Raw genomic sequence first — 57,671 nt, forward strand, 5'->3', positions numbered from 1 at the left:
GCCAGTTCCTCGCCATCGGCCGCCTCACAGGCCGCCGACGACATCCGGCAGGCCATCGAAGCGGCGACCTGGCCCACCGGTGCGTTGACCATCAGCGTCGGGCTGGTCGATGTGGCAGCGGGCGAGGCGCCGGACAGCAGCATCCTGCTGGCGCGCGCCCGGCATGCCTTGCAGCGTGCGGTCCGCGACGGGCGCAACCGTGTGCACCGATTCAACGGATGGCAGTTGCACGACTGAGCGTTGCGCCCGCTCGTGCATCGGTGACCTGCGCCGCTCAGGCCGCCAGCACGTCGGCAGTGCCGGCGATCTCGTCCACCTGCAGCACCTGCTCCATGTCCAGCAGCACCACGAAGCGCTCGCCCACCTTGCCCATGCCGCGCAGCAGATCGCGACGGATGTGCGTGCCGAAGGCCGGCGCCGCTTCGATGTCCTGGTCGGCCAGCTCGATCACGGCATTGACCGCATCCACCAGCACACCGATCGCCTGCGTGCCCTGCGCCTGCCCGGTGGACAGGATCACGATGCAACTGCGTTTATTGATGGCGCCGCCGGCACGCCCCAGCCGCGCCTGCAGATCGACCACCGGCACCACCGCGCCACGCAGATTGATCACCCCGCGCACGCAGGACGGCATCGATGGCACCGGCGTGGGCGCGCGGTACTGGATGATTTCGCGGATGCCGAGAATGCTGGTGGCGAAGGTTTCGCCATCCAGCTGAAAGGTGAGGTACTGGGCGGCCGCGTCGGCGTCGCCCGGCATGCCATCGGAAGTCTGTGCGGTCATCGATCGGTCTCTCAGAAGCGGGCGAACTGGCCTTCGTCCGGGCCCTCGGACATCGCATAGGCTGGCGCGGCGCTGCTGCGCCAGCCACGGGTACCGGCCGCGCGGACCGGGCGTGCAGCCACCTGCTTGCCGCGCTTGGGCGGCGTGCTTGCGGTGCCCTGCCCGCCCAACCGGAAGAACGCCATGCTCTGTTGCAGCTGCTCGGCCTGCGCACTCATCTCTTCGGCCGTGGCGGCCAGTTCTTCGGACGCGCTGGCGTTTTGCTGGGTGGTCTGGCTCAACTGCACCACGGCCGAGTTGATCTGGCTGACGCCGGAGGATTGTTCTTCGGAAGCGGCGGAGATCTCCTGCACCAGGTCGGAGGTGCGCTTGATGCTGGGCACGATGGTATCGAGCAGGCGCCCGGCACGGTCGGCCAGTTCCACGCTGGAGCCGGCCACTTCGCCGATCTCCTGCGCAGCCACTTGGCTGCGTTCGGCCAGCTTGCGCACTTCGGCGGCGACCACCGCAAAGCCCTTGCCATGCTCGCCGGCACGTGCGGCTTCGATCGCGGCATTGAGCGCGAGCAGATTGGTCTGGTAGGCGATGTCGTCGATGATGCCGATCTTCTGCGCGATCTGCTTCATCGCCTGGGTGGTGGCAACCACCGCCTCGCCACCTTCGATGGTTTCCTTGGCGGCCTGGGTGGCCATGCCGTCGGTGATGCGGGCGTTCTCGGTGTTCTGGCTGATCGAGGCGGTCATCTGCTCCAGCGACGCGCTGGTTTCTTCGACGCCAGCGGCCTGTTCGCTGGCAGCCTGCGACAACGACTGCGCGGTGGCGCTGACTTCTTCGGAGGCGCTGGCCAGGGTTTCGGCGCTGGTATTCACCTCGCCCACCACCTGCGACAACTTCTGCACCATGGTGCGCATCGCTTCGAGCAATTGCGCGGTTTCGTCGCGGCCGTGCACATCGATCTGCATGGTCAGGTCGCCTTCGGACAGGCCGTTGGCCACGGTGACCGCGCGCCGGATCGGGCCGGTGACGCTGCGGCTGATCACCACGCCCAGCACGGCGCCCAGCAATACGCCGCTGCAGATGATGGCGATCAACAGCTTGGAACTGCGTGCATGGATGGCGCCGGTCTCCGCATTGGCCGAGGCCGCGCTACGTTCGCGCAGGCCGCTCAGGTCGGTCATCAAGGTATCCACTTCGTCCGAGCTGGCGCGTACCGCACGCGACAGTGCGGCAAGTTCCGGGTTGGCCTCGCGCAATGCTTCGCGATTGGCGGCTTCGATAAAGCGGCCGCGCTCATCCAGATAGGTCTGCCACGCGCGGTCGAACTGCGCCAGCTTGGCCTTGCCCTCTTCGGTCTGGAAGCTACCGCGTGCACGGGTCATGTAATCGACCACCTTGGCGGTGTACTTGTCGATGTTCTGCACGTGCGACTGCCGCTCTTCTGCGCTACTGGCCAGCAGCAGGTTGGCGCGTGCGCGGCCGGCGTAGATCAGGTTGATGTTGGCTTCCTTGACGTTGGACAAGCCAAGCAACTCGCGTTCGTACAGCGAGGTCGACAGGTCGCTGATGCGCCCGGAATTGGAATAGCCCACCCACCCGATGCATGCGCCGATCGCCGAGACGATCAGAAACGCCACGATCAGCCGGGTTCCGATTTTGAAGTTGCCTAACATTGGGGAGTTCTCGTGAGTGATGCGTGGGCGACATGCAGTGCATGGCAATCGACAGTGCTGGGCGTGCCGATCACAGGGATGCGGACTCGTCTAACCAATCGTTGATAGCTATCGGCGATGGCAAAACCCGCTTGAGATGCGAGCGCCGCCGCCGCGCCTATTCAGCCGATTGGATATGCGCTTTTGTGACAGGTCAGACGCTCCTGCGCGTCTCCATTCGGAAAACCCCTACCCCCGCTCGCCCAACTGTCCGGGACAGTCCGCAGGGACATCACGGCGCGGCCGCTAGGCTTGCCGCATGTCGTCCACACCATTACCCCGCACGTTCTACGCCCACGATTCGCGCCAGGTCGCCCCTCGCCTGCTCAACAAGGTGCTGGTCAGTGCAGACGGCCGGCGCGGCCGCATCACCGAGGTCGAGGCCTATTGCGGCAGCGAAGACCCGGCCGCGCACTCGTTCCGCGGCATGACCCCGCGCACGCAGGTGATGTTCGGCGCCCCCGGGCACCTGTATGTGTATTTCATCTACGGCATGCATTGGGCGATCAACGCCGTGTGCGGCGGTGCCCCCGGGCATGCGGTGCTGATCCGCGCACTGCAGCCGCTGGCCGGGCTGGAGGCCATGCAGGCCGCGCGTGGTGGCACCGCGGCGGCCAGGCTGTTGACCACCGGCCCCGGCCGCCTGGCGCAGGCCTTCGGCGTAACCGCGGCGGACAACGGGCTGGACCTGACTGCTGCCACGGCACGCTTGTGGGTGGAGGATGACGGCATGCCGCCCCCGTCGGTGCCGTTGGCGACGCCGCGCATCGGCATCCGCAAGGCGGTCGACCTGCCCTGGCGCTGGGTGGTCCCGGACAGTGCCTATCTGTCGCGCCCGCTGCCACGCGTCACCGGCACCCGTGCGCCGGTGGCGGGCGACTGAGCCAGCCACTGCTCCATCGGCGTCGGCTCGGCGGCACCAGGCCCGCGTTGCAGCAGGCGCAAGGCCTGCCCGGACTGTTCCGGCGTGAGTTCCTGCAGTGGCTGGAAACGGTCTGCCGCCCACACCGCCATCGGCAGGCCATCGAGCGAGGCCACGCGGTTGCCGGGTACCCGCGCGACGCGTTCGCCGGGCAGCAGGCTGCCCAGCAGATTGGCCGGGTCGCTGGCGCTCACGCAGACCCACTGCTGCTGCGGCGCCTGCGCCCGCACGCGGCGCAGTGCGGCAATCGCCTCCGGCAACGCGAACTGTTCGCCGGACAGGCCGGCAATGAAGCGGCCACCACGGATCTCGCCACGCGCTTCCAGGCGCTGGTACATGCGTAGCAATTCGCGCCACGGCGGCAACCACGCCGCCTCGCGCTCGAGCAGCCGCCAGCAGACCACGCCGTAGCGGCGCAGCAGCGTGCGCGCCACGTGTTCGAGCATCTCCTGATGCCGCTCGCCGGCCTCGGCCAGCGGCAACTCCGCAGGCGCGCGGACCGGCGCCCAACGGCCGGCATCGCGGATGCCCAGCGCACTGGCGCGACGCCGCTGGCGCGACAGTGCCGACGGCCGCTTGGAGGCCGGCACCAGGAGCGCGCGCAGCCCGGCATAACTGTCGCAATGCACGCGGCCGCGCATCACCAGTTCGCTCAAGGCATCTTCCAGCTCGGTGCCCATCAGATGCGCGGCATCGGCAATTTCGTCGAAGAACAGCGCGCCCTGCTGCTGCAGGACCTCCACCACCCGCTGCGCGCGCGAACCCAGCGGTTCCTCGTCGGCCGCACGTGCCAACCCGCTCCAGCGTTGCGCCTCACGCCGCGGCAGCAGCACGATGGGCGTGGCCCGTAGCGCGGCGCCGCTGCGCCCGCCGCCGGGCCGCAGGCGCGCCCACACGGTGCGCCCGGCGGTGCACAGTTCGTCCAGCCAGGCCGGCTGGTAGTCGCGCACGCGCGCCGGCAGCAACTCGCCTTCCCACAGCACGGCCGGCGCTTCGAACCCTTCCAGCTGCCCCACCACGCCCGCCAGCGCATCCGGGCCCGCGACCCGGCTGGCGCTGTCCAGATGCTGCCATTCGAACAGGAAGCGTGCGTAGTCGCGCTGCGAGACCGGCTCGATCTCGCGCCGCAACCGCCCCAGCGTGTAGCGGTGGATGCGCGCCAGCAGGTGGCGCTCGCACCACTCCTGCGATGCCGCCTGCGCACTGAACTGCCCGGCCATGACATAGCCTTCGCGCTGCAAGGCCAGCAGCGCCAGGGCGATTTCCTCCTCGGGCAGGCGCAGGGCGCCGGCGAGCCCGCCTACCTGCGCAGGGCCCACAGCCGACAGCCGCCCGCGCAACAGCTCGCGTACTGCACGGTCGCGTTCCCAGTCGGGCACCCGGCAATCGGCGGGCACCTGCAATGGCGGTTGCGCCACGGCGCCTGCATACAGCGGCATGAACCACTCGATGCGCTCGGCGCTGATCCACAGCGCGGGCGCAGCGTCGATGATCAGGCAGCTGGCGCGGCCAGCGGCGGCCAGCGCGGTCAACCAGGCCTGCCACTGCGCATCGGTCGCCTCGTCCACCGGCAGCACGCCCAGCCCGACCAGCGCCTCGTGCATCTCTTCGGCATCGCGCGGTTGCGGCCACGCTTCTTCGCGGACCGATGCGATGGCCTGCGGGTCCAGGCGCCCCAGATCGTCGCTGCTCTGCGGCGTGTAGCGCCGGCCCTGTACCGCCTGGGTGCGCCGCTCTTCCAGCGGCGCATCGTCCAGAAACGCGTACGGACGCGCGTTCAACGCTTCCGCCGCCAATGGCGACGGTGCGGCCAGATCGCGCGCCACCAGGCGGATGGCTCCCGATTCCAGCCCGCGCAGTACCTGCAACCACCCCTCGCTATCCATCGCCTGATGCAGGCAGTCCTCCAGCGTCTGGGTCACCAGCGGGTGGTCCGGCACCTCGCGCTCGCCTGCCAGGTTTTCCGCGCAGGCGACCTGATCCGGAAATACGGTAGCCAGCAGGTCTTCGGACTTCATGCGTTGCAACTGCGGGGCCACCTTGTTGCCGCCGGTGAACCGCGGCAGCGCCATCGCATTGGTGGCGTTCCAGCGCCAGCGCACGCCGAACAACGGCGCGTCCAGCAGTGCCTGGATCAAGACATGCTCGGCCGACGACGAATGCAGGTAACGCGCCACCTCTTCCAGGGCAAAACTATGACTGGTGGACAGCGACAGCACGATGGCGTCTTCGGTCGCTGCGGCCTGCAGCTCGAAGTTGAAGGTGCGGCAAAAGCGCTTGCGCAGTGCCAGGCCCCAGGCGCGGTTGATGCGGCTGCCATACGGCGAATGGATCACCAACTGCGTGCCGCCGCTGGCATCGAAGAAACGCTCCATCACCAGGCACTGCTGGGTGGGCATGGCGCCCAGCGCGGTGCACGCCTGGGCAAGGTAGTCCACCAGTTGCTGCGCCGCCTCGGCAGACAGCGCTAAGGTCTCGCACAGCCAGTCACGCGCGCGCTGATGCGGGGCAGTGTCCAGCCGCGCCGCGATCTCGCCACGCAGGCGCGACACCGCCGCCGACAACTCATCGCTGCGGCCGGGCGCCTCGCCCAACCAGAACGGAATATTGGGTGGCGCCCCCCGGGCATCCTCCACCCGCACGCGGCCTGCATCCACACGCAGGATGCGGTAGCTGGCATTGCCGAGCTGGAACACGTCGCCGGTGAGGCTTTCCACTGCGAAATCTTCGTTCACCGTGCCGATCTTCTCGGCCTGCGGCTCCAGCACCACGCTGTAATCGCCGGTTTCCGGAATGGTGCCGCCGGAGGTCAGCGCCGTCATGCGCGCGCCGCGACGTGCGTGCAGCCGACGATGCACCGCGTCGCGATGCAGATAGCCGGCGCGCGGGCCCAGCCGGGTGCTGAAACCCTCGCACAGCATCCGCACCACGCTGTCGAAGGTGGCGCGGCTCAGCCGAGCGAATGGCCAGGCGCGGCGCATCAGCGCAAACAGCGCATCCTCGTCCCAGTCCTCGCATGCCGCTTCGGCCACGATCTGCTGCGCAAGCACATCGACCGGTGCCAGCGGAATGCGCAAGGCATCCAGTTCGCCGCAGCGCACGCTGTCCAGCAAGGCAGCGCATTCGACCAGCTCGTCGCGGGTCTGCGGAAACAGCCGTGCCTTCGGGGTGCCGCCGACCTTGTGCCCGGAGCGGCCGGCACGCTGCAGGAATGTGGCGATCGAGCGTGGCGAGCCGAGCTGACACACCAGATCGACATCGCCGATATCCAGCCCCAGCTCCAGCGAGGCGGTCGCCACCAGCACGGTGAGATCGCCGGCCTTGAGGCGCTGCTCGGCCAGCAGGCGCGTCTCGCGCGACAGACTGCCGTGATGCGCGGCGACCCGCTGCTTGCCCAGCAGATCGCCCAGATGCCGCGCCGCACGCTCGGCCATGCGCCGCGTGTTGACGAACACCAGCGTGGTGCGATGCTGCTGCGCCAGCGCAGCTACTTCGGCATAGACCTGCAGCCATTGGTCGTTGGACATCACCACGCTCAGCGGGGTCGGCGGCAACCCCAGCGCCAGATCGCGCGCGCGCGTGTAGCCGATGTCCACGATCTCGCAGGGCGGCGGCGCACCGTCTTCGCCAACGCCAACCAGGAACTGCGCCACCGTCTCGATCGGCTTCTGGGTGGCCGACAGCCCAACCCGCGTGATCGGCCGCTCGGCCAACCGCTGCAGCCGCTCCAGTGTCACGCTCAGGTGACTGCCGCGCTTGTCCGCGGCAACCGCATGAATTTCATCGACGATGACGGTCCGCACATGCCGCAGCGCGTTGCGGCCGGAGGCCGACCCCAACAGCACGTACAGCGACTCCGGCGTGGTCACCAGGATATGCGGCGGCACGCGCCGCGCCTGCGCCCGCTCGCGTTGCGGCGTATCACCGGTACGCACCGCCGTGCGCACCGGCACATCCGGCAGGCCACTGGCGGCCAGCGCCGCGCGGATGCCCTGCAACGGCGCCTCCAGATTGAGATGGATATCGTTGGACAACGCCTTCAGCGGCGACACATAGACCACACGGGTCTCATCGGGCAGCATCCCGCCATGCTCGAGTCCGTCGCGGATCAATGCATCGATGGCCGCGAAGAAGGCAGTGAGCGTCTTGCCCGAGCCGGTCGGCGCGGCCACCAGCGTATGCCGCCCGGCCTGGATTGCCGGCCATGCGGCGATCTGCGCAGGCGTGGGCGCAGCGAAGGTCTGCGCAAACCACGCAGCGACAACGGGATGGAATTGCTGCAGAACAGGATGCATGGGCAGTGCCCGACGCCACCACGGCAACCGGCCGCGCGGCGATCGGATTCAACTCGGCGGGACTGCACTGGATGGGGGTGCGATGCCGTGCATGCAAGCCTGACCCACGCAAGGGCGTGAACGGTTTAGTGCGGTTGTGTCCTGCACCGACAGTCGATCGCTTGCGTAAGGGCTTCAGGACCTCATGCCGAACGCGCGGACAAGCGCGCTGTCCAAGTCATCGCGTCCTCGTACCTGCAACGCGGCAGCACCGCTGGATTGTCGTCCAGCCGCCCGCCATGGCACATTGGCTGCCATGCCCAGTCTCATTCTCTTCATGATTGCCGGCGCAGCGCTGTTCGCGTTCTGGAACTCCTCGCGCGCCGCTGCCGAACGTGCCGACATCCTCGGCCGCAATGCCTGCCGCGCCGCCGATGTGCAGTGGCTGGATCAGAGCGTGCACTCCACCAACATCCGCATCTGCAGAATGCCCAACGGATGGCTCGGCTTCGAGCGCACCTTCCGCTTCGAATATTCCTACGACGGAGCCGACCGCCACAGCGGCAAGCTGGTGCTGCGCGGCGACCAGCTGATCGCCTTTACCGGTCCGCAGGTCGCCACCGTGCGGGCGCTACATCCGGAGCAGGAGCGGCTGGAATGATGCGCCGTGATCGCCGCGCGCATCCTCCCACGTAGCGACACCTGACACCGCGACGACGCGTCGGGAACCCGCTGCGCTGCAAGTGCCGGTCGGTCGCATTGCGCCAGCCAGCACGGCGTACGGAACGGTTCGACCAATTGGCCGCGGGCTCACCGGCAGTGGCTCATATCCGTCTCCGCTTCCCCCTCAATTAGGGCAGCTCTACCTCGTCTCCCCGCGCAGATGCGGTCAATGCGTCCGCGCGCATGCGCGCAGCCGATCGCACGCCCGGCACGCGTCAGCAGGCGAGATATGGCGTCGTTCTGGATGCCGAAGAGGCACGCGGCAGCGGGCGTGTCGGTGTCGCTGCGCGCAACCAGACACGCCGCGCCTTCAATGACGCGCTAGACGACGTATTGCTCGGGGCAACCGCACGTGCCGGAGGCATCCGCTGCATCGTGCGCGATGTGACGGACGCGCTCCACCGGGACTGGAACGTGACCGTCACGCATGTCGGCAAGCCTACTTGACCACGCGCAGATGCGGGCGCTTGCCACCGCTGGGTGGCTCGTCCGGCGCCGGTGCGCTCGGCGGCGGTGTACCGGGATCCGGCGGCTCGCTGCTGGTGCCGGGGATGTCGTCGGGCAACGCCATGCCCTGCCCGGTTTCGCGTGCATACACTGCCAATACCGCAGCCATCGGCACCATGACGGGATAGCTGACGCCGCCAAAGCGCGCAGTGAAACTCACGCTGTCGTTGTCGACCTGCAGGCCGACGACGGCACGCTCGGCGATGTTCAACACGACCCGGCCGTCCTTGACGGCACTTGCCGGCACCTGCACGCCAGGCAGTCCTGCGTCCACCAGAACGTGCGGCGTCATGCCGTTGTCGTTGATCCATTCGACCAAGGCCCGCAACAGGTACGGGCGGTGGCTGGTCATGCGGGGGAAATCTTCGCTCATGGCGTCATTTTACCCGGACACGACCCTCAACGGCGGCGAGCGGATCGCAAGTCGGTCTGTTGGCATACAGCCGTCGCATCAGCCCGGCAGGTCGCGCAGCTTCTTTTCCTGCTCGGTGAGGCTGCGAATGAAACCGGGATTGCGGAAGATCCGGTTACCATAGTCCTCGATGGCCTTGCCATCCTTGGGCAGGCCGATCTCCAACGCATCCAGTCGCCAGATGATCGGCGCCATCGCGCAATCGGCCAGACTCATTTCCGGATTGAGGAAGAACTTGCTGGCCTTGAACAGCGGCACCGACGCTGTCAGCAACTCCTTCAGACGCTTGCGGCCGGCTTCGGCCTGGGTCTTGTTGCCGAGCTGGATCGCCTGCACCTGTGGCACCCAATCGTGTTCGATGCGCAGCATCGCCAGGCGCAGGCGCGCGCGCGACAACGGATCGACCGGCATCAGTGGCGGATGCGGATAACGCTCATCCAGGTACTCGCTGACCACCGAGGCCGCGTACAGCACCAGATCGCGCTCGACCAGGGTTGGCACCGAATGATAGGGATTGAGATCGATCAGATCTTCGGGAGGATTTTGCGGGTCGACCGGAACCAGGTCGTAGGTCACCCCTTTCGCCGCCAGGACCAGACGGACCCGGTGGCACAACACGTCGTCGTTGGACGAAAACAAAGTCAAGGTATTCCGCATACGCACACTCGTCGCCATTCAAGGCTCTCCGACGACCGGAATCCGCCGGCCGCATCGGCGCGGCCGGCCCAACGCCGACCGTCACCACGGTCTATCGAGTGTGCAATCACGTCACGCAAAAGCCAAGAGTGCTAGGGCGCATTGACACCTGGGCAGCAGGTGATGTTGCGGGTCAGTCAGGGATGGAAGGCGTGGCCTGACGGATCGACCCAGCGTCGATGACGTGCGCCTCGCCCAGTGTCCACGGAGGCTGGCAGCTGGATGGGCATCGATGTCGGTGTGCCGTGTATCGATGCTGTTTGACCGTTGCATGACGCGATCAGGACGTTCGATGTGCCAGCTAGCGTGTTGATGCGGGGCCGGGTCGGCTGCTGCGATGGCCGGTCGACGGATCGGGCTGCAACGACTGCAACAACTGCACGCACGATGAGCGCGGACCTAGATCTGGTGGAGGAGCTGTGTGCGCTGTCAAGCGCGACTTGGCGCGTTGGGCCTGCGCAATCGTGTGCCTGTGTTCAATGGCGTGTGCCGCGCAGCATCTCGAAGGATGCTGGTGACCGATAGGCTGAGTGCGCTTGTTCGCGAGCGCCATGCTCCACTTGCGCGCCGTACCCTCACCCCAACCCCTCTCCCGCCGGGACCTGATTAGCGCTGTGTCTCAGCTGGTGATGCAGCCTGGGTTTAGAACTGCAGGATCTTCAGTGAGATACGACGATGACGTTCAATCGGATCCAGTTCCAGAAGGGGCTTTCGATTCCAGCTTTTCTGAGCCGCTATGGCTCGCAGGCGCAATGTGTCGAGGCGTTGATGCAAGCCAGATGGCCCAATGGCTTCGTGTGTCCGCAGTGCGGGTACACGCATGCCAGTCGGTTTGAACGAGGCCGCCAGCAGCTGTGGCAATGTACGCGCTGCCGGGTACAGACCAGCTTGACCGCCGGCACGCCGATGGCAGACACCAAGCTTCCCTTGCAGGTGTGGTGGCTGGCCATCTATCTGGTGAGCCAAGCCAAGAACGGAATTGCTGCGCTGGAACTGGCTCGGCAGCTGGGCGTCTGTTATCGCACTGCATGGCGGATCAAGCACAAAGTGATGGCGGCGATGGCCGATCGCGAGCAGTCACGCCGGCTTGAGGGGGAGGTCCAGATCGATGATGCCTATCTGGGCGGGGAACGCGCCGGTGGTCCCGGAGAACCGCAGTGGCGCAACAAAGTGCCGTTTATCGCAGCGGTTTCCTTGCAGCACGGGCGCCCGCATTACCTGCGTCTGGATGTGGTCTCCAGCTTCCGAAGAAGCGTCGTGCACACCTGGGCCCAGCAGGCACTGGCACCGGGCACCCATGTGGTCAGTGACGGGCTGACCGCCTTCACCGGCGTGGTCTGGGCAGGCCTGACCCACGATGCCATCGTGACCGGAGGCGGCCGCAAGGGCGCCCAGCAGCCTCGTCTGCGTTGGATCAACACGATCCTGGGCAATCTCAAAACCGCCCTTAGCGGCACCCACCATGCGGTGAACTTCGCGAAATACGGCGCGCGCTACCTGCATGCGCATGCCTACCGGTTCAATCGCCGCTTCGACCTGGCCGCCATGGTGCCGCGTCTCGCCAGCGCCTTCGCCAGCGCGGGAAGGCGCACAGAGCGGCAACTACGTACGCCCAGCTGAGACACAGCGCTAATCAGGCCGCCGGGAGAGGGGCCGCCTGGCTTTGCCGCCTGGCTTTGCCGCCTGGCTTTGCTGCCTGGTCTTGCTGCCTGGTCTTGCTGCCTGCTTACTGCCGGATCAATACGCGTGCGGTCCGTTCAATGCACGTCCTTCCAGTATTCCTTCTTCAGCAGGTAGGCGATGAAGGTCAGCAGGGCCAGGAAGAGGATCACCCACACGCCCATGCTCTGCCGCTTCAACGCGGCAGGTTCGCCCGCGTATTCGAGGAAGTTGGCGATATCGCGCACGGTCTGGTCGAACTCCACCGGCGTCTGCCGCCCTGGCTGCCCGAGCTTGAGCGCTTCGACCGGTTTGTCGCCGGTGGCCTTGTCGGCCGGGCCGAACTGCGCCTGCTGCAGACCTTGCAGCTCCCACAACGGATTGGGCATCGAGGCATTGGGGAACAACTGGTTGTTCCAACCCAGCGGGCGGGTCTGATCCAGATAGAACGACTTGAGATAGGTGTAGACCCAGTCGGTACCGCGCACGCGTGCAATCAAGGTCAGGTCCGGCGGCGCCTTGCCGAACCACTTGGCGGCCGCATCGTGCGGCATGGTGCCCTCGATGTGCTCGCCGATCTTGGCACCGGTGAAGTTGAGGTTGCTCATGACCTCCGCTTCGCTCAAACCAAGATCGCTGGCCATGCGCGAATAACGCAGGTACTTCAACGAGTGGCAGCCGGAGCAGTAATTCATGAACAGCTGCGCACCGCGCTGCAGAGACGCGCGGTCGCCCAGGTCGTTGCCGGCCTGCTGCACCTTGCCACCCTCGGCGGCGACCGCACCCGCCGCCAGCGTCAGACCGCACAGCACCGCGATCACGCGCGACGTCCATGACCTCACGTTGGAATTAGTCATGGCTGGTCACCCGCTCCGGAACCGGCTTGGTCTTGTCCAGCCGCGTCCACACCGGCATGGTGATGAAGAAGGCGAAATACAGGAAGGTCAGCACCCGCCCGACATAGGTCTCGTGGGCGTCGGTGCCGGGGCCGGAGCCGATCACGCCCAGCCACACGAAGCACACCACCAGCACGCCCAACGCCACCTTGGAAATCCAGCCGCGATAGCGCACCGAGCGCACCTTGGCGCGGTCCAGCCACGGCACCAGGAACAGGATGGCGATCGCCGAGAACATCACCAGCACACCGCCCAATTTGTTGGGCACCACGCGCAACATGGCGTAGTACGGCGTGTAGTACCACACCGGCTTGATGTGCTCCGGCGTCACCAGCCGGTTGGCCTCGGTGAAGTTGTCGTGTTCCAGGAACAGGCCGCCGAAGGCCGGCGCGAAGAAGATGATGAAGGCGGCGATGAGCAGCAGGAACCCGACCCCAACCAGATCCTTGACCGTGTAGTAAGGATGGAACGGAATGCCGTCGGCGGGCTTGTGCGCATCCCAGCGATTGCCCTTCGGTCCTTTCTTGATATCCACGCCATCGGGGTTGTTGGAACCCACTTCATGCAGCGCGCCGATATGCAGCACGATCAGCAGCAACAGCACCAGCGGCAGCGCGATCACGTGCAGTGCAAAGAAGCGGTTGAGCGTGGCATCGCCGGGCAGGTAGTCGCCCATGATCCATTCGGTCAGGCCGTTGCCGATGACCGGAATGGCACCGAACAGCGAGATGATGACCTTCGCGCCCCAGAACGACATCTGCCCCCATGGCAACACGTAGCCCATGAAGGCTTCGGCCATCAGCACCAGGTAGATCAGCATGCCCAGGATCCACACCAGCTCGCGCGGCTTCTGGTAGCTGCCGTACATCAGGCCGCGGAACATGTGCAGATACACCACGATGAAGAACAGCGAGGCGCCGGTGCTGTGCATGTAGCGGATCAGCCAGCCCCACTCTACGTCGCGCATGATGTATTCGATCGAGGCGAATGCATCGGCGGCGCTGGTCTTGTAGTGCATCGTCAGGAAGATGCCGGTGACGATCTGATTGACCAGCACCACGATGGCCAGCGAGCCGAAGTAGTACCAGAGGTTGAAGTTCTTCGGCGCGTAGTACTCGCTGATGTGCTTGCGGTACATGGGCATGAGCCCGGGCGCGCGTTCGTTGACCCAATCGAACACGCCGTTGGCAGTACGGACCAGGATATTGCTCATCAGGCAGCCCCCGTGCTTTTCGCCGACGAACCGGCACCATCCGGATCGACGCCGATCACCAGGGTGTTGTCGTCCACGTAATGGTGTGGAGGCACCAGCAGATTGATCGGTGCGGGCACGCCGTCGAAGACGCGGCCGGACATATCGAAGCGCGACTTGTGGCAGGGGCAGAAGTAACCGCCCTTCCACTGCGGGTCGTAGGGCTCGGGGCGGATCTCGGCGACCATTTCCGGCGAACAGCCCAGATGCGTGCACAGCCCCACCAGCACCGAGATGTCGGATTTGATCGAGCGGTATTCCGGGTTTTTCAGCACGTATTCCGGCTGCTGGTCCTTGTTCTCGGACTTGGGGTCCTTGAGCCGGCCGTCCAGCGACGGCAATGCGTCGAGCATCGCCTTGGAGCGTTTGACGATCCAGATGGGCTGACCGCGCCACTCCAGGACCAGCCGTTGCCCTTCCTGCAAGGCGCTGATGTCGGCGGTCACCGGTGCGCCGGCCAACTTGGCGCGTGCACTGGGGTTCCACGACTTCACGAACGGAACTGCGACAAATCCTGCTCCGACCGCACCGACCACGGCTGTTGTCGCGGTCAAAAACCGACGACGCCCGGTATCGGCAGGTGCGTTAACCCCATCGTTGGCCATCCGGCTCTCCGATCTTGATTAGGTAGCGTGAGGCTGCCAACGGCTGGCGGGGGGTCCAGCCGTGATGAATCGACCGCAGTGTAGCGGAACGCTTAATGCACAGACAATGCAATGTACGCAGTCGGACCTGCGCGATGCAATGGCCGCTGCGGACGGCCGCGCTGCGCCCTGCGCACTCCTTGCAAGACCAAGGTGCATCGCAGCGTTGTCACATATGCAAGCGGCCCAGCGCGAAGCCAGTGCGCCGCACTGCCACTGCATCACGACACGGGTGCGGCGCCGACCCACACTGCGGACTGCGTCGCAGCATCGGCAGGCACGCGACAGCGTGCCATGCTGCATCGCAGGGTGAGCGTGCGACGTGCGCTCAGTTGGCGCTTGCGTTCTGCCCGCGATAACGGCCGGCCAGCAGGCCGACGCGTTGGACATAACGCTGGGTCTCGCTATAGGGCGGCACACCGCCGTAGCGATCCACCGCGCCTTCGCCAGCGTTGTAGCCGGCTGCGGCCAGGGTCAGATCGCCGTTGAAGCGCTTGAGCAACCACGACAGATATTGCACGCCGCCGCGAATATTTTGCGATGCATCATAGGCATCGCTGACACCGAAGCGACGCGCGGTGCCGGGCATCAGCTGCATCAGCCCCTGCGCTCCGGCGCGACTGAGTGCCAGCGGGTTGTAGGCCGACTCGGCATGGATGATGGCGCGCACGATCGCTTCTTCGACCCCGAATTCGCGCGCAGCCGAGGCAATCTCCTGCTGGTAGGCCGCCGTGTTGAGCCGGATCGCGCCGAAGTTGACGCCCGGCTTGGCGCCACAGGCGTAGCAGGTCTCGATGAAGCTGTAGTGGATGGTGCGCAGCCCTTCGATGCTGGCCACCTGGCGTGGGCGTGCGCTGGTGTAGTGGCGCACGCCGTCTTTCATATAGGAATAGACCTGCCCGCTGACCACCCGGCGCGGATTCACCGCTGCGGCCGGCGCGGCGGGCGGCATGAGCGATGTCGCACGCTCTGCCGGCGGACGCGGCACCGCCACCGCAGCGGTCTCGGCAGTGCGCCGTGGCGGCGGACTGATGATCGTGGCAGGCGCGCCGCTGTCGATGCTGTTGATGCTGGCAATTGGCCGCGCGGACCCGGCCGACACTCCCGGTGCCGCCAGCGATGACACTGGCGGCACGCGCCGCGCTGAACGGTCCGGCGTGTAGCTGCTGATGACGCTGCACGTCGCCCCGCTCTGGCGCTTGCTCAGGTAGCTGGTGATGCCGTCGCCGCTGACGCACTTGTACAGCGTGCCGGCGCTGACCGGCGCGGCCGACAACGTGACAAGCAACAGCCCCAGCGTTCTTGACATCCCCTTCATGCGGCGGAGTTTCCCAGCTTGCCCCGGGCTTGCCAAGGGCGTCCGCGTTCAGGCCGATAACCGGTCCAGTCGCGTCTGCAATGTCTCCAGGGCAATGCGCAACGAGGCACCCACCTCGGCCGGCGCGATCGCCTCGAACGGCAAGTCGAGCAGCAGCAGGTTGGCTGCCAACGCAGGCAGGCTCGGCGCTCCCAGGCCGAGCCAGCAATGGCCTGCCCCGTCGGCTTCCAGCGCGCCCAGCCATGGCGGGATCTGCGCGGCCAGCGTTTCCAGCGATCCGGCCAGGCGGACTCGGACACGGCACGGAAACGGCGCCTCGCCGATGGCCTTGCGCAGGAGCTGCAGCGGCTCCTCCGGCAGCGCACGCGTGGCGAACCGGGCGCCGGTGGCGATGGCCTGGTCGATCCGGTCGGCGCGCAGGGTGCGCCAGTCCTGGCGCTCGCAGTCCCACGCCAGCAGGTACCAGCGCCGGCCGTAGTTGACCAGCAGCGCCGGCTCGACGCAGCGCACGATGGCCGCACCGGAGTGGCGCCGATAGTGCAGCCGCAGCGTGGCACGGTCGCGGCACGCGCCGGCCAGGAGCGCCAGCATCGCCGCGTCCACCAGGGTGCCGCTCTCGGCCAGCGGCATGCTGGCCATGGCCGCGTGCGCGGCACTGGCACGCTGGCGGCTGCGCCGCGGCAGCAACGGGTCCAGTTTGGCCAATACCCGTGCGGCGGCCGTGTCCATCCCGGCGATGGCCGGCGCTGCCGCGCGCAGTGCGATCGCCACGGTCAGCGCTTCTTCTTCCTCGAACAGGAGCGGCAAGGCGGCCGCTCCCTGCCCCAACGAATAGCCGCCGCCGCTGCCGGAGGTGGCATGCACCGGGTAACCCAGCTCGCGCAACCGCTCGATGTCGCGGCGCAGGCTGCGCGGGTGGACTTCCAGCCGTTCGGCCAGGGCCGTGCCCGGCCAGTGCCGGCCACCTTGCAGCAGGGAGAGCAGTCGCAACAGACGGGCAGCGGTCGAGGCCATGACAGCACCGTATTGCGGACGGAAACTGTCCGCAACAGCCCCCTAAGATCGGCATACCAGCCATTACTACCCAGCCGCATTCCAGGAGCCCGCAATGTCCGACGCCCGCCATATCACCCTGTTCCACAACCCCCGTTCGCGCTCGCGCGGTGTGCTGGTGCTGCTGGAAGAGCTGGGCGCCAGCTACGATGTTCGCTTCGTCGATCTGGAACACGCGCAGCAGCGCTCGCCGGAGTTCCTGGCGATCAACCCGATGGGCAAGATCCCGACCATCGTCCATGGCAGCAGCGTGGTCACCGAACAGGGCGCCATCTACCAGTACCTGGCAGAGATGTATCCGGAAGCCGGGCTGTCGCCGGCGCCAGGCGATGCCGACCGTGGCGCCTACCTGCGCTGGCTGGCGTTCTACGGCTCGGCCTTCGAGCCGGCGATCATGGATCTTGCGCTCAAGCGCGAGGCGCCACCGCGCTCGCTCTCTCCCTATGCCGACGCCGATACTGTGCTGGCGGTGGTCCATGCACAGCTGGCGCAGGGCGATTACCTGCTGGGTGCGCGCTGCAGCGCAGCCGATGTGCTGTGGGGTGGCGCACTGGGCTGGATGGTGGAATTCGGCCTGATCGACCCGCCGGCACCGACCCGTGCCTACATCGCCCGGATGGCCGCACGGCCGGCGGTGGCCCGCGCCGCAGCAGTCGACGGCCGGCCTGGTGCGGACGCTGCCTGCCCAAGCGGGTAAACTGCGCGGCTCACTCAACCCGCCTGGATTAAGCGCCATGCCCGGGACATCCGTTTCCGATCTGCCCGCGGCCACCGCCGTGGACGCCCCTGCCCTGCTGCCGTTGCCGGTCGCCCGCCCGGCGGCGCCTGCCGTGGTGCGCGGCAAGCTGTACATCAAGACCCACGGTTGCCAGATGAACGAGTACGACTCGGCCAAGATGGCCGACGTGCTCGCCGCCGCCGAAGGCCTGGAGTTGACCGACAACCCCGAAGAAGCCGACGTGGTGCTGGTCAACACCTGCTCCATCCGCGAGAAGGCGCAGGAGAAGGTGTTCAGCCAGTTGGGGCGCTGGCGGCTGCTCAAGGAAAGCCGCGCCAAGGCCGGCGGTACGCCGGTGATCATCGGCGTTGGCGGGTGCGTGGCGTCGCAGGAAGGCGATGGCATCGTCAAGCGTGCGCCGTACGTGGACCTGGTGTTCGGGCCGCAGACGCTGCACCGGCTGCCGGAGCTGATCCGTGCACGGCGCGCGTCCGGCAAGTCGCAGGTGGATATCAGCTTCCCGGAGATCGAAAAGTTCGACCGCCTGCCCGAACCGCGCGCCGAGGGCCCGTCGGCGTTCGTGTCGATCATGGAAGGCTGCTCCAAGTATTGCTCGTTCTGCGTGGTGCCTTACACACGTGGCGAGGAAGTCAGCCGGCCGTTCGAGGACGTGCTGGTGGAAGTGGCGCAGCTGGCCGCGCAAGGCGTGCGCGAGATCAACCTGCTTGGCCAGAACGTCAATGCCTACCGCGGTGCCTACGGCGCCGACGCCGGCGACGCGGCGCAGTGCGCCGACCTGGGGCTGTTGATTCGCACCATTGCGCAGATCGAGGGCATTGGCCGGATCCGCTTCACCACCTCGCATCCGCTGGAATTTTCTGATTCGCTGGTGGATGCCTATCGCGACGTGCCGCAGTTGGCCAACTACCTGCATCTGCCGGTGCAGGCAGGCAGCGACCGCATCCTGTCGGCGATGAAGCGCGGTTACACCGCGCTGGAATTCAAATCCAAGATCCGCAAGCTGCGCGCGGTGCGTCCGGATATCTCGATCAGCTCGGACTTCATCGTCGGCTTCCCCGGCGAGACCGAAGCGGATTTCGAAAAGACCATGAAGTTGATCGAAGACGTGGGCTTCGATCAAAGCTTTTCGTTCGTGTATTCGCGTCGGCCGGGCACGCCGGCCTCGGACCTGCAGGACGACACGCCCGAAGCGGTCAAGCAGGCGCGCCTTGCCCGCTTGCAGGCGCACATCAACACGCATGCGGCGAGCATTTCGCAGTCCATGGTCGGCAGCGTGCAACGCGTGCTGGTGGAAGGCCCGTCGCGTCGCGACCCGAACGAGCTGACCGGCAAGAGCGAAAACATGCGCCCGGTGAATTTCCCCGGCCATCCGCGGCTGATCGGGCAGTTTGTCGATGTCCTGATCACCGAGGCGATGAGCAATTCGTTGCGCGGCCGCCTTCATCTGAAGAAGGACGACGAGGCGTGATCCGATTCCGGCAGCGCAGTCGGCGTTGCCGGCCGCAGCATCGCCTGCAGCAGTGCCTCCGTCGAGCGAGCTGACCCACTTTTCTGCGCGCGCAGAAACCTGCATCCGACATTGATCGCGAGCCTGGTGATCTGAGGCGCCTTGCTGCACAAGGTGCCGCCGCACTTACCCACAGGCTTTGCCGAATTCGATCCACATCGTTTGTGGACAACCGCCCGCGCACTGGCGATTTTTTCACCACCCACCTGCCAGGCCTTGTGCCAGTAGGGCTGCCGCACTCTATCCACAGGTTAGTGATGCGTGACTCCACAGCGGTTGTGGAGAACATCCCAGGCCCGCAGGCCGCCACGCTGCGCCGTCCGGTTTGTTGGTGGGATCACATGCCGCGCGCTACCCTCGTCTGCCGCCCTACCGACGCCGCCTGCGCGCGCTGTCCGATCCGACCATGAACTCACCTGCCTATCGCGACTTCACCCTGGAACCCGACGACACCGAGCGCCTGGCCAATCTTGCCGGCCCATTCGACGCGCACCTGCGCCAGATCGAACTCAAGCTGGGCGTTGAGATCGCCAACCGCGGCAATATCTTCCGCATCACCGGCCCGGAGCCGGCAATCGCCGCCGCGCAGTCGCTGCTGACCGCGCTGTATGACGAAGCGGCCTCGGTCACCTTCGACAACCACGCCATCCACCTGCGCTTGAACGATGCCAATGTCGAGCAGGTGGCCGAACGCGCGTACCAGCCGCAGGATGTGGCCATCAAGGTCAAGCGCGGCACCGTGCGTGGCCGGGGCGCCAACCAGGCCAAATACCTGCATGCGATCGCCACCCACGACATCAACTTCGGTATCGGCCCGGCCGGTACCGGCAAGACCTTTCTTGCCGTGGCCAGCGCGGTGGAAGCCTTGAACGAGTCGCGCGTGCAGCGCCTGATCCTGGTGCGCCCGGCGGTAGAAGCCGGCGAGAAGCTGGGCTTCCTGCCCGGCGACCTCAGCCAGAAGGTGGACCCGTACCTGCGGCCGCTGTACGACGCGCTCTACGAAATGCTTGGCGTGGAAAAAGTGGTCAAGCTGCTGGAGAAGAACGTCATCGAGATCGCACCGCTGGCCTACATGCGCGGCCGCACGCTCAACGATGCCTACGTGATCCTGGACGAGGCACAGAACACCACCATCGAGCAGATGAAGATGTTCCTGACCCGCCTGGGTTTTGGCTCTACTGCCGTGGTCACCGGCGACCTGACCCAGATCGACCTGCCCAAGCACGTCAAGTCCGGCCTGCGCGATGCCATCGAGGTGCTGCGCGACGTCGAAGGCGCCAGCTTCACCTTCTTCGAAGCGCGCGATGTGGTGCGTCACCCGTTGGTGCAACGCATCGTCACTGCCTACGACAAGCGCGATCAGCAGGAAAGCGCTGCCAAGGGCAATCCCGAGTGAGCAGGACAATTGCCGGCCTGATGCTGGCAATTGCAATGGCGACGCCGGCATCAGTCAACGCCAGCCAGACGCCGCTACCGCCAGAGGTCGTCGACCGCGATGTCATTCCGGCCGGCCAGGTGACGCCTCCTTGTATTTCCCTGGCTACCGAAGCTGTCAGCATCAGTGTTCCCACCGCAACGCTGCAGGCGATGGTGCCCGGGTATCCTTCGGCACGCTGGTTGCTCGATCTGCCGGGCACCGTCACCGATGCACGCGGTTGCGAAAGTTCACCGGTCGCGCATGCGCACCGCGCCAGCCAGTTGCTGATCGGCAAGTTGCTCGAAGACGGCATTGCGGCGGTCTGGTTGCACGATCAGCCCGGGTTCGTTTCAAGCGTGCGGGCGCGCGATTACAATCACGGTTGCGGGCGCGGCCCGCTTGGCAGCTCGAGTTACCGCGTGCCCAATGGGCCCACGGTGCTCCTGCTGATCACCTGCACTCGTTGATCTCTTTGCCCAGGAAGCGCTCGCCATGACCCGTGGACCCGTCCGCCTCGACGTCGCCGTCAGTTATGCGTTGCCACGCGCCGGACTGCCCTCGGCGGTGAGTTTTCGCAAGTGGGTGGCTGCCGCGCTGAAGGGCCGCATCCGCGAGGCCGATCTGGCGGTGCGCGTGGTCGACGAGAAGGAAGGCTGCTCGCTCAATCATCACTACCGCGGCAAGGACTACGCCACCAATGTATTGAGCTTTCCGGCCGAGCTGCCGGAGGGCCTGCCCAAGGGCATCAAGATGCCGCTGTTGGGCGATCTGGTGATCTGCGCGCCGGTGGTGGCGCGCGAGGCCGCCGAACAGGGCAAGTCGCTGGCTGCACACTATGCGCACCTGACCGTGCACGGCACCCTGCACCTGCTGGGCTGGGATCACGAAGACGAGAAGGAGGCCGATGCGATGGAACAGCTGGAGCGCGAAATCCTCGCCGATCTGGGCATCGACGACCCCTACGCGGGGGAGCGTTGATGCGCGCGGCCATTGCCATCGCGGGGCTGTTGCTGAGTCCGGCGACGGGCTGGGCGCAGGCCGCCCCGGTGCGTCCCGACCTGCCGGCATTGATCGAGTGCCGCCAGCGCATCGGCGATTTCAACGCGCTGGCGCCGGTGCTGGCCGACCCGCTCAAGGCGGTGGCGCTGGGCTGGACGCCGCTGGATCAGTCCAACCTGTTCATGACCGAATACACCCTCAATACGCCGATCCGCGTGTTCGGCCACAGCACGAACCACATCGCCTTTTCCGGCGCCAGCATCGTGGCGATCCTGGACCTGCCCGATCCGCGCCCGCTGGCCAGGCAGCTGCAGCTGGAACTGGGCGTGGATAACGCCGAAAAGGTCATGTACGGCCGCGAGCTGGTCAGCGAGGACACCACCAACCCCAAGACCGGCGAGGCGATGATCGAATCGGTGGTGCTGAGCGTGACCAACGTCAAATCGCACCCCGGCAAGACCGTGGTCGGCTGCGGATACAGCCTGGACCTGCCCTGAGACCTGGCACCTGCCCGCGCATCCACAGCGTGTTAGCGGCTTCCTGCTAGACTGATCGCTAATGCCTGGTTTGCCGGGTGCCCTTCCCCGTCACGATGTCCGAAGACGACAGTAGCCACACCTCAGAACCCTCCGAAAAACGCCGCAGCTGGCTCGAACGCCTGAGCGCGGCCTTCTCCGGTGAGCCCCACACCCGCGACGAACTGGTCGCGCTGCTGCGCACCGCCGAGCAGGACGGTCTCATCGCCGCAGACACCTTGCGCATGATGGAAGGCGCGATCTCCGTGTCCGAGCTCACCGTGGGCGATGTGATGATCTCGCGCTCGCAGATGGTTTCGCTGCCGGTGGAAGCGCGCTTCATCGACCTGATGAAGCAGGTGGTCGAATCCGGCCATTCGCGCTTCCCGGTGCACGGCGAGAACAAGGACGAAGTACTCGGCATCCTGCTGGCCAAGGACCTGCTGCGCGGCGTGGTCGCCGACAACGGGCCCGGTAACGTGCGCGAACTGCTGCGCCCGGCGGTGCTGATCCCCGAGTCCAAGAAGCTCAACGTGCTGCTCAAGGAATTCCGCCTTTCGCGCAACCACATGGCGATCGTGGTGGACGAGTACGGCGGTGTCGCCGGCCTGGTCACCATCGAAGACGTGCTGGAACAGATCGTCGGCCAGATCGACGACGAGCACGACGACGCCGAGGAAGAGAATTCGCTGATCGCGATCCAGGCCGATGGCCGCTACGTGGTCGATGCGTTGACGCCGATCGAGGACTTCAACGAGCGCTTCGGCGCCGAATTTCCGGACGACGAATACGACACCGTCGGTGGACTGGTCACCGATGCGATCGGCCATCTGCCCGAGACCGGCGAAGAGCTGACCCTGGGGCGGTTTGCGTTCCGCGTGGCCAAGGCCGATGCGCGCCGCGTGCATGCCTTCCACGTCACCATCCTGCCGCCCGACCCTCAGGACGACGCTTGAACCAGACCACCTGCAGCACCGCCACTGCGCCGCCGCGCCGTGGCGCCCGGCAATGGCTGGCTGCCTGCGCGCTGCTGCTGTTGATGTCGCTGCTGGCGCCATTTGCTTTCGCACAGAACGCACAGCCACCGGCGCCGCGGGTGGGCGTGGTCACCATGCAGCCCGGCGAAGTGTTCTTCGAACGCTTCGGACATGACGCCATCGTGGTGGTGGACCCGCTCACCCAGCAGGCGACCTCCTACAACTTCGGCTTCTTCGACCCCAGCGAGCCGGACTTCGTACCGCGCTTTGCGCGTGGCGAAATGATGTACTACCTGGTGGCGCTGCCGCTGGAAGAAGACCTGTCGCAGTACCGCAGCGTCGGCCGTGGCGTCAGCATCCAGTGGCTGGATCTGCCGCCCGAGCAGGCACGCGCGCTTGCCGATGGCCTGGCTGTCCGTAGCCGGCCGGAAAACGCGCGGTATCACTACGATTACTTCGAAGCCAATTGCGCCACCATGGTGCGCGATGCGCTGGATCGTGCCATGGGCGGCACGCTCAAGTCGCAACTGGCCGGCCGCTCGCGCGGCAATACCTACCGCAGCGAAGCGGTACGCCTGGCCTCCCCTGCGCCGTGGATGTGGCTGGGCTTCGACCTGGGCCTGGGTCCGTACGCCGATCGTCCCCTGTCACGTTGGGAAGAAGCGTTCGTGCCGATGCGTCTGGCCGACAGCCTGACCCAGGTGCACAACAGCGCCGGCCGGCCGTTGGTGCAATCCACCCAGGTGCTGCTGCCGCACCGCGTGGCCCCCGAGCCTGCCGAACAGCAGCGGCATTGGTGGCCGTGGCTGCTGGCCGGCGTGCTGGTGGCCGCCGGCGTGCTGGCGCTGCGCCGCCGGCAACGTCTGCTGGCCGGGCTGGCACTGCCGTTCTGGTTGCTGTGCGCCATCGGCGGCGGCCTGCTGGTGTATCTGTGGGGCTTCACCGCGCACCAATCCGCGTGGGCCAACCGCAACCTGCTGCTGGTCAATCCGCTGTGCGTGTTGCTGTGGTTCGGCGGCATCCGGCTGCAGCTGGGCCATCGGCCGGGCCGCTGGTTCAACGTGCTGGCATGGCTGGTGGCCGCCGGCGCATTGCTGGCGTTGGTGATCCACTGGCTCTCCTTCCAGGCCCAGGACAACCTGCAGTGGGTGATGCTCCTGTTGCCCATCCACGCTGCGCTCGCGGTCGCCCTGCGCCGGCGTGATGTGCCTGTCCACACGCGCTGATCCAGGATGCGCCCATGAACACCCACGGCCGTCATCCAGACAATCCGTCCTGCGTCATCACCTGCGCCTATTACGACGGTGACGGCACACGCCACGACATCAGCCTGGAGCAGATCAGCGATGTGCTGCAGCGCCCCGACGGCTGTGTGTGGGTCGGGCTGTACGAGCCGCAGGAATCGGTGCTGCACAAGTTGCAGGACGAGTTTGGCCTGCACGATCTGGCGATCGAGGACGCGCTCAAGGCGCATCAGCGCCCCAAGGCGGAAAGCTACGGCAACTCGTTGTTCGTGGTGGTCAACACCGCGCAGCTGGTCAACGAACGCATCCGCTATGGCGAGACGCATGCGTTTCTGGGCGCACGCTTTCTGTTGACGGTGCGCCACGGCGCGTCGCTGTCGTATGCACCGGTGCGGCACCGGGTGGAACGCGAACCGGCAATGCTGCGCATGGGCGCTTCGTTCTGCCTGTACGGTGTACTGGATTTCGTGGTCGACAACTACCTGCCGATCATGGACGAGTTCCGCGACACGCTGGAAGGCCTGGAAAAGGATATCTTCGCCGACAACTACAAGCGCGAAACCGTGGTGCGCCTGTATGAGCTCAAGCGCGAGCTCAACAAGATGCGCCTGGTGGTGGCACCGCTGCAGGATGTGCTTTCGCACCTCAAGCGCAACCCCGGCGGGCTGATTCACGACGAGGTCGGCATCTATCTACGCGACGTGCTCGATCATGCGGTGCGCATCAACGATGCCATCGACACCTTGCGCGAAATGCTGGGCACCGCGCTGAGCGTTAATCTGTCGATGGTGACGCTGGCGCAAGGCGAGACCGTCAAACGCCTGGGTGCCTGGGCCGCCCTGCTGGCCGCCCCCACCCTGATCACCAGCTGGTACGGCATGAACTTCACCCACATGCCCGAGCTCGACAAACCCTACGCCTACCCGCTACTGGTGGGCGGCGTGGTCGCCTCGTGCCTGGTGTTGTATCGCCTGTTCAAGCGCGCTCGGTGGCTTTGAGGCCGGGATTGGGGATTCGGTATTCGGGATTGGCTAGAGCAGCGGCAGCCGTCGATGTCGAAAAACCAGTGCGAAGTCATCACGGAACCGCGCTTTTGCCAATCCCAAATCCCGATTCCCGAATCCCGGGCCTTCAAGCCACATAAATCGTCTTGATGTTCATGAACTCATGGATGCCGTGATCGGCAAGTTCGCGGCCGAAGCCTGAGCGCTTGATGCCGCCGAACGGCAGGCGCACGTCGCTCTTGACCACCGAGTTGACGAATGCCGCGCCGCACTGCAGCTGCTGGGCGACGCGTTCGCCGCGCTTGGCGTCTGCCGTCCACACACTGCCGCCCAGCCCGAAGGTGGTGTCGTTGGCCACGCGCACCGCTTCTGCCTCGTCGGCCACGCGAATGATCGACGCGACCGGGCCGAAGAATTCTTCGTCGTAAGCAGGCATGCCGGGCGCGACATTGTCGAGGATGGTTGCCGGGTAGCCCGCATGCGAGCCGGCCACCGGTTCGCCGCCCAGCAAGACGGTGGCGCCCTTGGCGACGCTGGCCTGCACCTGCTTGTGCAGTTCGTCGCGCAGATCGGCACGTGCCATCGGCGCCAATGTGGTGCTTTCCTGTTGCGGGTCGCCAACCACGCGCTTGGACGCCGCAGCGACGAAGCGCTCGATGAATCGATCGGCAATCGCGTCCACCACGATGAAGCGCTTGGCGGCGATGCAGGTCTGCCCGCTGTTGTCGAAGCGCGACTGCACTGCCGATTGCACGGTGCGCTCCAACTCGGCGTCTTCCAGCACCACGAAGGCATCGCTGCCGCCCAGCTCCATCACGCATTTCTTCAGCTGGTCGCCCGCATTCGCGGCCAGGGAACGCCCGGCGCGTTCGCTACCGGTGAGCGTCACTGCGGCGATGCGGTCGTCGCGCAGCACGTCGGCGGCCTGGTCGTTGTCGATATGCAGCACATCGAACACGCCCGGCGGGATGCCCGCGGCGTCCAGCACCTCCTTCATGGCATCGGCGCAGCGCGGCACATTGCTGGCGTGCTTGAGCAGTGCCACGTTGCCGGCCATCAGGCCCGGCGCCAGAAATCGAAACGCCTGCCACAGCGGGAAATTCCACGGCATCACCGCAAAGACGCAGCCCAACGGTTCGTAGCGCACATAGCTCGATTGCGCTTCGGTAGGAATGTTGCGTGGCGCCAGATACTCGGCTGCGTGTTCGGCGTAATAGGCACAGCCCTGCGCGCACTTGTCGACCTCGGCCAGCGCCTCGACGCGCAGCTTGCCCATTTCGGCGGTCATGATGCGTTGCAGGTCCTCGCGTCGCCTGCTCAGCTCCTCGCCGACGCGGCGCAGCAAGGCACCCCGCTCCGCCAGCGGCAACGCGGCCCACGCCGGAAACGCCTTGGCGGAAGCGGCCAGGCGCGCTTCAATGCCGGCGGCATCCAGGGTCTGCTGGGTGTGCTTAACCTGGCCGGTGGCCGGGTTCACGGTGTCGTAGGACATGACGGTCTCCAGTAGCAAGACGTCCAATGCTAGTGGCCGATGGGTTCGGGCCGCGTCACAACGGCCTGAAAATAGCGCAACGCTGTGTTCGCCCCGCCTGCGACCACGGGCCGCACTGCGATGGCGAATACGTGTACGGGGCCGTCAGCTCTCGTGTTGCAACGCCAGCTTCTGATCGCGCAGGCGGCGCTTTTCGCTGCGTGCCAGCAGCCACAAACCGATCACTGCGGCGACCGATACCGCCAGCACCATCAGTGTGGCCAGCGCGTTGATCTTCGGGCTGATGCCCAACCGCACTGACGCAAACACCTTGATCGGCAGCGTGGTGGAACTGGGCCCGGCCAGAAAACTGGCGATCACCACATCGTCCAGCGACAGCGTAAAGGCCAGCAGCCAGCCCGATGCCAAGGCCGGGGCGATGAGCGGCAGGGTGATCAGGAAGAACACCTTCAGCGGCGTGGCTCCGAGATCCATCGCCGCTTCTTCCAGCGACCGATCCAGCTCCTGCAGGCGCGACGAAATCACCACCGTCACGAACGACACGGTGAAGGTGACATGCGCCACCCAGATGGCCACTGCGCCACGCGGTGCGATGCCGAGCACGCCGCCCATCGAGACCAACAGCAGCAGGATCGACAAACCGATGATCACCTCGGGCATCACCAGTGGCGCAGTAATCAATGCGCCGAACACGGTCTTGCCGGGAAAGCGGCGCATGCGCACCATCGCCATCGCCGCCATCGTGCCAAGCACCATGGCGGCACCGGCGGTCCAGAACGCCACCTCCAGGCTCACCCAGGCCGCTTCCAGCAGTTGCCGATCGCGCAGTAACTCGCCATACCAGCGTGTCGAAAATCCGCCCCACACCGTGGCAAGGCGCGAGGCGTTGAACGAGTACACCATCAGCAACAGGATCGGCAGATACAAGAAGCCAAACCCCAGCGCGAGGACGGCGCCACCGAGCAGGCGCCCGCTGCGGGAGGCGCGCATCACGTCAGCCGTCCTTCCAGCTCGCGCTGCTGGTAGCGGTGGAAGATCACGATCGGCACCAGCAGCAACACCAGCATGACGGTGGCCACGGCGGCGGCCACCGGCCAGTCGCGGTTGTTGAAGAACTCGCCCCACAGCACGCGGCCGATCATCAAGGTGTTCGGCCCGCCGAGCATTTCCGGGATCACGAACTCGCCCACCGCTGGAATCATCACCAGCATGCAACCGGCCACGATGCCGTTGCGCGAAAGTGGCAAGGTGATGCGCACAAACGCGTGCCACGGGCGCGCGCCAAGATCGTAGGCCGCTTCCAGCAGGCGGTTGTCGTGCTTGACCAGGTTGGCATACAGCGGCAACACCATGAACGGCAGATAGCAGTACACGATGCCGATGTAGGCGGCGATCGGCGTGTACAGCAGTTGCAGTGGCTGCTTGATCACGCCCAGCGCCAGCAGTGCCCGATTGAGCAGGCCGTTGCCATCGAGGATGCCGATCCAGGCGTACACGCGGATCAGGAACGAGGTCCACGATGGCAGCACCACCAGCATCATTGCCACGTTGCGCGTAGCCAACGGCAGGCGCGCGATGACATACGCCATCGGGTAACCGATCAGCAGCGCCAGCGCGGTGGAAATGGCCGCAATCCTGATCGAGCTCAGGTACGCGGCCACATACTGGCTGTCGCGCACCAATGCGAGATAGTTGCCCAGATGCAGCTTGACGCTCACCGCCCCATCGGCCGCGTAGGCAAATAGCGGCGTATACGGCGGCATGGCGGTGGCGCGCTCGGCGAAGGAAATCTTCAGCACGATCAGGAACGGGATCGCGAAGAACACCAGCAGCCACAGATACGGGGCGGCAATCACTCCCCAGCGCGCGCCTGGCAAGCCGCGACGGAACAGGCGCGACCTCATGCGGTGAGCACCACGCCGTCGTCCTCGCCCCAACCCACCCACACGGTGTCCCCCCAGGTCAGCGCTTCGCTGGCCCAGCGCTGGCGATTGGCGAAGTTGGCCATCAGCTTGACCCCGCTGGGCAGGCGCACGTGGTAGACCGAATGGCTGCCGAAATAGGCGATGTCCTCGATCACCCCCTGCGCCTTGTTGCAGGCCTGCGCCGGCTCGTCCTTGCCGATGGCGAGCTTTTCCGGGCGCAGCGCAAATGCCACCGCTTGGCCTTCGAAACCGGTGATGCCGTGGCCGATGCGGATGCAGGCGGGGAAGGCCGGCGTCTGCAAGCTGACGTACTGCGGCTGGTCTTCGACGATGACTGCGTCGAGCAGATTGACCGAACCGATGAACTCGGCGGCAAAGCGATTGGCTGGTTGTTCGTAGATTTCATCGGGCGTGCCGACCTGCTGGATCCAGCCCTGGTCCATCAACGCGATGCGCGTGGCCATGGTCATCGCTTCCTCCTGGTCGTGCGTCACCATGACGCAGGTGACGCCGGAGGTTTCAATGATGTTGACGAGTTCCAGCTGCATCTGCGAGCGCAGCTTTTTGTCCAGCGCGCCCATCGGTTCGTCCAGCAACAGCAGCTTGGGCCGTTTGGCCAGCGAGCGTGCCAGTGCCACCCGCTGCTGCTGACCACCGGAGAGCTGATGCGGCTTGCGCCTGGCCAGCGCGCCCAGTTGCACCAGCTCCAGCATCTCAGCGACGCGGGCGGCGATGGCCGCCTTCGACAGCCCTTCCTGCTTCAGCCCGAAGGCGATGTTCTGCTCCACGCTCATGTGCGGAAACAGCGCGTACGACTGGAACATCATGTTGATCGGCCGCTCGTACGGCGGCAGCGCATCGATGGGCTGGCCATCGAGCGTGATGTGCCCCTTGGTCGGCCGCTCGAAGCCGGCCAGGCAACGCAGCAAGGTGGACTTGCCGCTGCCCGACCCGCCCAGCAGCGCGAAGATTTCGCCCTTGCGGATCTGCAGGCTGACATCGTCCACCGCCACGAATCCATCGAACTCCTTGCGGACTTGGCTGATGGACAGGTAGCCGGCATCTGCGGTGCTGGTAATGGGCGGCAAGGCTTCGGTCAGTGACATGGTTCCTCTCGCTGGGGATACGCGCAGGCGCCGAGTGCGGAGCCTGCGCGCCATGATGGCAAAAGCATGTGTCCACCGCCGTGCGCGCGGTCCGGGATGCGGCGTGCAGCATCAGCAGTGGGCCGGGATTGCCGTAACTCCGGCACCGCAGTGGTTTGCGCGGCCCGCCGACCCTGCAGCCTACAACCACGAAGGCGGCCGACACGGACTCATGCATTCGCCGCCGCACGTGGGACGAGCGTGGCCAGGGGCAATGCCGGCACTGCTGCGGCCCGCGGCAGCCAATGCCGCCCTGGCTGCGGCGGCCGCGGGGCGACCGCCCTGCCCGTCAGCGCGTTTCCGGCGGTGCCTCGCTCCAGCCCAGGCCCAGGCTCTTCTGCAACGCGACGTAGTTGACCAGCAACTGCACCTGCGCCTGCGCGGCGGCGTCCTGCGCCGACAGCTGCTGGCGCTGCACGTCCAGCAGATCGATCGACGAGGTGGCCCCGGCATCGCGACGTTGCTGCATCAGCCCGGCCGAGCGCGTGGCCGAGGTCTCGGCCTGGCGCGCGACCACCAGCTGCTTGCGTGCCGAGCCGAAGCGCGCCAATGCCGAATTTGCATCCTGCAACGCAGCCAGCACCGCACCTTCATACGCCGCCTCGCGCCCGGCATTGCCCGCGCGGGCCTGCTCCACCTGTGCGCGGGTCTTGCCGAAATCGAAGATGGACCAGCGCAGCATCGGCACCGCCAGGGTGGTCAACGCGTCGGAATTGAAATCGCTCGGCGAGCCGGCCACCCAGCTCAGGCCACCCAGCAAGGTCACCTGCGGGAAGTAGCCGTTCAAGGCTTCGCCGATCTGCGCGCTGGACGCGGCCAGCTCGCGCTCGGCCTTGCGTACGTCCGGGCGGCGGCGGATCAATGCCCCCGCATCGTCCACGCGCACTTCGCTGGGCAGCATCGGCAGCGGCTGCGGCGTGCGCAGCTGCGCATCCAGTGCACCGGGTTCGCGCCCGACCATCAGCGCCAGCTGGTCCAGCGCCTCCTGCAATTGCATCTCCAGCGGCAGGCGCTGCGCCTGCTGTTGCTGCACCTGGGTGGCGATCTGCTCGACCTGCAGGTCGGAGGCGGCGCCATGGTCACGGCGCTGTTGCACCAGCTGCAGCGACTGCCGGATCTTGTCCAGATTGGCATCGGCAATGGCCAGCCGCGCCTGCAACCCGCGGTAGTTGAGATAGACCTGCCCCACTTCGGCAGCCAGCTGCACCTGCGCATCGGCCAGCTCGGCTTCGGAGGCCTGCGCCTGGGCAAGTGCGCCTTCGGCGGCGCGGCGGCGGCGGCCGAAGAGATCCAGCTCCCAGCTGGCATCGAAACCAGCGCTGTAGATCTGGGTCTTTTCCAGATCCAGCGCCTGATCGCCCTGTCCCGGCTGCCCGGGCTGGCCTTGCTGCAGCCCGCCCAGCGTATCGACGATGGTCTGCGGCGGTTCGGCATACGCGTACACGGCGCTGGCGTTGAGCTTGGGCAGACGCTCGGCGCGGCGCTGGCGCGCCAGCGCGCGGTTGGAGCGCAACCTGGCCTGCGCCGCGCGCAGGTTGGGGCTGTCGGCCAGCGCCTGGGTCACCAACCGGGTCAGCTGCGGGTCGTTCAATTGCTCCCACCAGTGGTTCAGCGGCGCGGCGGCAACCACCTGCGCGCCACTGGCGCGATGCAGCGCGGGCGCCTGCATGGCCGCATCGGCCACCGCCGGCGCCTTGGTGTAGTTGGGGCCGAGCATGCAGCCGCCGAGCAGCACGGCACTCAGCGCCGCAGCCAGTGGGAGGCGCATCGCGCGCAGGGAATCAGTGCATTGCAAGGTGCGTCCCCTTGGGTAACGGCTTGAGCAAAAAGGCCAGCGGAATCGTGCAGACCACGATCACGCCGAAGATCCAGAACAGATCGCTGTAGGTCATCACCAACGCCTGCTGTTGCACCACCCGTGCGAATTGGGCGATGGAGCGAATCGCCGCTTCGCCACCGGCGCTGCCCTGCATCTGCGCAGTCACGCCGGCCAGAAATTCCTGCGCACGCGGCGCGTTGGCGGTGATCGCGCTGCCGATGGTTTCGGTATGGAAGGTCATGCGGCGCTCCTGGAAGGTGGAGATCAGCGCCAGGCCGACCGAGCCGCCCAGGTTGCGGCCGGCATTGAACAGGCCCGACGCATCGCCGGCCAGCTCCGGCGGTACCGAGGAAATGGCCGCCTGGTTGAGCGACATCATCGCCAGCGCCAGTCCGCAGCCCTGCAGCAACTGCCCGGCCACGAAATGCATGCCCACCGTGTCGGCGGTCAGCCCCAGATTGACGAAGCAGGCGGCGGCAAAACAGATCAGCCCGGCGATCACCAGGATGCGCACGTCCACCACCTCCAGCAGTTTGGGCATCATCGGCATCAGCAGCACGGTGGGCAGGCCGGACAGCAGCAGCACGTAGCCGGCCTGCTCGGTGTTGTAGCCGGAGATCACCGCCAGAAACTGCGGAATCATGTACATCACGCCGAACAGGATCATGCCCACTGCCATGATCATGATGAACACCGCACCGAAACTGCGATGCAGCAGCAGCGACAGCCGGATCACCGGCGCGCGCCTGCGGAACTGGCCGATCACCAGCGCGATGAACCCGCTCAACGAGATCAGGCTCAGCGTGTTGATCTCGCTGGATTCGAACCAGCGCTCGCGCTGCCCCTCTTCCAGCACCACGGTGAGCCCGCCCAGGCCGGCAGTCAGGCCGTAGATGCCCAGCCAATCGGCGTTGAGCAGGCCGGCCCAGTCGGCCTTTTCGTGCTTCAGGCCAAGCAGCAATAGCGCCACCAGGCCCGCGCAGATCGGCACGTTGATGAAGAACGCGTAGTGCCAGCTGACGTTTTCGGTGAGCCAGCCTCCCAGCAGCGGGCCGATCACCGGGCCCATGATCACGGTCATGCCGAACAGGGCGGTGCCCATGGTCTGCTGGCTGGGCGGCAGGCGTGTGGCGACGATGGTCAGCGCGGTGGGAATCAACGCGCCGCCGGCCAGCCCCTGCCCCACGCGGCCGATGATCATCATCGTCAACGAGGTCGACAACCCGCAGACCACCGAGAACGCCGTGAACATCAACGCGCAGATCAGCAGGAAATTGCGCAGGCCCAGCGTGCGCACGAACCAGCCGGTCAGCGGGATCATGATGATCTCGGCGACCAGATACGCGGTGGAGATCCAGGTGCCCTCGGTGCCGCTGGCGCCGACCTCGCCCTGGATGGTGGGTAGCGCGGCATTGACGATGGAGATGTCCAGCGTGGCCATGAACGAGCCGATGGTGCCGGCCAGCACCGCCAACCAGGCGCCGGGCTCGGCCTTCTCGCGGCTGGCACCGCCGCCGGCACCCTGGCCGGTGGCGGCCGCTGTACTCACTGCGCGCGCTCCTGCTCCTGCACGCGGTCGGATTCTTTTTCAGCGCGTTCCTTGGCGTCCTTGGCCGAGCGCGTATCGACGGTGACCTCCACCGACATGCCCGGCACCAGCACCTTGCGTGCCTCCTCGCCGGCCAGCACGCGGATGCGCACCGGCACGCGCTGCACCACCTTGGTGAAGTTGCCGGTGGCGTTTTCCGGCGGCAGCAAGGCGAACTGCGAGCCGGTGCCCGGGGACAGGCTTTCGACCTTGCCGTGCAGCTTCACCCCGGACAGCGCATCGACCTCGATCTCGGCCGGCTGACCCGGGCGCATCAGGCCGACCTGGGTTTCCTTGAAGTTGGCGACCAGGTACAGCGATTCCTGCGGCACGATGGTCATGGTGCGGGTACCGGCGGCCAGGAACTGGCCCTCCTGCACGGTCTTGTCGCCGACGCGGCCGTGGATGCGGCTGGTCAGGCGGGTGTCTTCCACGGCAACGCGGGCCTGGTCGGCATCCGCGGTCGCCTGCTTCAGGCCGGCTTGGGCCTGCTCCAGCTGCGCGCGGCTGGCCTGGATCTGGCTCTGCGCACCGGTAGCCTGCGCCTGGGCCGCATCGTACTGGGCGCGTGCGCGCGCCAGCTCGTGCTGCAGGCTTTCCTGGTGCTCATGGGTATCGGCGCCGGAGGCGGCCAGCGGTGCGAAGCGCTTCACCTCGGCCTGGGCGAACTTGAGACTGGCCGCGGCCGAGGTCACCTGGGTCCGCGCCTGCAGCAGCGCCGCTTCCTGGCCGGCGACATTGGCGGTGGCGGCCACGATGTCGGCCTGGCGTGCGGCAATTGCCGCTTCGGCCTGCTGCAGGGTGGCCTGGTAGGTGCGGTCGTCGATCTGCAGCAACGGCTGGCCGGCGTCCACGATCTGGTTGTCGCCCACCAGCACCTTGGTCACATAGCCGCTGACACGCGGCGCCACGGCCACCGAATCGGCCTGCAGGTAGGCGTTGTTGGTGTCCTGCATGTAGCGGCCCTTGATCAGGTAGTAGGCCAGCCAGACCACCAGCAGGACCAGCACCAGCACGCCCACCAGGATCAGCGTCCACTTGACCTTGGGGTTCTTCAGCGGCGACGGCTTGGCCGGCTCCTGGTCCTGGTGCGTCTCGGCGCCTTGCGCATCGCCCGCCTGGGCGCGGCCGTCAGTGGGCTGGTGGTCTTGGTTGCTCAAAGGAGGCGTCCTGTGTGTCGTGGGCGAGGCGCGCGACGGCATGCCGCGGCAGCGGCGCCGGCGAAAGCGGCGAAACCATACAATTATTTGAACCCGCCGGTACAGATTGCGTGACGAGCCTGGTCAGCCTGCGCGGCAATGGACCCGCCGGGTACATGGGCCGCCCGGTTGCAGCGGCCAGGCATGCCGGCCTGCGGCGGAGGTGCGCGCCCGCGACCAGGTCTGCAGTGTTGCAGGCAACCATTGGACCTTCATGAGGGCGCGGCGGCGTACGCCGCGTCAGCGCCTGCGCGCCGGCCTCACCGGCCGGTCTTGATCTCGGTCCACAGCCGCGTGTACAGGCGGTCCACCTCCGGCGGGTTGATCGCGTAGGTGAACATCCTGGCGGTCACCTCCGGCGGCGGATAGATGGTGGGGTCGTTGCGGATCGCCGCATCCACCAGCGGCGTGGCGCTGCGCACCGGGTTGGCGTAGTGGATGAAGTTGCTGTTGGCCGCGGCCACCTCGGGCGTGAGCAGGTAATTGATGAAGGCGTACGCATTTTCAGGATGCTTGGCGTCCTTGGGGATGGCCAGCATGTCGAACCACTGCGGCGCGCCTTCCTTCGGAATGGCGTAGGCCACGTTGACGTTGTTGCCCGCTTCCCTGGCGCGATCGCGCGCCTGGATGATGTCGCCCGACCAGCCCACCGCCAGGCAGGTATTGCCGTTGGCCAGCGAGGTGACGTACTGGCTGGAGTGGAAGTTCTGCACGTACGGGCGGATGGTCTTGATCAGCGCGGCGGCCTTCTCGATCTCGGCCGGCACCGTGCTGTGCGGATCGAGCCCGAGGTAATTGAGCGCGATCGGAATCATGTCCGAGGGCGTGTCCAGGATGGTCACCCCGCAGTCCTTGAGCCTGGACAGATTCTCCGGCTTGAACACCAGATCCCAGCTGTTGGCGACATCGGTGCTGCCGAAGATCGCCTTGAGCTTGTCGACGTTGTAGCCGATGCCGGTGGTGCCGATCATGTACGGCACGCCATGGGCATTGCCCGGATCCTGCGCGGCGATGCGGCGCATGATGTCCGGGTCGAGGTTGGCCAGGTTGGGGATCTTGCTTTTGTCCAGCGGCAGGAACACACCCGCCTGGATCTGCCGGCCAAAGAAATTGAGCGTGGGCACCACCACGTCGTAATCGCTGCCGCCGGCGAGCAACTTGGTTTCCACCATCTCGTCGCTGTCGAACACGTCGTAGGTGACCTTGATGCCGGTGCTCTTTTCGAACGCGGGAATGGTGTCTTCGGCGATGTAGTCGGAGTAGTTGTAGACGTTGAGCACCTTGGCCTGCGCCTCGGCCTTGCCCGCGGCGCCATCGCCGCCGCAGCCGGACAGCAGGGTGAGGGACAGCGTCAGGGCGAGCAGTCGCAGCGTCATGGGAGGTCTCCGGCACGGTGGGGCGGTCCGGCGCGGGGCCGGTCTGGCGCCAGACTACCCACCGTGCCCGAGTTTGCCCAGCGGGCGCGGCGGGCATTCGTGCCGGGCAGACACCGCGCAGCGGGAATCATTGCTCGCCGTCCGCAGGCGAGCCCGACGCCGCGATGCCGTACGGCGGATCGACATGCCGGTCTCCACATTGCCGTGGCAACGCGCGACAGCGCGTACCGATGCGTTGGCGGCAGGTCGCCATCGCTTACCTGCCCAACGCATGCGCGGTGTCATCCAGCGCCGCCCAGGCTTTGTGGAACAGCTCGTCCACCTGGTCGCAGGTGATGATCAGCGGCGGTGACAGCAGCATGGCGTCGTAGGTGGCACGCAGGATCAGGCCGCGGCGCAACGCAAAGTCGCGGCAGAGCGCACCGACGCGCCCACGCCCTTCGAAATACACCCCACGCTGCCGCTTGTCCGGCACCAGCTCCAGCGCGCCGATCAACCCGGCGATGCGCGCCTCCCCCACCAGACGGTGCTCGCCGAGCTCGGCCCAGCGCTGCGCAAGATACGGCGCAATCTGCGCGCGCGCGGTGTCCACGATGCCGTCGTCCTGCAGCAGGCGCAGGTTCTCCAGCGCCACGGCCGCGCACAACGGATGCCCGGCATACGTGCCACCGTGCGCCAGCTCGCCGCCTTGCGTCTTGAGCACGCCGGCCACGCGATCGTTGAACATGGCTGCCGCCAGCGGGATGTAGCCGGAGGTAATGCCTTTGGCTAGCGTCATCACATCGGGCTGAAAGCCGAAGTAGTCCGCACCGAACCAGGCGCCGGTGCGCCCGAACCCGCAGATCACTTCATCGGCCACCAGCAGCACGTCGTAGCGCCGACAGATCCGCTCGATGTCCGGCCAGTAACTGCGCGGCGGGATGTACACGCCGATCGCGCCCATGATCGGCTCGCCGATAAAGGCGGCGACGTTATCCGGCCCGAGCTGCAGGATCTTGTCTTCCAGATGACGCGCCGCGACTAGGCCGTAGTCTTCCGGGTCCATCTCCCCGCCATCGCCGAAGTGATACGGCGGCGCAATGTGGTGGATATCCGGAATCGGCAAGCCGCCCTGCTTGTGCATGCCCTGCATGCCGCCCAGGCTGGCCCCGGCCATGGTGGTGCCGTGATAGCCATCATGGCGACCGATGAAGATGCGTTTTTGCGGCTGCCCCTGCACCGCCCAGAAATGCCGGACCAGGCGCAGGATGGTGTCGTTGGCCTCCGACCCGGAGTTGGCGAAGAACGCATGATTCAGATCGCCCGGTGCCAGCTCCGCCAGCTTGGCCGCCAACTGGATGGTGGGTTCGGTCGTGCACTGAAAGAAGCTGTTGTAGTACGCCAGCTGCTCCATCTGCCGCGCCGCCGCCTGTGCCAGCTCCTTGCGTCCATAGCCGACATTGACGCACCACAAGCCGCCGAATGCATCCAGCAGTTGGTTGCCATCGGCATCCCACACATACACGCCCTCACCGCGCGTCAGGATGCGCGTGCCCTTCTGCGCCAATGCCGCGTTGTCGTTGAACGGATGCAGGTGATGGGCGGCATCGAGCTGTTGCAAGGTCTTCAGTGCTTGCGGATCCATGGCCACTCCGGCTGCGGGGTCCATGCAGTCTATGGCCGATCGGCCGGACCCAAAGGTGCTTTCGTTGCACGCGCCAAACTCCAGGCGTGGAAACACGCAGATGGGGCGGTGCGCAATGTCCAACGCGCGAGGCGTTCGGCATCGTCATACGCCGTACCCTCATCCGCCCTTCGGGCACGGTCTCCCCCATAAAGGGGAACAATGTCCCGGCGAGAAGGGAACAGCGCAGGCGAAGCGCCTCACACATTCAACAACAGGAACTCTCGCTCCCACGAGCTGATCACCCGAAAGAACGTTTCGTATTCCTTGCGCTTCACCGAGATATAGGCGCGCACGAAGCGCCGCCCCAATATCTCCTGCAACGCATCGCAGCCTTCCAGCTCATCCAGCGCCTCACCCAGCGAGCGCGGCAGATCGTAGCCCTGCTCCTTGCCGTTGCTGCTGATCGGCGCGGTCGGTTCGAGCTGCTCGGCAATCCCCAACAACCCGCAGGCCAGGGTCGCGGCCATCGCCAGATACGGGTTGGCATCGGAACCGGCGAAGCGGCTTTCCACCCGCATGTTCTGCGGCGCATCGATCGGCACCCGCAGCCCGCAGGTGCGGTTGTCGAAGCCCCACAGCACATTGCTCGGCGACACCTCGCCGAACATCAGCCGACGGTACGAATTGACGTTGGGCGCCAGCAGCCCCATCGCCATCGGGATGTATTTCTGCAAGCCGCCCAGATAATGCGCAAAGGTGTCGCTGAAGCCGCCCTCGCGCTTGCCGCTGAACACGTTCTTGCCGGTGCCGGCGTGCAGCAGGCTCTGGTGGATATGCATCGCACTGCCCGGCTCGGTCTCCATGGGCTTGGCCAGGAACGTCGCATACACGCCATGCCGCAGCGCCGCTTCGCGCATGGTGCGCTTGAACAGGAACACCTGATCGGCGCGCGACAGGGCATCGGCATGGGTGAAATTGACTTCCAGCTGCGCAGCCCCGGACTCGTGGATCAGGGTGTCTACGTCCAGCTCCATCGCATCGCAGTAGTCGTACATCAGGTCCAGGATCGGGTCGAACTCGTTGACCGCGTCGATCGAATACGACTGCCGCGCGGTTTCCGGGCGGCCGGAGCGCCCGGCCGGCGGCAGCAGCGGGAAGTCCGGGTCGGTGTTCTTCTGCACCAGGAAGAATTCCAGCTCCGGCGCCACCACCGGTTGCAGCTTGCGCTGCGCATAGGCATCGAGCACGCGGCGCAGCACGTTGCGCGGGGCCAGTTCGTGCGGCTGCCCGTCCTTGGTGTAGCAATCGTGGATCACCTGCGCGGTGGGGTCGGCGGCCCACGGCACCATGCGCACGGTGGAGGCATCCGGGCGCAGGTGCATGTCCGAATCCGACGGCGAGGTCAGCGCGTAGTAATCCTCCGGAAAATCGCCGGTGACGGTGGTGGCGAAGATCCCCTCCGGCAGCCGCGTGCCGTAGTCGTGCGAGAACTTGTCGGCGGGAATGATCTTGCCGCGCGCATTGCCGGTGATGTCCGGCACCAGGCATTCCACCTCGGTGATGTGGCGTTCCTTGAGCCAGCGCCGCAGCGCGCTCTCCGGCTGCTTGGGCGTGGCGGTGCGCGAACGTGTGCGGATGGACATGCGACCTCACTGACCGCGTTGAGCGGCGTAACGGCGACAGGCCTCGCCGAAGGCCTGAAAGATGGCACGGTAGAACGGATGCTGTGTGACACGCCATTCCGGGTGCCACTGCACGGCCAGCAGGAACCCCGGCCCGGCACCGCGAAAGGCTTCGACCAGGCCATCCGGCGCGGTCGCTTCCACCACCAGTCCGTCGGCGAGCGTGGCAATGCCCTGCCCGTGCAGCGAATTGACCAGCACCTCCGACCCGGAATGCATGCCGGCCAGCCAGCCGCCCGGCTGCAACTGCACCGGATGGGCCGGGCCGTATTGCGCCTCCAGTGCGGCGCTGCGGTCTTCACGGTGATCGGTCAGCCCGGGCACGGCATGCACGCGTTGATGCAGGCGCCCGCCGAGCGCGACGTTGACTTCCTGCAGGCCGCGGCAGATCGCCAGCAGCGGCAGGCCGCGTGCCAGCGCCTGCGGAATCAGCGCCAGGCTGGTGGCATCGCGCGCCGGATCGTGCGGATTGCCCTCCCAGCTGGCCTCATCGCTGTAGTGGTGCGGCTCGACGTTGCTGACCGCCCCGGTGAGCAGCAGGCCATCCAGCCGGTCCAGCCAGGCGCTGGCGTCCAGGCTCGGCTGCAGGCTGGGCAGCAACACCGGCATGGCACCGGCCGCATCCACCACGGCGCGGATGTATTTTTCGCCAGCGGCCAGAAACGGATGCGACCCGTGCAGGACGCGGTCGGTCGGCAGCCCGACCAGGGGAACGACAGCCATGCAGACATCCCGATACGGTGTGTTGAACGGCAGATTCGCCCGAACTTACCGCGCCACCGCCGCCATTGCCAGGGCCGCGGCTTCGCCGGCCTGCGACCGCTCACGCCTGCTTTGCTAGGCTGGTCGGCGACATCGCAGGTAGTGCCCATGGCTTCCGAGAACTCCGTCGCGTCCCTGCCCGCTGCCGACGCCGCCACCCTGGCGCGCATCCCCGGCTGTACCTCGGTGGACCTGTTGTTGCCGGACACCAACGGCGTGCTGCGTGGCAAGCGCGTCACCGCCGATGCACTGGATAAGGTCTATCGCGATGGCGTGTGCCTGCCGATGTCGCTGATCGCCACCGACATCACCGGCAACACCGTGGAAGAGACCGGGCTTGGCTACGCGATCGGCGACGCGGACCGCATCTGCCGGCCGATTGCCGGCTCGCTGCGTCCGGTGCCCTGGGCGCCGCAGCCGATGGCGCAATTGCTGCTGGCCATGCATTCCCCCGATGGCGGCCTGTTCGAGGTGGCTCCGCGCGCGGTGCTGCAGCGTGTACTGGCCGGCTTTGCCGCACGTGGCCTCACGCCGGTGGTGGCGGTGGAGCTGGAGTTCTATCTGTTCGATGCGGTGCCCGATGCCCAGGGGCGCCCGCAGACCCCGCGCGACCCGGTCACCGGCGCGCGCAGCGACAGCACCCAGGTGTATTCGCTGCAGGATCTGGACGAGCAGCGCGGCTTCACCGATGCGGTGACCGCCGCCTGCCGGCAGCAAGGCATCCCGGCCGACACCGCGGTGGCCGAATATGCGCCGGGCCAGTTCGAGATCAACCTGCAGCACCGCGCCGATGCGGTGGCGGCCTGCGACGAGGCCGTGTTGCTCAAGCGCACCATCAAGGCCATCGCGCAGCAGCAGGGCAAGCTCGCCAGCTTCATGGCCAAGCCCTTCCCCGGCCAGGCCGGCAGCGGCCTGCACCTGCATGTGAGCCTGCTCGATGCGGACGGCAACAACCTGCTCGCCGGCCCCGCCGACATGCCTGCCGGGCCGCTGCGCCATGCCATCGCCGGGTTGCAACGGCATGCGCAGGCGTCGTTGCTGCTGTTCGCCCCGCATGCCAACAGTTACCGGCGCTTCGTCAGCAATGCGTTCGTGCCGCTGGATGCCAGCTGGGGCTTCAACAACCGCACCGTGGCGCTGCGCATCCCGCACAGCGACGCGCGCAACACCCGTATCGAACATCGCATCGCCGGCGCCGATGCCAACCCGTATCTGGCCGCAGCCGCGGTGCTGGCCGGCATCCTGGACGGCGTGCAGCGCCCGGCCGAACCTACCCCGCCGGTCATCGGCAACGCCTATGCGCAGGGCGTGTTCCAGCCGCGCACCTGGCAGGGCGCCGTCGATGCGTTCCTGGCCAGCGAGTTCATCCAGGCGCAGTTGGGCAGCCAGTTCCAGCACGTGTACGGCCAGCAGAAGCAACGTGAGCTGCTCGACTATCAGGCGCTGGTGCCGGACATCGATTACGCCCGGTACCTGCGCGTCGTGTGATGACCAGGCCGGACGCCGCCGTGCCGCAGACCAGGACGCCAGACGGGTATCCGGCCAGCTGGTACGCGCGCAGTGCGCCGGCGCTGCCCGCGCAACCGCGCCTGCGCGGTGCCCAACGCGCGGACGTGTGCATCCTGGGCGCCGGCTATACCGGCCTGACCGCGGCGCTGGCGCTGGCCGAGGCCGGTTACCAGGTAAGCGTGCTGGAAGCCCGGCGCATCGGCTGGGGCGCCTCCGGGCGTAACGGCGGCCAGGCCATCGTCGGCTACGGCTGCGAGCAGGAAACCCTGGAAGCGCTGGTCGGCGACGCCGATGCACGCCTGCTGTTCGATTTCTCGCGCGATGGCATGCGCCTGTTGCGCCAGCGCATCGAGCGCCACGCCATCGCCTGCGACTGGCGTGACGGCCATGCCCACGTCCCGCTCAAGCCGCGTCAGGCGCGCGCGTTGCAGCACGGCATCGTGCGCATGGCCGAGCGCTACGACTACCCGCTGCAGTGGTGGGACCGCGCGCGCACGCGCGCGGTACTGGACAGCCCGCTGTACCTGGGCGCGATGTTCGACCCCGCCAGCGGCCACCTGCACCCGCTGGCCTATGCGTTCGGGCTGGCGCGTGCAGCACTCGCCGCCGGGGTGCGGATCTACGAGGACTCGGCGGTGACCCGCCTGGACCGGGGCGCCCGGGTCACCCTGCAGAGCGCCGAAGGCAGCGTGAGCGCCGCATTCGGCGTGATTGCCGGCAATGCCCTGCTGCAGGGCCTGGCGCCGGCCCTGGAGCAGCGCATCATGCCGGTGGGTACCTACGTCGGGGCCACGCCGCCGTTGGGCCAGGCACGCGCGCGCAGCCTGATCGCCAACGACATGGCGGTGGCCGACACCAATTGGGCGCTGGACTACTACCGGCTCAGCGCCGACCACCGCCTGCTGTTCGGTGGGCGCGCCAGCTACTCCGCGCGCCCGCCGCGCGGCCTGCAGCGCCTGATGACGCAGCGCATGCACACCGTGTTCCCGCAGCTGCGCGACGTGCCGCTGGAGACGGTATGGGGCGGCTATGTGGACATCTCGCGGAACCGGGCCCCGCACTGGGGCCGGCTCGCGCCCAATCTGTACTTCGCGCAAGGCTTCTCCGGTCACGGGGTGGCCGCCACCGGCCTGGCCGGCCAAGTCATCGCCGAGGCGATCGCCGGCCACAGCCAGCGGCTGGATGTATTTGCGCGCATCCCGCATCGCCGCTTCCCCGGCGGGCAGCGGCTGCGCACACCGCTGCTGGTCGCGGCGATGAGCTGGTACCGGCTGCGCGACGCGCTGTGGTGAGCGCGCCTGCAACGCCGCCGCACGGGCAGCGACACAGTGCTCAAGTTTTGGCGAGCAGAGCCGTTAGCTGATCTGACGGTTCGATCCATACGGCCAGCCGATGTCCCCAGGTACCCTCCATCGCAACAGTGAAAGTGCAGTCCTGCCGCAGCGCGTGTTGCTGGTGGAGAACTCGCGCACGTTCACCAGCATGCTGCGCGAAGCCATCGAGCAACGCGTGGAACTGCCGGTCACGGTCGTTTCGACCCTGGCCGAAGCCGCGCGCGTGCTCGACGAAGAGGATGGCTGGTTCCTGGTCCTGACCGGCCTGGTGCTGGTCGACGGCGACCGCGACAAGGTCGTGGAATTCTTTCTCTCGCGCAACCTGCCGACCGTGGTGGTCAGCGGCGTCTACGACGAAGACCTGCGCCAGCGCGTGCTGCAGCAGCAGATCATCGATTACGTGCTCAAGAACGCGCCCGGCAGCATCGAATACCTGGCCTGGCTGGTGCAGCGCCTGGAGCGCAATCGCCGCATCGGCGCGTTGGTTGTGGACGATTCGTTGTCCGCACGCACCTACGCCGCCGCGCTGCTGTCGATGTACGGCTACCGGGTGGTGCTTGCGGCCGACGGCGCGGCCGGGCTGGAAGCGATCGAACGCGATCCCGGCATCCGCCTGACCATCGTCGACCAGGAAATGCCGGGCATGGAAGGCGTGGAATTCACCCGCCGGCTGCGTGCGATCCGCTCGCGCGACAAGGTGGCGGTGATCGGCATCTCCGGCAACAGCGACTCGTCGCTGATCCCGCGCTTTCTGAAGAACGGCGCCAACGACTTCTTGCGCAAGCCCTTTTCCCGCGAGGAATTCTTCTGCCGCGTCTCGCAGAACGTGGACCAGCTTGAACTGATCGGCACGCTGCAGGATCTGGCCACGCGCGACTTCCTCACCGGCCTGCCGAACCGGCGCTACTTCCTGGAACAGAGCCAGCGGGTGATTCCCAAGCTGCTGTCGCAGGACCAGTCGGTGACCGCGGCGATGCTCGACATCGATCACTTCAAGCACATCAACGACACCTGGGGCCACGAAGCCGGCGACCAGGCGCTGCGTGCGGTGGCGGCCTCGGTGTCCGGGCATGCGCGCCCACAGGACCTGGTGGCGCGCTTCGGCGGCGAAGAATTCTGCCTGCTGGTGCCAGGGCTGGATGCAGCCAATGCCACCAGCTACTTCGAAACCCTGCGCGAACGCATCAGCGCGCTGCGCGTGCGGATCGGCGAGGACACCCTGAGCATGACGGTGAGCATCGGCGTGTGCATTGCGACCGAAGGCGAGCAGTCACTGCATCACCTATTGAACGAAGCCGACAAGCATCTGTATCTGGCCAAGGCCGGCGGCCGCAACCAGGTGCGCCTGGCGAGCTGATCCCGCCTTGACCGCAGGCCCGAGCGGCGCCTGCAGATGACGCGCTTCACCAGCGTCTTGATCCAGATCAACGCGCTGTCGGCGCGCGCGGCCTAGCCTGTGCCCTTCGCATTGGGCAAGGTACTTCGATGGCACGGCTGGTCTGGCAGGACGACCTCAACACCGGGATCGAGGTCATCGATCACCAACACCGGCGCATCGTGGACATGATCAATCAGTTGCATGCGGCGCACACCAGCCTGCAGCGCCTGGCCGTGGCCGAGGTCATCGACGAGCTGATCGACTACACCCTGTCGCATTTCGCGTTCGAAGAAGAATTGATGCAGGAAGCCGGCTACCCCTTCAGCCTGGCGCACGCGCGCGTGCACCAGGTCTTCGGCAAGCGCGTTGGCGACTATCGGCTGCGCTTTCAGGCAGGCGAGGACGTCAGCGAAGACCTCCGCAACATGCTCTCGCGCTGGTTGTTCAACCACATCCGCGGCGACGACCAGGCGTACGCGCCGCAGGTCATCGCCCATCTGAACCAGTTCGCGCGCACCCACCAGCACGGCAGCTGGCTGGGACGCACCCTGAAGCGGATCTTCCGCTAGCGATCCTTCCGTCAGAACGCGCCCGCGTGCGACAAGACGGTCTCGCTGGAGTCCAGCGCGCGCCAGCACGCCCTATGCGAACGGCGTGCGCTGCATCGTCCGGCGATGCGATCGCCGCGCGACCATCAACGCCAGCAGGCTCAGCACCGCGGCAGCGCCCAGATAATGACCTACCGCCTGCACGCCGTAGCGTGCGGCCAGCTGCGTGGCGACATACGGTGCCGGCGCCGCGCCCAGGATGCTGGCCAGGTTGAACGACAACGATGCGCCGGTGTAGCGCACCTCGGTGGGGTACAACTCCGCCAGCAAGGTGCCGCATGGGCCGTAGGTCAAGCCCATGAAGAAGAAGCCCAGCGCTAGAAAGGCCAGCACCTGCAACGGGTGACCGGCCTGAAACAACGGCGCGAATGCCAGGCCGAAGGCGATGATGGCGACGCTGGCCAGCATCATCGCCAGCGGCGCGCCATGGCGGTCGCCGAACCTGGCCGACACTGGAATGCCGGCGGCAAAGAACACGATGCCGGCCATCTGCAGCAACAGGAACTGTTCCTTGTCGTAGCCCAGCGTCTTGGTGCCGTAGCCCAGCGCGAACACGGTCATCAGATAGAACAGCACGAAGGTGGCGAACGCACCCAGCGTGCCGATGATCAACGCCGGCCAGTGCCGCGAGAGCACCGCACCCAGCGGTAGGCGCACGCGCGTCTTGCGATCCAGCGCCCGTTGGAAGTCAGGGGTTTCGGTAATGCTCAGGCGCACCCACAAGCCGGTCAGCACCAACAACGCGCTGGCCAGGAACGGGACGCGCCAGCCCCACGCCATGAAGGCGGCATCGTCCAGCACCGCGCCCATACCCAGAAAGGTACCGGTGGACAACAAGAACCCCAGCGGCGCACCCAGCTGCGGAAACATGCCGTACCACACGCGCTTGCCCGGTGGCGCGTTTTCGGTGGCCAGCAGCACCGCCCCGCCCCACTCGCCGCCCAGGCCCAGGCCCTGACCAAAGCGACACACCGCCAGCAGCGCGGGCGCGAGCACGCCGATCTGCGCGTAGCCGGGCAGCAGCCCGATCGCCACCGTGGACAGGCCCATCGTCAGCAAGGCCGCCACCAGCGTGGCCTTGCGCCCGACCCGATCGCCGAAGTGACCGAACACTGCCGAGCCCACCGGCCGCGCGATGAAGGCCACCGCAAAGGTCGCCAGCGACTGCAGCATCGCCGCACTGCCATCGCCGGCCGGAAAGAACAACGTCGGGAACACCAGCACCGCAGCGGTGGCGTAGATATAGAAATCGAAGAACTCGATGGTGGTGCCGATCAGGCTGGCAAACAGCACGCGCGCAGGCGAATTGGTGGGCGTGGCGAGCGGCGCGGCGGCAGTCATCGTGGGTCGGCATCCATGGAACGAGACGGCCGATTCTGGCAGATCGGGGCAACGCTTTGCGCAGACGAACCGGTCGGTAAAAAGTTACAGGCGTGACCGACGGGGCTGTGGATCGCGTCCTGCTCGTCTTGAACCAGATGTGTTCGACCAAGTGTCCGGCAACGCGTCACCGGAGACTGTCACCTGCTTGACCTGCAAGGTGTGAGGTCTTTGCGTCTGCTGCAGGGCCCTTGCCCGCCCACCATCGCAGGACACGCCGCAAGTACGTTCTTGTGGCTCTGTGGCGGCATCCGTGCCGCCAAGGGTCCCGACGGTGGGCGGACAAGGACCGGTTAAGTTGCTCGGTCTGCACAGCTTTCAAAAGCAGCAGGAACTCGCTCAACCGCTCTGTGGCGACTGCCCTGCTGATCGCTGCATCTGTTCCGCCAAACCGACCGGCGTCAGTACCGCGAACTGCCGCTCGCCGCGATCTTCCACGCGCACCCAATCCGGACCCGGTTGACTGTCCAGGTTTGCCGTCCCCAACCAGGCAAGCGTGCGCAGCAGCACGCTCATGCGCACGCCCAGCTGCTTGCAGAGCTTCGGCAACGACACGCCCTCGGGCGCGTCGGCCAGGGTGTGCAACAGCTGGGCGGTGAGCTGCGGATCAGCGGACAAGCACCGCTCCGATGTCGCGTGGCGCTGCATCAGCGGTTTCGGCGCGATGCGGCAGCACGATCACCGGAATCGACTTGGAGGTGGGCGTACGCGCTTCGTCGGCAAAGCTCGACAGCGGCACCAATGCGTTGGTTTCCGGGTAGTACGCCGCCAGGCAGCCGCGCGGGATGTTGTAGTCCACCAGCAGGAAGCGACGTGCCTCGCGCCGCACCCCGTCATCGCAGAGGCTTTCCAGGTCCACCCAGTCGCCGACTTTCATGTTCAAGGCCGCGATGTCGGCGCCATTGATGAACAGCACGCGACGTTCGCCGAACACACCGCGGTAGCGGTCGTCCAGCCCGTAGATGGTGGTGTTGTACTGATCGTGCGAGCGCGTGGTGGCCAGCGTGAACACCATCTGGTCGGTCCGGGTACGCCGTGCGCGATGGATCGGGTTGTCGGTCGGCACGGCATGCGGCTTGAACACCGCGCGCTGTTCCGGGGTCACCCACTGGCGATCGCGCGCGGTATTGGACAAGCGGAACCCACCGGGTGTGCGCACGCGCTCGTTGAAGCCGGCAAAGTCCGGGAACACCTGCGCAATCAGGTCGCGCACGCGGTCGTAGTCGCCCACCAGCCAGCGCCAGCGGATCGCGCTGCGCGCGCCCAGCGTGGCTTCGGCCATGCGCGCCACGATCGCCGGCTCGGACAGCAAATCAGGCGAAGCCGGCGGATTGATGCCGGCCGACAGGTGCACCATGCTCATCGAATCTTCCACCGTCACACCCTGCGAGCCGGCGTCCTGGATATCGATTTCGGTACGGCCCAGGCACGGCAGGATTAGCGCATCGCGCCCGTGCACCAGATGGCTGCGATTGAGCTTGGTGGTGACGTGCACGGTGAGTTCGCAGTTGCGCAGCGCGCGGTGCGTGGCATCGGTATCCGGCGTGGCCGCGGCAAAGTTGCCGCCCATCGCAAAGAACACCTTGCCGCGCCCGTCCAGCATCGCCTCGATCGCGCCCACGGTGTCGAAGCCGTCTGCGCGCGGCGGCGCAAAGCCGAACACCGACTGCAGCTTGTCCAGGAATGCGGCCGGCGGCTTTTCGTAGATCATCATCGTGCGGTCGCCCTGCACGTTGCTGTGCCCGCGCACCGGGCACACGCCCGCGCCTGGACGGCCCAGGTGGCCGCGCAGCAACAGCAGGTTGGTGATCATGTGGATGGTGGCCACCGAATGCTTGTGCTGGGTGATGCCCATGCCCCAGCAGGCGATCACGCGCTCGGCATTGAGATAGATCTCGCCGGCCTTGCGCAGTGCCGCCTCGTCCAGACCGGATTCCTCGACGATGGTGTCCCAGCGCTCGGCCTGCACATCGGCCGCGAACGCGTCGAAGTTGGCGGTGTGCTCGGCGATGAAATCCAGGTCCAGCAACCGCGGCGTGCCTTCGCGCTGGGCCTGCGCGTCGCGCTCCAGCACATGCTTGATGATCCCCTTGATCGCGGCCAGGTCGCCGCCGATCTTGAGCTGGAAATAATCCGAGGCGATACGCGTGGAGCCGTTGTGCAGCATCTCCAGCTTGTCCTGCGGGTCGGCGAATTTTTCCAGCCCGCGCTCGCGCAGCGGATTGAAGGCCGCAATCGCCGCGCCACGCTTGGAGGCCTCACGCAACTCGCCCAGCATGCGCGGATGATTGGTGCCCGGATTCTGCCCGAAGATGAAGATGGCGTCGGCCAGTTCGAAATCGTGCAGCGACACCGTGCCCTTGCCCACGCCGATCTGCGAACGCAGTGCGGTGCCGGAGGGCTCGTGGCACATGTTGGAGCAGTCGGGGAAGTTGTTGGTGCCGAACTCGCGCACGAACAGCTGATACAGGAACGCTGCCTCGTTGCTGGTGCGCCCGGAGGTGTAGAAGATCGCCTCGTCCGGGCTTGCCAGCCCGTTGAGATGGCTGGCGATCTGCGCAAACGCAGCGTCCCAGCTCACCGGCACGTAATGGTCGGTGGCCGCGTCATAGCGCATTGGGTGGGTTAGCCGGCCCTGGCCTTCCAGCCAGTAATCGCTGTACTGCGACAGCAGGCTGACGCTGTGCGAGGCGAACAGCTCCGGCCCGGCGCGCCGCGCGGTGGACTCGGCTGCCACGGCCTTGGCGCCGTTTTCGCAGAATTCGAAGGTGGAGGTGTGATCGCGGTCCGGCCAGGCGCAGCCCGGGCAGTCGAAGCCGTCCGGCTGGTTGGCGTGCAGCAGCGTCTTGGCGCCCTGCACCGCGATGTCCTGTTCCATCAGGTGCTTGGCGACCGAGCGCAAGGCGCCCCAGCCACCAGCGGGATTGTCGTACTGCTTGATGGTCTTCTTGCTCATGCGGGCTCTCCCACGGCAACACCCAGGTCCAGGCGTTGTGGATGGCTGTAAACAACACAATCGTGATTGCGGGCAAACCCGATCAGGGTCAGTCCCGCGCTGTCGGCCAGGCTGATCGCCAGGGCAGTCGGTGCCGAAATCGCTGCCAACAGCGGAATCCGGGCCTGCGCGGCTTTCATGGCCATCTCGTAACTGGCGCGGCTGGTCACCACCGCAAACCCTTGCGATGCATCGATGCGCGCGCGCGCCAATGCACCGATCAACTTGTCCAGGGCGTTATGCCGGCCCACGTCTTCGCGGACCAGCTGCACCACGCCATTTGCATCGGCCCAACCGGCCGCGTGCACCGCACCGGTCTGCGCGGCAATCGGCTGCTGCGCATGCAAGGCCTCCAGCGCACGTGCCAATGCATCTGCATCGATCCGCAGCGTGGACTGCACCACCGGCGGCACACGCAGCACCGCCTCGATCGATTCATTGCCGCACACGCCGCAACCGCTGCGCCCGTCCAGATTGCGCCGCCGCTGGTCCAACGCCGCCGCGCGCTCGGGCGGTACCTCGATCTGCAGCGAGGCGCCTTCCAGAAACGTCTCCACCGCCAGCACGCGCAGGTCCTGCGCGTGGTCGACGATGCCTTCGCTCAAGGAAAACCCGAGGGCGAAATCCTCCAGGTCCTCCGGCGTGGCCATCATCACCGCGAACGGCACCTGGTTGTAGATCAGGGCAACCGGCATTTCGGCCGCCACCATGTCCTGCACCGTGGCACCGCGACCGCCGCGATGGCGGATCACGGTGCGCACCACACTGCCCGGGCGCACCGTGCGGGAAGACGGACTGGTCATCTCACCTCAATGAAACAGCACGAAAGCTTTCTGCAGCGTTACCCAGATGCCGAACGCCATGGGGATGCCGACAGCCAGCCAGGCAAACGCCACCAGTGCGGGGTTGCCGCCATGACCGATGCGCGCCATCTGCTCCGGCGGCAGCACCGCATGCCCGCTGCGGTCGACCTTTTCGTGCGCCAGCTGCTTTTCGCGTGCCAGCTCGTCGGGCGTCATGAAGTGACGCGCGGCCACCGGACGCACCAACAGATTGCAGATCAGGCCGAGCACAAGCATGCCGGCCAGGATGTACATGGTGGTGTTGTAGACCTGTGACGGCGGGCTGCCGTGCGCCAGCTGGTACTCGCGCATATACCCCACCACCACCGGGCCGAGGATGCCGGCGGTGGCCCACGCCGTCAGCAGACGGCCGTGGATGGCGCCGACCATCTGGGTGCCGAACAGATCGGCCAGATAGGCGGGAATGGTGGCAAAACCGCCGCCGTACATCGACAGGATGATGCAGAAGATGCCCACGAACAGCGCGATGCCGCCCACGCCACCGGCCGACGGCGCCGCGGCGTACAGGCAGATGCCCAGCACGAAGAACAGCGTGTAGGTGTTCTTGCGACCGAGCTTGTCGGACATGCTGGCCCAGAAGAACCGGCCACCGATGTTGAACAGGCTGAGCAGGCCGGTGAAGCCGGCCGCGATGGCCGCGATGCTGGCCAGCTGGGTCGGATCCAGGCTGCCGAAGCCGACGTCCACCCCGATCAGACGGCCGCCGAACACTTCCTGCAGCATCGGCGAAGACATGCCGATCACGCCGATACCGGCCGAGACGTTCAGGCACAGCACGCCCCACAGCAACCAGAACTGCGGGATACCCCAGACCTTCTTCACGTGCACATGGTTGGCGGTGATCATGGCGTTGTTGCTGGCCACCGGCGCGGTCCAGCCGGCCGGGGTCCAGCCGCTCGGCGGCACGCGATAACCGAACGCGCCGGCCATCATGAAGACGAAGTACAGCGCGGCCATGACCAGGAAGGTTTCCATCACGCCCACCGAGGTCGGCGTGGCGAAGTGGCGCATCAGCGCGTCGGCCAGCGGGCTGCCGATCATCGCACCGCCACCGAAGCCCATGATCGCCATGCCGGTCGCCATGCCGCGACGGTCCGGGAACCATTTGATCAGCGTGGACACCGGCGAGATATAGCCCAGGCCCAGGCCGATGCCGCCGATCACGCCCGAACCCAGCCACAGCATCCAGATCTGATGGAAGTGGATACCGGCCGCCGAGATCACCAGGCCGCCGCACCAGCACAGCGCCGACACCACACCAGCCTTGCGTGGGCCGGCACGTTCCAGCCAGCCGCCCCAGATCGCCGCCGAACAGCCCAGCAGCACGAAGAACAGCGTGTACATCCACTGCAGCTCGCTGATCTTCCAGTCGCAGGTGGTGGCCACCATGCGCGCGAACAGGCCCATGTCGGCCGGGCAGGCAATCGCTTCGGTGATGCCCAGCGCCTTGGACAGTGGCAACCAGAACACGCTGAAGCCATAGGCCATGCCGATGCACAGATGGATCGCCAGTGCAGCCGGCGGAACCAGCCAACGATTGAACCCCGGACGCGCAACGATGCGCTCCTTGGACAGCAGACCGGCGTCAGCGCCGCTGGCTGTCGCCACGGTGGACCCTTGCGTCATTCCCATTTCCCCAAAAATAAAGTGCGATGAACTGCGATAAAGACGATTGACGGCTGCGATCGATTGGCGTTTTGCGATAAGGGCAGCGACGACAACCAGGCCCAACTGGCGGTTGTCTGGCGCATCATCGGCAATCCTTGCCGCTTTGCAATGCTTGGCGACGCCCCCGTAGCGTTCCATCGCATGGCCATCCCCACGCCACGCAGGCGTTCTGTGAGATTAGCGGCCGGGGCTGCGACTAATTGACTAGTTCTTATGGACTAACTCCACAGGCGCCGGCCGGGCGCCCCGCGCCATGTGCCGCATTCCCGCCATCGCCCGGGTGACGGCCGACACGATGCCTGCGTACAGTCGGGCGACACCCCGCAACGGAGCCGGCCATGCACGACCCACTTGCGCACGACGACGCGCCTGCGCTGCCTGCACCCGGGCCGCTGGAGGCGTTCTGGATGCCGTTCACGGCCAACCGCCAATTCAAGGCCCGCCCTCGCCTGCTCGCCTCCGCCGCCGGCATGTATTACCGCGATGTCGATGGCCGGCAGATCCTGGACGGCACCGCCGGCCTGTGGTGCTGCAACGCCGGCCACGCGCGCGAACGGATCGTGGCCGCAATCCGCGACCAGGCCGGCACGTTGGACTTTGCTCCCACCTTCCAGATGGGCTCACCGCTGCCATTCGTGCTGGCGCAACGCCTGGCCGCCCTCGCCCCGCCCGGCCTGGGCCATGTGTTCTTCACCAACTCCGGCTCGGAGGCAGTGGATAGCGCGATGAAGATCGTGCTGGCCTATCACCGCCTGCGCGGCGAGGGCCAGCGCACCCGCTTCATCGGCCGCGAGAAGGCGTACCACGGGGTGGGCTTCGGTGGCATGTCGATCGGCGGGCTGCCCAACAACCGCAAATGGTTCGGCCCGTTGCTGGCCGGCACCGACCACCTGCGCCACACCCTGGATCTGCAGCGCAACGCCTATTCGCGCGGGCTGCCGGTGCACGGTGCCGAGCTGGCCGACGATCTGGAGCGGCTGATCACCCTGCACGATGCCTCCACGATCGCCGCGGTGTTCGTCGAACCGGTGTCCGGCTCGGCTGGCGTGATCCTGCCGCCGGAGGGCTACCTGCAGCGGTTGCGCGCCATCTGCGACCGCCACGGCATCGTGCTGGTGTTCGACGAGGTGATCACCGGCTTTGGCCGGGTCGGCGAAGCGTTCGCGGCGCAGCGCTTCGGTGTCACCCCGGACATCATCACCGCCGCCAAGGGGCTGACCAGCGGCACCGTGCCGATGGGTGCGGTGCTGGTGGCCGATGCCATCTTCGATGCTTTCATGCACGGTCCGCAGCAGGCGATCGAGCTGTTCCATGGCTATACCTACTCCGGCCACCCGCTGGCCTGCGCGGCGGCGATCGCCACGCTGGATACCTACGCCGAAGAAGACCTGTTCACGCGTGCGATCACGCTTGGCACGCAGTGGGAAGCAGCGTTGCACGGTTTGCGCGGCCTGCCGCACGTGATCGACATCCGTAACATCGGCTTGATCGGTGCGATCGAGCTGGCGCCGCGCGACGGTGCCCCCGGTGCGCGCGGCTACGAGGTGTTCGAGCGCTGCTTCCACGACGCCGGCCTGCTGGTGCGGGTGACCGGGGATGTCATCGCGCTGTCACCCCCACTGATCGTCAGCCCTGAACAGATCGGGCAGATGGTCCAGACGCTGGCGGGGATCCTGCGTCAGCTGGAGTGAGTGTGGCCGAGGGGGGGCAGCCCGGGTGCGTAGCGGGCGCGGCCGCAACGGCACTGCTCTGTTCAATGCGCCGCGCGATGGGGCGCTTGGCGGGAGGTGGCCTTTCAGGCACATGCTCGACAACGCCGCGGCATCCATCCGGGGCGCGGCAGTGGCCGGCGGCACCGCCGCACGGATGGTGCCGCCTGCGTGCGGCAGGCAGGCAGTCCGTTTGCGGCACCGCCGGCCCGCTGCCGCGTTCGCCATCCACACGTGCTCGCGTGTCACGCGGCAGGCAGCACGTCAAGCGCGCAAAGCCGGGGCAGGCTCACTACAATGCCGGCCCCGCACTCCCCCGCCGTTGCCGCATGAACATCGTTGTCAAAGAAGAACTCAAGGCCTATATCGATCCGCTGACCCCCGACGAGCACGAGGCGCTGGAGCGCAGCCTGCTGGCTGAAGGCTGCCGCGACGCCTTGGTGCTGTGGGGCGATGTGCTGGTGGATGGTCACAACCGCTATGGCATCTGCCAGAAGCACGGGCTGCCGTTCCAGACCGTGCAGAACCCACGCTTCCAGTCGATGCAGGACGTGCATCTGTGGATGATCGAGCAGCACCTGGGCCGGCGCAGCGTCTCCGACTTCCAGCGTGGCGTGCTGGCGTTGCGCAAGCGCGAGATCCTGGCGCTGCGCCAGCGCACCCAGCGCGATGCCGATGCCGCCGCCGAAGCGCCCCTGCAGGCCGACGCGCACGCGGCAAGCAGCGGCGATGACAGCGCCATGCGTGACGGCAGCGCCGCGCAAGCGACCGAAGACACCGACAGCCCGCCGTGGGAAGAGACCTCCACCCCGGTCAGCCGCGCCGAGCTGGCACGCGAGGCGCGCCTGAGCAGCAACCAGGTGGTGATGATCGAGCGCATCCACAAACAGGCCGCCCCGGAAGTGGTGCAGGCGGTGAAGTCCGGCGAGATTTCCATCAGCGCCGCTGCTGCCGTGGCCACCTTGTCCGAAGACGAACAGCGTGCCGCCGCACAGGCGGGCAAGGCCGAACTGAAGCAGGCCGCCAAGCGCGTGCGCGACGCCAAGCGCAAGCCCAAGTCCGACGAAGCCGAAGGCGGCGAAGCCGAACGCCGCGACCTCAAGGCCTTGCAACGCCGCGTCACCGAACTGGAAAACGAAAACGCCGCCCTGCAGTCCAAGGTCGCCGCACTGCAATCGCAGCTGGAGCGCCTGCGCGGCTAAGTGCGCACCTGCCGATCCGGCAAGCCTGCCCGTGGTAGGAGCGCACCCGGGCGCGACGAAGCATTACCGGTAACGCCTCGCGCCCAGGTGCGCTCCTACGCGGGCGACTGGTCGCATCGCGACCGGACCGCCGGCCTGCGCAATACGCCGCTAGTGGCAAGTCATTCCAGCCAGAGCACGCCATTGTAGGAGCGCACCTGGGCGCGACAGGCATTCCCGATAAAGCCCGTCGCGCCCAGGTGCGCTCCTACGACGGCAACAGCCGCTGGGGCGCCCCAACTCAAGCGCAGCTGGAGCAAAAGCACGCAAGACACGGCCACCAACCTGCGCGCGTGGTGGCGCCACCTGCCGTGGACATGCCCTGGTCAAACGACTGGGTACACTTCACTGATGGAACCCAGTCTCAGCACTCCCCGTCCGATCGATCCGCGTCGCGCGCAGCTGCAGCGCATGAAGCTACTCGCAGTAGCGTTGCTGCTGGCCATGTTCGCCGGCTTTGTCGTCAGCCACCTGATGGGCGAGCAAGGCATCTGGGCCTGGGTGTCGGCGTTTTGCGAAGCGGCCACCGTCGGCGCACTGGCCGACTGGTTTGCGGTGGTGGCGCTGTTCCGTCGCCCGATGGGCCTGCCGATCCCGCACACCGCCATCCTGCCGCGCGGCAAGGAGCGCCTGGCCGATGGGCTGGCGGTGTTCGTGCGCGATCAGTTCCTGGCGCCCGAGGCGTTGATGGACAAGCTGCGCGTGTTCGACCCGGCCAGCCGCCTCGGCGAGTGGCTGGCCAAGCCCGAGCAGGCACGCATGCTGGCGCAGATGGCGCGCGGCTGGATGTTGCAGGCGCTGGAACTGCTGGATGAAGCGGCGGTGCGCCGTGCCATCCAGCGTTTTGTCGTGGACCGCCTGCGCAAATGGAATGCCGCCGCCACGGTCGGCGATGTCATGGCCCTGCTCACCACCGACGGCCGCCATCAGAAGTTGCTGGACGAAGTGCTGCTGCGGCTGGGGCAATGGCTGGACCAGGAACAGGTCAAGACGCGCGCCTCCGCGCTGATCGTGCGCTATGCGCGCCGCGAGTGGCCCAAGCTGGTCGGCACGGTGAACTGGGTCAAGCCGATCGAGGAGATCGGCGACAGCCTGGCCGACCGCATGGCGCGGGCGGCGCTCGAAGAATTGCAGGACATCCTCACCACACCCGACCATCCAATCAGGCTCGACTACGAGGCCTGGCTGCAGGGCTACATCGCGCGCCTGCGCGACGAGCCGGAAATGGCCGCGCGCGTGGAAGACCTCAAACAGCGCGCGATCGAACATCCGGCATTGCAGGAGTATGTGCAGGGGCTATGGGGCGAAATCCGCGATGCCCTGCGCAATGACCTGGCGCGTGAAGAGTCGTCGATGGCCGCGCACATGGAGCGCTCCATGCAATCGCTAAGCCAGGCCCTGTCGCAGGATCCTTCGCTGCGCGAGGCGCTCAACCAGCATATGTTGCAGGCCGCCGACAAACTCACCACGCGGCTGCGCGCATCGGTCACCGAGCACATCGCGTCGACCATGAAAAGTTGGGACGAACGTCACCTCGTCGAACAATTGGAATTGGGTGTCGGACGCGATCTGCAATACATTCGCTTCAACGGAACGTTGGTCGGTGGACTGATCGGCCTTGCCCTTCACGCACTGTCGATCTGGCTATCGTTCTGATGCACTGACACGACGATGATCGCCCAGACGGTGCGGCCGATGCCGCGGGGGACACTGCACGCAGCCGGATGATCGTCAGGCGGTACCACGAAGCCGACAGTGTTGTCGGCCAGCACACTGGGCACGCAACAGGCAAGGCAAAGGGACGAAGATGCCGAACGGCCGCTGGGATCTGCGCAGGAAATACGGGCGCCGCGCGTTTGCCAGCGCCTTGCTGATTCTCACCGCAGGCCTGATTGCGGCCATCGCCACCGGAGTCTGGCTGCACCGGCACAACGAGCTCGAGCGCGAGCAGCGTTTTCAGTATGTGGTGCGCACCTTGGCGCGCAACATCAGCGAGCGCATGTATACCTTCGAGCACGGCCTGCGCGGTGCGCGTGGCGCGGTGATCGGCGCTGGCAGCGATGTGATCAGTCGAGAGCGCTTCACCCTCTACAGCCGCTCGCGGGATTATTCGCGCGAGTTCCCCGGCGTGCTGGGGTACGGCTATATCCACCGGGTCGCACCGTCCGAGGAGGCCGCGTTCCTGCAGACCGCACGCGCCGACGGCGCACCGGACATCCACCGGCGCCTGCTCGCGCCGTGGGAAGGCGAGCGCTACCTCGTGCTGTATTTCGAACCCGAATCCTCGGGCAACCGCCCGATCGGTCTGGACATCGCCTCCGAACCACGGCGCCGCGCCGCCGCCTTGCAGGCCGCGCGCAGCGGCTCCCCGATCATGACCTCGCCGATCTCGTTGTCGGGCTACCGCGTGCCCACCGAAAGCGGCTTTCTGGTGCTGCTGGCGGTGTACCGCGAAGGCATGCCGCTGCAGACCCCGCAGCAACGCATGGCGGCCACCAGCGGCTGGGTGTATGCGCCCTTCAGTGTCGAGCAGATGGTGCAAAGCGCGCTGGGCGAGCGCAACGATGTGGCGCTGGACCTGTCCGACCGCAACGAGCCGACCCACAATTTCTATCGCAGCGGCACGCCGATCAGCGACAGTGCGCGGCGCCCGCCGGTGGTGCAGTTGTTGCCCATCTATGGCCGCACCTGGGTCATCACCGCCCAGCCGACCGCCAGTTTCGTGGCCTCGCTCAACCAGACCTCGCCCTGGCTGGTCGGCGGCCTGGTCATGGCCACCTCGGTGTTGTTTGCCGCCTTGCTGGCGCTGTATTTCAGCAACGGGCTGCGTCGCGAAGAAGTGCTGCGCAAGCAGATGGAACTGGCCGCGCTGGTCAGCCATTCCAGCGAGGCCATCGTCGCCGAAACACCGGACGGCCGCGTCACCCACTGGAATCCGGCGGCCGAGGCCATGTTCGGATACACCGCCGACGAGGCGATCGGCCAGGACCTGACAGGACTGCTGTCACCGCAGCCCTATGCGATGCCGCAGGTCGACCACGCCGACGATGCGCATCTGGGCAACGCCTCTGCCGCGCAGCGCATGCGCCACCGCGATGGACAGCACGTGCATGTACTGGCCAGCAAGGCACCGATCATCGA

Annotated in this window: 48 protein-coding genes (2 of these 48 cut by a window edge); 22 read left to right on the forward strand and 26 right to left on the reverse strand. The window is 66.6% G+C overall.

Annotated features, from left to right (window positions below):
• Nucleotides 1-237: the 3' portion of a diguanylate cyclase domain-containing protein gene (locus RZV17_RS11830; RefSeq protein ID WP_355603610.1), read on the forward strand. 852 nt of this gene lie to the left of the window's left edge; the window shows 237 of its 1,089 coding nt (coding positions 853-1,089); its start codon lies beyond the left edge, outside the window; the stop codon is at nt 235-237.
• 37 nt (nt 238-274) lie between these two features.
• On the opposite strand, the gene RZV17_RS11835 is transcribed toward RZV17_RS11830, so the two are convergent.
• Nucleotides 275-784 carry a chemotaxis protein CheW gene (locus RZV17_RS11835; RefSeq protein ID WP_166744447.1) on the reverse strand — a complete coding sequence of 170 codons (510 nt, stop codon included), beginning with the start codon at nt 782-784 and terminating at the stop codon, nt 275-277.
• 11 nt (nt 785-795) lie between these two features.
• Nucleotides 796-2,454: a methyl-accepting chemotaxis protein gene (locus RZV17_RS11840; protein ID WP_047697767.1), complete on the reverse strand. Its 1,659-nt coding sequence runs from the start codon at nt 2,452-2,454 to the stop codon at nt 796-798.
• 298 nt (nt 2,455-2,752) lie between these two features.
• On the opposite strand from RZV17_RS11840, the gene RZV17_RS11845 reads away from it, so the two are divergent.
• Nucleotides 2,753-3,376, forward strand: a complete 624-nt coding sequence (locus tag RZV17_RS11845) for a DNA-3-methyladenine glycosylase (RefSeq protein WP_166744448.1) — start codon at nt 2,753-2,755, stop codon at nt 3,374-3,376.
• On the opposite strand, the gene RZV17_RS11850 is transcribed toward RZV17_RS11845, so the two are convergent.
• Nucleotides 3,316-7,710: a DEAD/DEAH box helicase gene (locus tag RZV17_RS11850; RefSeq protein WP_355603616.1), complete on the reverse strand. Its 4,395-nt coding sequence runs from the start codon at nt 7,708-7,710 to the stop codon at nt 3,316-3,318. The genes RZV17_RS11845 and RZV17_RS11850 overlap by 61 nt on opposite strands.
• Nucleotides 7,711-8,005: 295 nt before the next feature.
• On the opposite strand from RZV17_RS11850, the gene RZV17_RS11855 reads away from it, so the two are divergent.
• Together RZV17_RS11855 and RZV17_RS11860 are read left to right on the forward strand one after the other, a co-directional pair.
• Nucleotides 8,006-8,350, forward strand: a complete 345-nt coding sequence (locus RZV17_RS11855) for a DUF3301 domain-containing protein (RefSeq protein ID WP_010382418.1) — start codon at nt 8,006-8,008, stop codon at nt 8,348-8,350.
• A 245-nt stretch (nt 8,351-8,595) separates the two neighbouring features.
• Nucleotides 8,596-8,859, forward strand: a complete 264-nt coding sequence (locus RZV17_RS11860) for a hypothetical protein (protein ID WP_355603619.1) — start codon at nt 8,596-8,598, stop codon at nt 8,857-8,859.
• On the opposite strand, the gene RZV17_RS11865 is transcribed toward RZV17_RS11860, so the two are convergent.
• Nucleotides 8,852-9,292: a ClpXP protease specificity-enhancing factor gene (locus RZV17_RS11865; RefSeq protein ID WP_039407814.1), complete on the reverse strand. Its 441-nt coding sequence runs from the start codon at nt 9,290-9,292 to the stop codon at nt 8,852-8,854. The two genes, RZV17_RS11860 and RZV17_RS11865, sit on opposite strands and share 8 nt — an antisense overlap.
• A gap of 78 nt (nt 9,293-9,370) precedes the next feature.
• On the reverse strand, nt 9,371-10,006 hold the full coding sequence (locus RZV17_RS11870) for a glutathione S-transferase N-terminal domain-containing protein (protein WP_039407816.1): 636 nt from the start codon (nt 10,004-10,006) through the stop codon (nt 9,371-9,373).
• A gap of 696 nt (nt 10,007-10,702) precedes the next feature.
• Between RZV17_RS11870 and RZV17_RS11875 the strand changes: the two genes are divergently transcribed.
• Nucleotides 10,703-11,647 carry an IS1595 family transposase gene (locus RZV17_RS11875; RefSeq protein WP_355603622.1) on the forward strand — a complete coding sequence of 315 codons (945 nt, stop codon included), beginning with the start codon at nt 10,703-10,705 and terminating at the stop codon, nt 11,645-11,647.
• A gap of 137 nt (nt 11,648-11,784) precedes the next feature.
• On the opposite strand, the gene RZV17_RS11880 is transcribed toward RZV17_RS11875, so the two are convergent.
• The 5 genes from RZV17_RS11880 to RZV17_RS11900 all read right to left on the reverse strand — a co-directional run bounded on the left by RZV17_RS11880 (nt 11,785) and on the right by RZV17_RS11900 (nt 16,810).
• Entirely contained in the window at nt 11,785-12,543 is a 759-nt protein-coding gene (locus RZV17_RS11880; RefSeq protein ID WP_047697758.1) for a cytochrome c1, read from the reverse strand.
• A complete protein-coding gene (locus RZV17_RS11885; protein WP_047697756.1) occupies nt 12,536-13,795 on the reverse strand; it encodes a cytochrome bc complex cytochrome b subunit in 1,260 nt (419 codons plus the stop codon). The genes RZV17_RS11880 and RZV17_RS11885 overlap by 8 nt, the downstream gene beginning before the upstream one ends.
• A complete protein-coding gene (gene petA, locus RZV17_RS11890) occupies nt 13,795-14,439 on the reverse strand; it encodes a ubiquinol-cytochrome c reductase iron-sulfur subunit (RefSeq protein WP_039407822.1) in 645 nt (214 codons plus the stop codon). The genes RZV17_RS11885 and petA overlap by 1 nt, the downstream gene beginning before the upstream one ends.
• A gap of 367 nt (nt 14,440-14,806) precedes the next feature.
• On the reverse strand, nt 14,807-15,796 hold the full coding sequence (locus RZV17_RS11895; protein ID WP_184375045.1) for a lytic transglycosylase domain-containing protein: 990 nt from the start codon (nt 15,794-15,796) through the stop codon (nt 14,807-14,809).
• A 48-nt stretch (nt 15,797-15,844) separates the two neighbouring features.
• Nucleotides 15,845-16,810, reverse strand: coding sequence for a YafY family protein (locus RZV17_RS11900; protein WP_047697752.1), 966 nt, complete (start codon nt 16,808-16,810; stop codon nt 15,845-15,847).
• 94 nt (nt 16,811-16,904) lie between these two features.
• Between RZV17_RS11900 and RZV17_RS11905 the strand changes: the two genes are divergently transcribed.
• The 9 genes from RZV17_RS11905 to RZV17_RS11945 all read left to right on the forward strand — a co-directional run bounded on the left by RZV17_RS11905 (nt 16,905) and on the right by RZV17_RS11945 (nt 25,245).
• Nucleotides 16,905-17,546, forward strand: coding sequence for a glutathione S-transferase family protein (locus tag RZV17_RS11905; protein WP_104579608.1), 642 nt, complete (start codon nt 16,905-16,907; stop codon nt 17,544-17,546).
• A 37-nt stretch (nt 17,547-17,583) separates the two neighbouring features.
• Nucleotides 17,584-19,056, forward strand: coding sequence for a tRNA (N6-isopentenyl adenosine(37)-C2)-methylthiotransferase MiaB (gene miaB / locus RZV17_RS11910; RefSeq protein ID WP_355603630.1), 1,473 nt, complete (start codon nt 17,584-17,586; stop codon nt 19,054-19,056).
• Nucleotides 19,057-19,501: 445 nt separating this feature from the next.
• A complete protein-coding gene (locus tag RZV17_RS11915; RefSeq protein ID WP_123137337.1) occupies nt 19,502-20,491 on the forward strand; it encodes a PhoH family protein in 990 nt (329 codons plus the stop codon).
• Complete coding sequence (locus tag RZV17_RS11920) at nt 20,488-20,979, forward strand: hypothetical protein (RefSeq protein WP_166751139.1); 492 nt, start codon at nt 20,488-20,490, stop codon at nt 20,977-20,979. Before RZV17_RS11915 ends, RZV17_RS11920 begins: the two co-directional genes overlap by 4 nt.
• Nucleotides 20,980-21,004: 25 nt before the next feature.
• Nucleotides 21,005-21,490, forward strand: a complete 486-nt coding sequence (ybeY, locus tag RZV17_RS11925) for an rRNA maturation RNase YbeY (RefSeq protein WP_047697745.1) — start codon at nt 21,005-21,007, stop codon at nt 21,488-21,490.
• Entirely contained in the window at nt 21,490-22,008 is a 519-nt protein-coding gene (locus RZV17_RS11930; protein ID WP_123137241.1) for a hypothetical protein, read from the forward strand. The genes ybeY and RZV17_RS11930 overlap by 1 nt, the downstream gene beginning before the upstream one ends.
• A gap of 95 nt (nt 22,009-22,103) precedes the next feature.
• Complete coding sequence (locus RZV17_RS11935) at nt 22,104-22,982, forward strand: HlyC/CorC family transporter (RefSeq protein WP_005989773.1); 879 nt, start codon at nt 22,104-22,106, stop codon at nt 22,980-22,982.
• A complete protein-coding gene (locus RZV17_RS11940) occupies nt 22,979-24,229 on the forward strand; it encodes a DUF4105 domain-containing protein (protein WP_104579602.1) in 1,251 nt (416 codons plus the stop codon). The genes RZV17_RS11935 and RZV17_RS11940 overlap by 4 nt, the downstream gene beginning before the upstream one ends.
• Before the next feature lie 14 nt (nt 24,230-24,243).
• Entirely contained in the window at nt 24,244-25,245 is a 1,002-nt protein-coding gene (locus RZV17_RS11945) for a magnesium and cobalt transport protein CorA (protein WP_039407843.1), read from the forward strand.
• Between the two features lie 133 nt (nt 25,246-25,378).
• On the opposite strand, the gene RZV17_RS11950 is transcribed toward RZV17_RS11945, so the two are convergent.
• From RZV17_RS11950 to RZV17_RS12000, 11 genes are all read right to left on the reverse strand, one after another.
• On the reverse strand, nt 25,379-26,743 hold the full coding sequence (locus tag RZV17_RS11950) for an NAD-dependent succinate-semialdehyde dehydrogenase (protein WP_355603636.1): 1,365 nt from the start codon (nt 26,741-26,743) through the stop codon (nt 25,379-25,381).
• A gap of 144 nt (nt 26,744-26,887) precedes the next feature.
• Nucleotides 26,888-27,736, reverse strand: a complete 849-nt coding sequence (locus RZV17_RS11955) for an ABC transporter permease subunit (protein ID WP_355603639.1) — start codon at nt 27,734-27,736, stop codon at nt 26,888-26,890.
• On the reverse strand, nt 27,733-28,647 hold the full coding sequence (locus RZV17_RS11960) for an ABC transporter permease subunit (protein WP_166751143.1): 915 nt from the start codon (nt 28,645-28,647) through the stop codon (nt 27,733-27,735). The genes RZV17_RS11955 and RZV17_RS11960 overlap by 4 nt, the downstream gene beginning before the upstream one ends.
• Nucleotides 28,644-29,774, reverse strand: coding sequence for a polyamine ABC transporter ATP-binding protein (gene potA / locus RZV17_RS11965; protein WP_355603644.1), 1,131 nt, complete (start codon nt 29,772-29,774; stop codon nt 28,644-28,646). Before potA ends, RZV17_RS11960 begins: the two co-directional genes overlap by 4 nt.
• Before the next feature lie 328 nt (nt 29,775-30,102).
• On the reverse strand, nt 30,103-31,590 hold the full coding sequence (locus tag RZV17_RS11970) for an efflux transporter outer membrane subunit (RefSeq protein ID WP_355609338.1): 1,488 nt from the start codon (nt 31,588-31,590) through the stop codon (nt 30,103-30,105).
• A 4-nt stretch (nt 31,591-31,594) separates the two neighbouring features.
• Nucleotides 31,595-33,181 carry an MDR family MFS transporter gene (locus RZV17_RS11975; RefSeq protein WP_355603647.1) on the reverse strand — a complete coding sequence of 529 codons (1,587 nt, stop codon included), beginning with the start codon at nt 33,179-33,181 and terminating at the stop codon, nt 31,595-31,597.
• Complete coding sequence (locus tag RZV17_RS11980; protein ID WP_047697731.1) at nt 33,178-34,380, reverse strand: HlyD family secretion protein; 1,203 nt, start codon at nt 34,378-34,380, stop codon at nt 33,178-33,180. The genes RZV17_RS11975 and RZV17_RS11980 overlap by 4 nt, the downstream gene beginning before the upstream one ends.
• Nucleotides 34,381-34,679: 299 nt before the next feature.
• Entirely contained in the window at nt 34,680-35,795 is a 1,116-nt protein-coding gene (locus RZV17_RS11985) for a polyamine ABC transporter substrate-binding protein (RefSeq protein ID WP_355603651.1), read from the reverse strand.
• A 256-nt stretch (nt 35,796-36,051) separates the two neighbouring features.
• A complete protein-coding gene (locus RZV17_RS11990; protein WP_355603654.1) occupies nt 36,052-37,419 on the reverse strand; it encodes an aspartate aminotransferase family protein in 1,368 nt (455 codons plus the stop codon).
• A 239-nt stretch (nt 37,420-37,658) separates the two neighbouring features.
• A complete protein-coding gene (locus RZV17_RS11995; protein ID WP_047693463.1) occupies nt 37,659-39,044 on the reverse strand; it encodes a glutamine synthetase family protein in 1,386 nt (461 codons plus the stop codon).
• Between the two features lie 6 nt (nt 39,045-39,050).
• A complete protein-coding gene (locus RZV17_RS12000) occupies nt 39,051-39,806 on the reverse strand; it encodes a gamma-glutamyl-gamma-aminobutyrate hydrolase family protein (protein ID WP_166751146.1) in 756 nt (251 codons plus the stop codon).
• A 147-nt stretch (nt 39,807-39,953) separates the two neighbouring features.
• Here RZV17_RS12000 and RZV17_RS12005 point away from each other — a divergent pair, with 147 nt between their 5' ends.
• From RZV17_RS12005 to RZV17_RS12020, 4 genes are all read left to right on the forward strand, one after another.
• The gene (locus RZV17_RS12005; protein WP_355603658.1) at nt 39,954-41,333 is read left to right on the forward strand and encodes a glutamine synthetase family protein; all 1,380 of its coding nucleotides are present in this window, start codon (nt 39,954-39,956) and stop codon (nt 41,331-41,333) included.
• Nucleotides 41,330-42,646, forward strand: coding sequence for an FAD-binding oxidoreductase (locus RZV17_RS12010; RefSeq protein WP_355603661.1), 1,317 nt, complete (start codon nt 41,330-41,332; stop codon nt 42,644-42,646). The genes RZV17_RS12005 and RZV17_RS12010 overlap by 4 nt, the downstream gene beginning before the upstream one ends.
• A 100-nt stretch (nt 42,647-42,746) precedes the next feature.
• Nucleotides 42,747-44,045, forward strand: coding sequence for a diguanylate cyclase (locus tag RZV17_RS12015; RefSeq protein WP_039407869.1), 1,299 nt, complete (start codon nt 42,747-42,749; stop codon nt 44,043-44,045).
• Between the two features lie 128 nt (nt 44,046-44,173).
• Nucleotides 44,174-44,635, forward strand: coding sequence for a bacteriohemerythrin (locus tag RZV17_RS12020; RefSeq protein ID WP_355603664.1), 462 nt, complete (start codon nt 44,174-44,176; stop codon nt 44,633-44,635).
• A gap of 72 nt (nt 44,636-44,707) precedes the next feature.
• On the opposite strand, the gene RZV17_RS12025 is transcribed toward RZV17_RS12020, so the two are convergent.
• From RZV17_RS12025 to RZV17_RS12045, 5 genes are all read right to left on the reverse strand, one after another.
• The gene (locus RZV17_RS12025) at nt 44,708-46,015 is read right to left on the reverse strand and encodes an MFS transporter (protein ID WP_047693458.1); all 1,308 of its coding nucleotides are present in this window, start codon (nt 46,013-46,015) and stop codon (nt 44,708-44,710) included.
• Between the two features lie 378 nt (nt 46,016-46,393).
• The gene (locus RZV17_RS12030) at nt 46,394-46,672 is read right to left on the reverse strand and encodes a hypothetical protein (protein ID WP_355603668.1); all 279 of its coding nucleotides are present in this window, start codon (nt 46,670-46,672) and stop codon (nt 46,394-46,396) included.
• Nucleotides 46,662-49,010 (reverse strand): FdhF/YdeP family oxidoreductase, encoded by a 2,349-nt coding sequence (locus RZV17_RS12035; protein WP_355603671.1) that lies wholly within the window; start codon nt 49,008-49,010, stop codon nt 46,662-46,664. Before RZV17_RS12035 ends, RZV17_RS12030 begins: the two co-directional genes overlap by 11 nt.
• Nucleotides 49,007-49,852 (reverse strand): formate dehydrogenase accessory sulfurtransferase FdhD, encoded by an 846-nt coding sequence (gene fdhD / locus RZV17_RS12040; protein ID WP_355603674.1) that lies wholly within the window; start codon nt 49,850-49,852, stop codon nt 49,007-49,009. Before fdhD ends, RZV17_RS12035 begins: the two co-directional genes overlap by 4 nt.
• A 6-nt stretch (nt 49,853-49,858) precedes the next feature.
• Entirely contained in the window at nt 49,859-51,538 is a 1,680-nt protein-coding gene (locus tag RZV17_RS12045) for an OFA family MFS transporter (RefSeq protein ID WP_039407881.1), read from the reverse strand.
• 380 nt (nt 51,539-51,918) lie between these two features.
• Between RZV17_RS12045 and RZV17_RS12050 the strand changes: the two genes are divergently transcribed.
• The 4 genes from RZV17_RS12050 to RZV17_RS12065 all read left to right on the forward strand — a co-directional run.
• Nucleotides 51,919-53,271 carry an aspartate aminotransferase family protein gene (locus RZV17_RS12050; RefSeq protein ID WP_355603677.1) on the forward strand — a complete coding sequence of 451 codons (1,353 nt, stop codon included), beginning with the start codon at nt 51,919-51,921 and terminating at the stop codon, nt 53,269-53,271.
• 347 nt (nt 53,272-53,618) lie between these two features.
• Nucleotides 53,619-54,491 carry a plasmid replication/partition related protein gene (locus RZV17_RS12055; protein WP_355603680.1) on the forward strand — a complete coding sequence of 291 codons (873 nt, stop codon included), beginning with the start codon at nt 53,619-53,621 and terminating at the stop codon, nt 54,489-54,491.
• Nucleotides 54,492-54,881: 390 nt separating this feature from the next.
• Nucleotides 54,882-56,186, forward strand: a complete 1,305-nt coding sequence (locus RZV17_RS12060; RefSeq protein ID WP_355603683.1) for a DUF445 family protein — start codon at nt 54,882-54,884, stop codon at nt 56,184-56,186.
• 151 nt (nt 56,187-56,337) lie between these two features.
• On the forward strand, nt 56,338-57,671 hold the start of the coding sequence (locus RZV17_RS12065) for a response regulator (protein WP_355603686.1). The gene runs 2,761 nt beyond the window's last position; 1,334 of the gene's 4,095 nt are visible here — the first part of the coding sequence; it begins with the start codon at nt 56,338-56,340; the stop codon falls past the right edge of the window.

Origin of the sequence: Xanthomonas cannabis, from assembly GCF_040616535.1 — a bacterium.
In the GTDB taxonomy this organism is placed as follows: domain Bacteria; phylum Pseudomonadota; class Gammaproteobacteria; order Xanthomonadales; family Xanthomonadaceae; genus Xanthomonas; species Xanthomonas cannabis.

Bases quoted from the DNA above. Each gene is read 5' to 3' on its own strand.
- RZV17_RS11835 (WP_166744447.1), bottom strand. From the start codon at position 784: ATGACCGCACAGACTTCCGATGGCATGCCGGGCGACGCCGACGCGGCC.
- RZV17_RS11840 (WP_047697767.1), bottom strand. From the start codon at position 2,454: ATGTTAGGCAACTTCAAAATCGGAACCCGGCTGATCGTGGCGTTTCTG.
- RZV17_RS11845 (WP_166744448.1), top strand. From the start codon at position 2,753: ATGTCGTCCACACCATTACCCCGCACGTTCTACGCCCACGATTCGCGC.
- RZV17_RS11850 (WP_355603616.1), bottom strand. From the start codon at position 7,710: ATGCATCCTGTTCTGCAGCAATTCCATCCCGTTGTCGCTGCGTGGTTT.
- RZV17_RS11855 (WP_010382418.1), top strand. From the start codon at position 8,006: ATGCCCAGTCTCATTCTCTTCATGATTGCCGGCGCAGCGCTGTTCGCG.
- RZV17_RS11860 (WP_355603619.1), top strand. From the start codon at position 8,596: ATGCGCGCAGCCGATCGCACGCCCGGCACGCGTCAGCAGGCGAGATAT.
- RZV17_RS11865 (WP_039407814.1), bottom strand. From the start codon at position 9,292: ATGAGCGAAGATTTCCCCCGCATGACCAGCCACCGCCCGTACCTGTTG.
- RZV17_RS11870 (WP_039407816.1), bottom strand. From the start codon at position 10,006: ATGGCGACGAGTGTGCGTATGCGGAATACCTTGACTTTGTTTTCGTCC.
- RZV17_RS11875 (WP_355603622.1), top strand. From the start codon at position 10,703: ATGACGTTCAATCGGATCCAGTTCCAGAAGGGGCTTTCGATTCCAGCT.
- RZV17_RS11880 (WP_047697758.1), bottom strand. From the start codon at position 12,543: ATGACTAATTCCAACGTGAGGTCATGGACGTCGCGCGTGATCGCGGTG.
- RZV17_RS11885 (WP_047697756.1), bottom strand. From the start codon at position 13,795: ATGAGCAATATCCTGGTCCGTACTGCCAACGGCGTGTTCGATTGGGTC.
- petA (WP_039407822.1), bottom strand. From the start codon at position 14,439: ATGGCCAACGATGGGGTTAACGCACCTGCCGATACCGGGCGTCGTCGG.
- RZV17_RS11895 (WP_184375045.1), bottom strand. From the start codon at position 15,796: ATGAAGGGGATGTCAAGAACGCTGGGGCTGTTGCTTGTCACGTTGTCG.
- RZV17_RS11900 (WP_047697752.1), bottom strand. From the start codon at position 16,810: ATGGCCTCGACCGCTGCCCGTCTGTTGCGACTGCTCTCCCTGCTGCAA.
- RZV17_RS11905 (WP_104579608.1), top strand. From the start codon at position 16,905: ATGTCCGACGCCCGCCATATCACCCTGTTCCACAACCCCCGTTCGCGC.
- miaB (WP_355603630.1), top strand. From the start codon at position 17,584: ATGCCCGGGACATCCGTTTCCGATCTGCCCGCGGCCACCGCCGTGGAC.
- RZV17_RS11915 (WP_123137337.1), top strand. From the start codon at position 19,502: ATGAACTCACCTGCCTATCGCGACTTCACCCTGGAACCCGACGACACC.
- ybeY (WP_047697745.1), top strand. From the start codon at position 21,005: ATGACCCGTGGACCCGTCCGCCTCGACGTCGCCGTCAGTTATGCGTTG.
- RZV17_RS11930 (WP_123137241.1), top strand. From the start codon at position 21,490: ATGCGCGCGGCCATTGCCATCGCGGGGCTGTTGCTGAGTCCGGCGACG.
- RZV17_RS11935 (WP_005989773.1), top strand. From the start codon at position 22,104: ATGTCCGAAGACGACAGTAGCCACACCTCAGAACCCTCCGAAAAACGC.
- RZV17_RS11945 (WP_039407843.1), top strand. From the start codon at position 24,244: ATGAACACCCACGGCCGTCATCCAGACAATCCGTCCTGCGTCATCACC.
- RZV17_RS11950 (WP_355603636.1), bottom strand. From the start codon at position 26,743: ATGTCCTACGACACCGTGAACCCGGCCACCGGCCAGGTTAAGCACACC.
- RZV17_RS11960 (WP_166751143.1), bottom strand. From the start codon at position 28,647: ATGAGGTCGCGCCTGTTCCGTCGCGGCTTGCCAGGCGCGCGCTGGGGA.
- potA (WP_355603644.1), bottom strand. From the start codon at position 29,774: ATGTCACTGACCGAAGCCTTGCCGCCCATTACCAGCACCGCAGATGCC.
- RZV17_RS11985 (WP_355603651.1), bottom strand. From the start codon at position 35,795: ATGACGCTGCGACTGCTCGCCCTGACGCTGTCCCTCACCCTGCTGTCC.
- RZV17_RS11990 (WP_355603654.1), bottom strand. From the start codon at position 37,419: ATGGATCCGCAAGCACTGAAGACCTTGCAACAGCTCGATGCCGCCCAT.
- RZV17_RS11995 (WP_047693463.1), bottom strand. From the start codon at position 39,044: ATGTCCATCCGCACACGTTCGCGCACCGCCACGCCCAAGCAGCCGGAG.
- RZV17_RS12000 (WP_166751146.1), bottom strand. From the start codon at position 39,806: ATGGCTGTCGTTCCCCTGGTCGGGCTGCCGACCGACCGCGTCCTGCAC.
- RZV17_RS12005 (WP_355603658.1), top strand. From the start codon at position 39,954: ATGGCTTCCGAGAACTCCGTCGCGTCCCTGCCCGCTGCCGACGCCGCC.
- RZV17_RS12015 (WP_039407869.1), top strand. From the start codon at position 42,747: ATGTCCCCAGGTACCCTCCATCGCAACAGTGAAAGTGCAGTCCTGCCG.
- RZV17_RS12020 (WP_355603664.1), top strand. From the start codon at position 44,174: ATGGCACGGCTGGTCTGGCAGGACGACCTCAACACCGGGATCGAGGTC.
- RZV17_RS12025 (WP_047693458.1), bottom strand. From the start codon at position 46,015: ATGACTGCCGCCGCGCCGCTCGCCACGCCCACCAATTCGCCTGCGCGC.
- RZV17_RS12035 (WP_355603671.1), bottom strand. From the start codon at position 49,010: ATGAGCAAGAAGACCATCAAGCAGTACGACAATCCCGCTGGTGGCTGG.
- fdhD (WP_355603674.1), bottom strand. From the start codon at position 49,852: ATGACCAGTCCGTCTTCCCGCACGGTGCGCCCGGGCAGTGTGGTGCGC.
- RZV17_RS12045 (WP_039407881.1), bottom strand. From the start codon at position 51,538: ATGACGCAAGGGTCCACCGTGGCGACAGCCAGCGGCGCTGACGCCGGT.
- RZV17_RS12050 (WP_355603677.1), top strand. From the start codon at position 51,919: ATGCACGACCCACTTGCGCACGACGACGCGCCTGCGCTGCCTGCACCC.
- RZV17_RS12055 (WP_355603680.1), top strand. From the start codon at position 53,619: ATGAACATCGTTGTCAAAGAAGAACTCAAGGCCTATATCGATCCGCTG.
- RZV17_RS12060 (WP_355603683.1), top strand. From the start codon at position 54,882: ATGGAACCCAGTCTCAGCACTCCCCGTCCGATCGATCCGCGTCGCGCG.